Source organism: Nocardioides sp. TRM66260-LWL (assembly GCF_020075545.1).
GTDB lineage: Bacteria > Actinomycetota > Actinomycetes > Propionibacteriales > Nocardioidaceae > Nocardioides.
In genome coordinates, this window is sequence record NZ_JAIQZK010000006.1 from 55706 (window position 1) to 111863 (window position 56158).

At 74.9% G+C, this 56158-nt stretch carries 52 protein-coding genes (2 of these 52 cut by a window edge); 24 read left to right on the top strand and 28 right to left on the bottom strand.

Annotated features, from left to right (window positions below):
* Positions 1–242, bottom strand: partial view of a helix-turn-helix transcriptional regulator gene (locus K8Z61_RS19380; RefSeq protein WP_308116788.1) — the 5' portion only. It extends 46 nt beyond the left edge of the window; the window shows 242 of its 288 coding nt (coding positions 1–242); the start codon lies at positions 240–242; its stop codon lies off the left edge, out of view.
* 15 nt (positions 243–257) lie between these two features.
* A complete protein-coding gene (locus K8Z61_RS14390) occupies positions 258–950 on the bottom strand; it encodes a hypothetical protein (protein WP_224130575.1) in 693 nt (230 codons plus the stop codon).
* Between the two features lie 68 nt (positions 951–1018).
* Here K8Z61_RS14390 and lysS point away from each other — a divergent pair, with 68 nt between their 5' ends.
* Complete coding sequence (lysS, locus tag K8Z61_RS14395) at positions 1019–2779, top strand: lysine--tRNA ligase (protein ID WP_224130576.1); 1761 nt, start codon at positions 1019–1021, stop codon at positions 2777–2779.
* 117 nt (positions 2780–2896) lie between these two features.
* Here lysS and K8Z61_RS14400 read toward each other — a convergent pair whose 3' ends face one another.
* Complete coding sequence (locus K8Z61_RS14400; RefSeq protein WP_224130577.1) at positions 2897–3316, bottom strand: DUF3151 domain-containing protein; 420 nt, start codon at positions 3314–3316, stop codon at positions 2897–2899.
* A 55-nt stretch (positions 3317–3371) separates the two neighbouring features.
* On the opposite strand from K8Z61_RS14400, the gene K8Z61_RS14405 reads away from it, so the two are divergent.
* Positions 3372–4865, top strand: coding sequence for a DHA2 family efflux MFS transporter permease subunit (locus K8Z61_RS14405; protein ID WP_224130578.1), 1494 nt, complete (start codon positions 3372–3374; stop codon positions 4863–4865).
* A 94-nt stretch (positions 4866–4959) separates the two neighbouring features.
* Here K8Z61_RS14405 and fbaA read toward each other — a convergent pair whose 3' ends face one another.
* Positions 4960–5994, bottom strand: a complete 1035-nt coding sequence (gene fbaA, locus K8Z61_RS14410; protein ID WP_224130579.1) for a class II fructose-bisphosphate aldolase — start codon at positions 5992–5994, stop codon at positions 4960–4962.
* 209 nt (positions 5995–6203) lie between these two features.
* On the opposite strand from fbaA, the gene K8Z61_RS14415 reads away from it, so the two are divergent.
* The 3 genes from K8Z61_RS14415 (at position 6204) to K8Z61_RS14425 (ending at position 10161) form a co-directional block, all read left to right on the top strand.
* Positions 6204–8387 carry a M14 family zinc carboxypeptidase gene (locus tag K8Z61_RS14415; protein ID WP_224130580.1) on the top strand — a complete coding sequence of 728 codons (2184 nt, stop codon included), beginning with the start codon at positions 6204–6206 and terminating at the stop codon, positions 8385–8387.
* Between the two features lie 145 nt (positions 8388–8532).
* Positions 8533–9279, top strand: coding sequence for a hypothetical protein (locus K8Z61_RS14420; protein ID WP_224130581.1), 747 nt, complete (start codon positions 8533–8535; stop codon positions 9277–9279).
* A gap of 129 nt (positions 9280–9408) precedes the next feature.
* Complete coding sequence (locus K8Z61_RS14425) at positions 9409–10161, top strand: septum formation family protein (RefSeq protein WP_224130582.1); 753 nt, start codon at positions 9409–9411, stop codon at positions 10159–10161.
* A gap of 42 nt (positions 10162–10203) precedes the next feature.
* Here K8Z61_RS14425 and K8Z61_RS14430 read toward each other — a convergent pair whose 3' ends face one another.
* Positions 10204–10842: a TrmH family RNA methyltransferase gene (locus K8Z61_RS14430; protein WP_224130731.1), complete on the bottom strand. Its 639-nt coding sequence runs from the start codon at positions 10840–10842 to the stop codon at positions 10204–10206.
* Positions 10843–10971: 129 nt separating this feature from the next.
* Here K8Z61_RS14430 and K8Z61_RS14435 point away from each other — a divergent pair, with 129 nt between their 5' ends.
* Complete coding sequence (locus K8Z61_RS14435) at positions 10972–11634, top strand: DedA family protein (protein ID WP_224130583.1); 663 nt, start codon at positions 10972–10974, stop codon at positions 11632–11634.
* Here K8Z61_RS14435 and K8Z61_RS14440 read toward each other — a convergent pair.
* On the bottom strand, positions 11619–12362 hold the full coding sequence (locus K8Z61_RS14440; RefSeq protein ID WP_224130584.1) for a DedA family protein: 744 nt from the start codon (positions 12360–12362) through the stop codon (positions 11619–11621). The genes K8Z61_RS14435 and K8Z61_RS14440 overlap by 16 nt on opposite strands.
* 70 nt (positions 12363–12432) lie before the next feature.
* Between K8Z61_RS14440 and K8Z61_RS14445 the strand changes: the two genes are divergently transcribed.
* On the top strand, positions 12433–13593 hold the full coding sequence (locus tag K8Z61_RS14445; protein ID WP_224130585.1) for a pyridoxal phosphate-dependent aminotransferase: 1161 nt from the start codon (positions 12433–12435) through the stop codon (positions 13591–13593).
* A gap of 12 nt (positions 13594–13605) precedes the next feature.
* Here the strand turns inward: K8Z61_RS14445 and pyrE are convergent, their stop codons facing one another.
* The 9 genes from pyrE to K8Z61_RS14495 all read right to left on the bottom strand — a co-directional run bounded on the left by pyrE (position 13606) and on the right by K8Z61_RS14495 (position 30672).
* Positions 13606–15486 carry an orotate phosphoribosyltransferase gene (gene pyrE / locus K8Z61_RS14450; protein ID WP_224130586.1) on the bottom strand — a complete coding sequence of 627 codons (1881 nt, stop codon included), beginning with the start codon at positions 15484–15486 and terminating at the stop codon, positions 13606–13608.
* Entirely contained in the window at positions 15483–16226 is a 744-nt protein-coding gene (locus K8Z61_RS14455) for a hypothetical protein (protein WP_224130587.1), read from the bottom strand. Before K8Z61_RS14455 ends, pyrE begins: the two co-directional genes overlap by 4 nt.
* A 66-nt stretch (positions 16227–16292) precedes the next feature.
* Positions 16293–17477 (bottom strand): non-hydrolyzing UDP-N-acetylglucosamine 2-epimerase, encoded by a 1185-nt coding sequence (gene wecB / locus K8Z61_RS14460; RefSeq protein ID WP_224130588.1) that lies wholly within the window; start codon positions 17475–17477, stop codon positions 16293–16295.
* Between the two features lie 10 nt (positions 17478–17487).
* On the bottom strand, positions 17488–17973 hold the full coding sequence (locus K8Z61_RS14465; protein WP_224130589.1) for a hypothetical protein: 486 nt from the start codon (positions 17971–17973) through the stop codon (positions 17488–17490).
* A 139-nt stretch (positions 17974–18112) separates the two neighbouring features.
* Positions 18113–23524 carry an ExeM/NucH family extracellular endonuclease gene (locus tag K8Z61_RS14470; protein WP_224130590.1) on the bottom strand — a complete coding sequence of 1804 codons (5412 nt, stop codon included), beginning with the start codon at positions 23522–23524 and terminating at the stop codon, positions 18113–18115.
* A gap of 310 nt (positions 23525–23834) precedes the next feature.
* The gene (locus K8Z61_RS14475) at positions 23835–26957 is read right to left on the bottom strand and encodes a lamin tail domain-containing protein (protein ID WP_224130591.1); all 3123 of its coding nucleotides are present in this window, start codon (positions 26955–26957) and stop codon (positions 23835–23837) included.
* Between the two features lie 158 nt (positions 26958–27115).
* Entirely contained in the window at positions 27116–28207 is a 1092-nt protein-coding gene (locus K8Z61_RS14485; protein ID WP_224130592.1) for a hypothetical protein, read from the bottom strand.
* 48 nt (positions 28208–28255) lie between these two features.
* A complete protein-coding gene (locus tag K8Z61_RS14490) occupies positions 28256–29488 on the bottom strand; it encodes an acyl-CoA desaturase (RefSeq protein ID WP_224130593.1) in 1233 nt (410 codons plus the stop codon).
* Positions 29489–29505: 17 nt separating this feature from the next.
* Positions 29506–30672 (bottom strand): ferredoxin reductase, encoded by a 1167-nt coding sequence (locus tag K8Z61_RS14495; protein WP_224130594.1) that lies wholly within the window; start codon positions 30670–30672, stop codon positions 29506–29508.
* 94 nt (positions 30673–30766) lie between these two features.
* On the opposite strand from K8Z61_RS14495, the gene K8Z61_RS14500 reads away from it, so the two are divergent.
* The 3 genes from K8Z61_RS14500 to K8Z61_RS14510 all read left to right on the top strand — a co-directional run bounded on the left by K8Z61_RS14500 (position 30767) and on the right by K8Z61_RS14510 (position 34104).
* Positions 30767–31936, top strand: a complete 1170-nt coding sequence (locus K8Z61_RS14500; RefSeq protein ID WP_224130595.1) for a helix-turn-helix domain-containing protein — start codon at positions 30767–30769, stop codon at positions 31934–31936.
* A gap of 53 nt (positions 31937–31989) precedes the next feature.
* Positions 31990–32958 (top strand): SGNH/GDSL hydrolase family protein, encoded by a 969-nt coding sequence (locus K8Z61_RS14505; RefSeq protein ID WP_224130596.1) that lies wholly within the window; start codon positions 31990–31992, stop codon positions 32956–32958.
* Between the two features lie 135 nt (positions 32959–33093).
* The gene (locus tag K8Z61_RS14510) at positions 33094–34104 is read left to right on the top strand and encodes an SGNH/GDSL hydrolase family protein (RefSeq protein WP_224130597.1); all 1011 of its coding nucleotides are present in this window, start codon (positions 33094–33096) and stop codon (positions 34102–34104) included.
* Positions 34105–34123: 19 nt separating this feature from the next.
* Here the strand turns inward: K8Z61_RS14510 and K8Z61_RS14515 are convergent, their stop codons facing one another.
* Complete coding sequence (locus K8Z61_RS14515; protein ID WP_224130598.1) at positions 34124–35683, bottom strand: amidohydrolase; 1560 nt, start codon at positions 35681–35683, stop codon at positions 34124–34126.
* 97 nt (positions 35684–35780) lie between these two features.
* Here K8Z61_RS14515 and K8Z61_RS14520 point away from each other — a divergent pair, with 97 nt between their 5' ends.
* Positions 35781–36464, top strand: coding sequence for a hypothetical protein (locus K8Z61_RS14520; protein WP_224130599.1), 684 nt, complete (start codon positions 35781–35783; stop codon positions 36462–36464).
* Positions 36465–36608: 144 nt separating this feature from the next.
* Here K8Z61_RS14520 and K8Z61_RS14525 read toward each other — a convergent pair whose 3' ends face one another.
* Positions 36609–38150 carry a serine/threonine-protein kinase gene (locus K8Z61_RS14525; RefSeq protein ID WP_224130600.1) on the bottom strand — a complete coding sequence of 514 codons (1542 nt, stop codon included), beginning with the start codon at positions 38148–38150 and terminating at the stop codon, positions 36609–36611.
* A 38-nt stretch (positions 38151–38188) separates the two neighbouring features.
* Here K8Z61_RS14525 and K8Z61_RS14530 point away from each other — a divergent pair, with 38 nt between their 5' ends.
* The gene (locus K8Z61_RS14530) at positions 38189–38773 is read left to right on the top strand and encodes an RNA polymerase sigma factor (protein WP_224130601.1); all 585 of its coding nucleotides are present in this window, start codon (positions 38189–38191) and stop codon (positions 38771–38773) included.
* 7 nt (positions 38774–38780) lie between these two features.
* Positions 38781–40253 carry a M1 family aminopeptidase gene (locus tag K8Z61_RS19385; RefSeq protein WP_224130602.1) on the top strand — a complete coding sequence of 491 codons (1473 nt, stop codon included), beginning with the start codon at positions 38781–38783 and terminating at the stop codon, positions 40251–40253.
* 28 nt (positions 40254–40281) lie between these two features.
* Here K8Z61_RS19385 and K8Z61_RS14540 read toward each other — a convergent pair whose 3' ends face one another.
* The 7 genes from K8Z61_RS14540 to K8Z61_RS14570 form a co-directional block, all read right to left on the bottom strand.
* A complete protein-coding gene (locus K8Z61_RS14540; protein ID WP_224130603.1) occupies positions 40282–40914 on the bottom strand; it encodes a hypothetical protein in 633 nt (210 codons plus the stop codon).
* The gene (locus K8Z61_RS14545) at positions 40911–41453 is read right to left on the bottom strand and encodes a hypothetical protein (RefSeq protein ID WP_224130604.1); all 543 of its coding nucleotides are present in this window, start codon (positions 41451–41453) and stop codon (positions 40911–40913) included. Before K8Z61_RS14545 ends, K8Z61_RS14540 begins: the two co-directional genes overlap by 4 nt.
* Positions 41450–41893 (bottom strand): Asp23/Gls24 family envelope stress response protein, encoded by a 444-nt coding sequence (locus K8Z61_RS14550; RefSeq protein ID WP_224130605.1) that lies wholly within the window; start codon positions 41891–41893, stop codon positions 41450–41452. Before K8Z61_RS14550 ends, K8Z61_RS14545 begins: the two co-directional genes overlap by 4 nt.
* A complete protein-coding gene (locus K8Z61_RS14555; RefSeq protein ID WP_224130606.1) occupies positions 41886–42062 on the bottom strand; it encodes a DUF2273 domain-containing protein in 177 nt (58 codons plus the stop codon). Before K8Z61_RS14555 ends, K8Z61_RS14550 begins: the two co-directional genes overlap by 8 nt.
* 95 nt (positions 42063–42157) lie before the next feature.
* Positions 42158–42454 (bottom strand): hypothetical protein, encoded by a 297-nt coding sequence (locus tag K8Z61_RS14560; RefSeq protein WP_224130607.1) that lies wholly within the window; start codon positions 42452–42454, stop codon positions 42158–42160.
* Positions 42451–43050, bottom strand: a complete 600-nt coding sequence (locus K8Z61_RS14565; protein WP_224130608.1) for a hypothetical protein — start codon at positions 43048–43050, stop codon at positions 42451–42453. Before K8Z61_RS14565 ends, K8Z61_RS14560 begins: the two co-directional genes overlap by 4 nt.
* Positions 43051–43054: 4 nt before the next feature.
* Positions 43055–43495 carry an Asp23/Gls24 family envelope stress response protein gene (locus K8Z61_RS14570; protein WP_224130609.1) on the bottom strand — a complete coding sequence of 147 codons (441 nt, stop codon included), beginning with the start codon at positions 43493–43495 and terminating at the stop codon, positions 43055–43057.
* 218 nt (positions 43496–43713) lie between these two features.
* Here K8Z61_RS14570 and K8Z61_RS14575 point away from each other — a divergent pair, with 218 nt between their 5' ends.
* From K8Z61_RS14575 to K8Z61_RS14595, 5 genes are read left to right on the top strand one after another with little or no spacing between them, the layout of a single operon-like run.
* Positions 43714–44292, top strand: a complete 579-nt coding sequence (locus tag K8Z61_RS14575; RefSeq protein WP_224130610.1) for an RNA polymerase sigma factor — start codon at positions 43714–43716, stop codon at positions 44290–44292.
* A complete protein-coding gene (locus K8Z61_RS14580; RefSeq protein WP_224130611.1) occupies positions 44283–44849 on the top strand; it encodes a hypothetical protein in 567 nt (188 codons plus the stop codon). The genes K8Z61_RS14575 and K8Z61_RS14580 overlap by 10 nt, the downstream gene beginning before the upstream one ends.
* A 48-nt stretch (positions 44850–44897) precedes the next feature.
* On the top strand, positions 44898–45920 hold the full coding sequence (locus K8Z61_RS14585) for an epimerase (RefSeq protein ID WP_224130612.1): 1023 nt from the start codon (positions 44898–44900) through the stop codon (positions 45918–45920).
* A complete protein-coding gene (locus tag K8Z61_RS14590) occupies positions 45917–47449 on the top strand; it encodes a carboxyl transferase domain-containing protein (protein ID WP_224130613.1) in 1533 nt (510 codons plus the stop codon). Before K8Z61_RS14585 ends, K8Z61_RS14590 begins: the two co-directional genes overlap by 4 nt.
* Positions 47450–47469: 20 nt before the next feature.
* On the top strand, positions 47470–48273 hold the full coding sequence (locus K8Z61_RS14595) for an SDR family oxidoreductase (RefSeq protein ID WP_224130614.1): 804 nt from the start codon (positions 47470–47472) through the stop codon (positions 48271–48273).
* Positions 48274–48386: 113 nt separating this feature from the next.
* On the opposite strand, the gene K8Z61_RS14600 is transcribed toward K8Z61_RS14595, so the two are convergent.
* Genes K8Z61_RS14600 through pdhA form a run of 3 tightly spaced genes read right to left on the bottom strand, consistent with a single transcriptional unit; the run spans position 48387 to position 51985 of the window.
* Positions 48387–49817 (bottom strand): dihydrolipoamide acetyltransferase family protein, encoded by a 1431-nt coding sequence (locus K8Z61_RS14600; RefSeq protein WP_224130615.1) that lies wholly within the window; start codon positions 49815–49817, stop codon positions 48387–48389.
* A gap of 12 nt (positions 49818–49829) precedes the next feature.
* On the bottom strand, positions 49830–50804 hold the full coding sequence (locus K8Z61_RS14605) for an alpha-ketoacid dehydrogenase subunit beta (protein WP_224130616.1): 975 nt from the start codon (positions 50802–50804) through the stop codon (positions 49830–49832).
* Positions 50801–51985, bottom strand: coding sequence for a pyruvate dehydrogenase (acetyl-transferring) E1 component subunit alpha (gene pdhA / locus K8Z61_RS14610; RefSeq protein ID WP_374227967.1), 1185 nt, complete (start codon positions 51983–51985; stop codon positions 50801–50803). Before pdhA ends, K8Z61_RS14605 begins: the two co-directional genes overlap by 4 nt.
* 196 nt (positions 51986–52181) lie before the next feature.
* On the opposite strand from pdhA, the gene K8Z61_RS14615 reads away from it, so the two are divergent.
* Entirely contained in the window at positions 52182–52625 is a 444-nt protein-coding gene (locus K8Z61_RS14615; RefSeq protein ID WP_224130617.1) for an SRPBCC family protein, read from the top strand.
* A 3-nt stretch (positions 52626–52628) separates the two neighbouring features.
* Here K8Z61_RS14615 and K8Z61_RS14620 read toward each other — a convergent pair whose 3' ends face one another.
* On the bottom strand, positions 52629–52901 hold the full coding sequence (locus K8Z61_RS14620; RefSeq protein WP_224130618.1) for a hypothetical protein: 273 nt from the start codon (positions 52899–52901) through the stop codon (positions 52629–52631).
* Between the two features lie 10 nt (positions 52902–52911).
* Here K8Z61_RS14620 and K8Z61_RS14625 point away from each other — a divergent pair, with 10 nt between their 5' ends.
* The 5 genes from K8Z61_RS14625 to dtd form a co-directional block, all read left to right on the top strand.
* Positions 52912–53544 (top strand): nitroreductase family protein, encoded by a 633-nt coding sequence (locus K8Z61_RS14625; RefSeq protein WP_224130619.1) that lies wholly within the window; start codon positions 52912–52914, stop codon positions 53542–53544.
* 22 nt (positions 53545–53566) lie between these two features.
* Positions 53567–54088: a DUF1992 domain-containing protein gene (locus tag K8Z61_RS14630; RefSeq protein ID WP_224130620.1), complete on the top strand. Its 522-nt coding sequence runs from the start codon at positions 53567–53569 to the stop codon at positions 54086–54088.
* A 69-nt stretch (positions 54089–54157) separates the two neighbouring features.
* Complete coding sequence (locus tag K8Z61_RS14635; protein WP_224130621.1) at positions 54158–55231, top strand: CoA ester lyase; 1074 nt, start codon at positions 54158–54160, stop codon at positions 55229–55231.
* The gene (locus tag K8Z61_RS14640) at positions 55231–56103 is read left to right on the top strand and encodes a CoA ester lyase (RefSeq protein ID WP_224130622.1); all 873 of its coding nucleotides are present in this window, start codon (positions 55231–55233) and stop codon (positions 56101–56103) included. The genes K8Z61_RS14635 and K8Z61_RS14640 overlap by 1 nt, the downstream gene beginning before the upstream one ends.
* Positions 56104–56113: 10 nt before the next feature.
* Positions 56114–56158, top strand: partial view of a D-aminoacyl-tRNA deacylase gene (dtd, locus tag K8Z61_RS14645; protein ID WP_224130623.1) — the 5' portion only. Its footprint extends 396 nt past the window's final position; 45 of the gene's 441 nt are visible here — the first part of the coding sequence; the start codon lies at positions 56114–56116; its stop codon lies off the right edge, out of view.

Sequence of the window (56158 nt, forward strand, 5' to 3'; positions counted from 1 at the left end):
GACTCCGCGCCGAGCTCGGCCATCACGTCGGCCACCCGGCGGCGCACCGTGCGCAGGCTGACGCCGAGGAGCCGGGCGATCTGGTCGTCCTGGGCGCCGACGGCCAGCTGCTCGAGGATGAACTGGCGCAGGTCGTTGCGCGGGTCGTCGGGGGCGACGTCGACGGGCAGCGGGGCGGCGCGCTGCCACAGCGCGTCGAACCACAGCGTGAGGGCCTGGACCAGCCCGCGCTGGCGGATCAGCGAGCGCGGCTCGGCCTAGAAGCCGAGCGGCTCGGGGAGGATCGCGTGGGTCGGGCCGAGCACGAGCATCCGGGTCGGCAGGTCGGGCAGCAGCCGGATCTCCTCGCCCAGGCCGGCGCGGTGGGCCAGCGTGGCCGGGGCCTCGGCGAGCGCGCGCACGGGGTAGATCGCCCGCGAGCGGCGTCCGGACGCGAGCACCTCGGCGACGACGTCGGCCATGAGGTCCTCCGCCGGCGGGCGCCACTGGTCGGGTCGCAGCCACAGCAGGTCGCCGCTGCCCTCGGTGATCAGCCGGTGCAGCAGGGAGAGGGGGTCGCCGCCGGTGCTGATCTCGCCGTCGAGCGGCTGGAGCTCGCCGACGTCCTGGTCGGGCGGGCGCACCGGCGCGCTGCTGAGGTGCGGGATCGCCCGGACGACGTCCTCGAGCCGGCGGTGGGCGGTGGCGGCGCTGTCGGCGGCGTCGCGCAGGAACGCCGAGACCGCCTCCACCGGGGGCAGCACCTGCAGGACGCCGTCGTCCCCGATCTGCGCGAGCCCGCCGTCGAGCAGCGCCTCGAGGTCGCGACACAGCTCCTCGGGCGTGCGCCGCAGCTGCGCGGCGACCGCGTCGAGCGGCCGCCCGCTCTGCTGGCGGACCTGCTCGTAGAGCCGTGCGGCGGCGCGTGGGAAGCCCAGGGCCGAGATGACGGACTGCGCCGGAGCAGGCATTCCCGCAGGGTAGCGGGCCCCCGGCGGCGCTTCGTCCGAGGTCGAGGCGCTCGGCTAGCGTTCGCCCCATGGCCGATGGCACGACCGACCGCAGCCCGCACGCCGGCGAGACGCAGCGCTCGCGGCCCGAGCCCACCGACTGGGTCACCCGCGCCGCCGACGACGCCATCCGGCACGCCGGCGAGCTCGCCCCCGGCCAGGTCATCACGTGCGCTTCCGGCGCCAGCCCGTCCGGCCCCGTGCACCTGGGCAACCTGCGCGAGTTCCTCACCGTGCACTTCGTCGCCGAGGAGATCCGCCGCCGCGGCCTGCCGGTGCGGCACCTGCACAGCTGGGACGACTACGACCGCTTCCGCAAGGTGCCGGCCGGCGTCGACCCGTCGTGGAGCGACCACATCGGCCGTCCGCTCTCGGCCGTGCCCGACCCCGGCGGCTGCCACGTCTCCTGGGCCGAGCACTACAAGGAGCCGCTGCAGCGCTCGCTCGCCGAGCTCGGCGTCGAGATGGAGGAGGTCTCGCAGACCGAGCGGTACCGGGCCGGGGCCTACCGCGAGCAGATCCTCCACGCGGTCGCGCGGCGCGGCGAGATCGAGACCGTGCTCGCGCGCTACCGCACGAAGAAGGTCGAGCCCGAGGCGGCGCCCGAGGGGCTCGGCGCCGCGGAGCTGGAGTCCACCGCCGAGGACGACCTCGACGCCGCGACCTCCGGGGACTCCGGGGCCGACGACCTCGCCCGCTTCCCGTTCAAGCCGTACTGCCGGCAGTGCGGACGCGACACCACGGTCATCTCCGCCTACGACGACGACTCCGCCGACCTCGCCTACGCCTGCTCGGCGTGCGGCTTCGAGGGCGTCACGAACCTGCGCACACAGGACGAGGGCAAGCTGGTCTGGAAGGTCGACTGGCCGATGCGCTGGTCGGTCGAGGGCGTCGACTTCGAGCCCGGCGGCGTCGACCACGCCAGCCCCGGCTCGTCGTACACCGTCGGCAAGGACCTCGTCCGGCTCTTCGGCGGACGCGCGCCGTCGTTCGTCGGCTACTCCTTCGTCGGCGCCGGCGGCCAGGTGAAGATGTCGTCCTCGCGCGGCGGCGTGCCGACCGCGGCCGACGCGCTGCAGATCCTCGAGGCCCCGGTGCTGCGCTGGCTCTACGTCCGTCGCGCCCCCAAGCAGGCGTTCACGGTCGACTTCGGCCCCGAGGTCGTGCGGCTCTACGACGAGTGGGACTCGCTCGGCCGCAAGGCCGCCGACCCGCTCAAGCGGGACGCCCAGGTGCTGGCCTGGGAGCGCGCGTCGTCCACCTCGAGCGCGGGCACCCTGCCGACGCCGCGGGTCGTGGTGCCGTTCCGGCTGCTGTCCTCGGTGGCCGACGTGACCGCCGGCTCCGCCGAGCTGATCGGCCGGATCGTGGCCGACGTCGGCCACCCGCACGACGACGTCGCCGACCTCGAGCCGCGGCTGGGTCGCGCGATGACCTGGATGCACGACTACGTGCCCGAGGACGAGCGCACGACGGTGCGCGAGGAGCCCGACGTAGCCCGGCTGGCCGCGCTCGCGCCGGACGAGGCCGGCTGGCTGCGCCTGCTGCTGGAGCGGCTGCCGGACCGGCTCGACCTCGACGAGGTGACCACGCTCGTCTACGGCGTCCCGAAGCTCGGCCGCGGGCTCGCGCTCGACGACGCCCCCACCGAGGAGGTCAAGGCCGACCAGAAGCGGTTCTTCGGCCTGCTCTACCGGCTGCTGGTCGACGCCGACCGCGGCCCGCGCCTGCCCACGCTCTTCGTCGCGCTCGGCTCGGACGCCGTGCGTCGGCTGCTGACGCCGGCCTGACCGGGCGCGCCGCCAGCTTCCTCGGCTGACCGATGAAACTGGCGCCTGGCCGATGAAGCTTCATCGGACAGGCGCCAGTTTCGTGCGCTCAGCACCGGCCGGCGCCGCTGAGCGGGGTCAGCGGCCGCCGAGCAGCGCGTCGTAGCCCTCGGGGCTGGAGTCGTGCAGGAAGTCGGCGCACCGGTCGGCCTCGGGGGTCTCGCCGATCGCGCGCGCGGCCTGCGCGAGCAGGGCCAGACAGGTGAGGAAGCCGCGGTTGGGCTCGTGCGACCACGGCACCGGACCGTGGCCCTTCCAGCCGTTGCGGCGCAGCCGGTCGAGCGAGCGGTGGTACCCGACGCGGGCGAAGGCGTAGACGTCGAGGTCGTCGGCGCCGGCGTCCCGCGCCTCCTGCGCGACCGCGGCCCAGGCGGACGGCGACTCGGGCAGCTCGCGGGCGACGACGCGCGGCGCGGCGCCGTCGGCGAGGCGGGCGTCGGCGGGGTCCTCGGGGAGGTGGGTGGGCGGGGGGCCGGCCATCAGGTCCACAGGGGTCATGGCGCCATTGTGCGGGCCGGGAAGGAATGTCGGCGCGGGGGTGTTCCCTGATGCTGTGACCAGCGACGTGACCAGCCAGCCCACCGCGCCCCCGTCGTCCGCCCCCGGCGCGGCGGCCCGCGACCCCTGGCCCGCGCTCTTCGCGCTGTGCCTCGGGTTCTTCATGATCCTCGTCGACTCCACGATCGTCTCGGTCGCGACGCCGGCGATCATCGAGGACCTCGGCGCCGACGTGAACAGCGTCATCTGGGTCACCAGCGCGTACCTGCTCGCCTACGCCGTGCCGGTGCTGATCACCGGACGCCTCGGCGACCGGTTCGGTCCCAAGCGGCTCTACCTGGCCGGCCTGACGGTGTTCACGCTGGCCTCGCTGTGGTGCGGCCTGACGTCGACGGTCGAGGGGCTGATCGTCGCCCGCGTCGTGCAGGGCCTCGGCGCCTCGATGATCACGCCGCAGACGATGGCGATCATCACCCGCATCTTCCCGGCCGAGCGCCGCGGCAAGGCGATGGCGCTGTGGGGCGCCACGGCGGGCGTGGCCACGCTCGTCGGGCCGATCCTCGGCGGCGTGCTGGTCGACGCGCTGGGCTGGGAGTGGATCTTCTTCATCAACGTGCCGGTCGGCGTCATCGGCTTCGTCCTGGCCTGGCGCCTGGTGCCGACGCTCGAGACCCACCAGCGCCGGTTCGACTGGCTGGGCGTGGTGCTCAGCGGCGCGGGCATGTTCCTCATCGTCTTCGGCATCCAGGAGGGCCAGCGCGAGAGCTGGGCCGCCTGGATCTGGGCGATGATCGGCGCCGGCCTGCTGGTCTTCGCGCTGTTCGTCGCCTGGCAGGCGCGCACCCGCAGCGAGCCGCTGGTGCCGCTCGGCCTCTTCCGCGACCGCAACTTCTCGCTGGCCAACGTCGCGATCACCTCGATGGGCTTCGCGATCACCGCGCTGGCGTTCCCGCTGATGCTGTGGGCCCAGGCCGTCCGCGGCCTCTCCCCCACCCGGGCCGCCCTGCTGCTGGTGCCGATGGCGGTCATGTCGATCGTCCTGGCCCGCTTCGTCGGCGGTCTCACCGACCGCGTGCACCCGCGGCTGATCACCGGCTTCGGGTTCGCCGCCGGCATCGTCTCGATCGTGTGGCTCGCTGCGGAGATGACCCCGCGCGACTCGCTGTGGCTGCTCGTCCCGCCGATGGTGCTGCTGGGCATCGGCAACGCGTTCATCTGGGCGCCGAACAGCGCGACGGCCACCCGCAACCTGCCGGTGCAGCAGGCCGGCGCGGGGGCCGGCGTCTACAACGCCACCCGCCAGGTCGGCGCGGTGCTCGGCTCCGCGGCGATCGCGGCGCTGATCAGCGCGCGCCTCGCGGCCCAGGGTCTCGGCGGCTCCTTCGCCGGCGGCGAGGGCGCTGCGGGCGGACGCCTGCCCGACGTCGTCGCCTCGCCGTTCTCGACCGCGATGTCGCAGGCGATGCTGCTGCCGGCCGCCGTCCTGGTGGCCGGGCTGGTCGCCGCCGTGCTCTTCGAGCGCCCCCGTCACGCCGGCTTCGGCGGCTGAGCCGAGCCACCCCGCACCATCCCGGGCGCGCGCAGGCGTCCGGACGCACGACGGCCCCGGAGCGGCTCGCTCCGGGGCCGTCGCGCGCGGGGGATCAGGCGGAGAGGGTGCGCCCCGCCGAGCGCAGGTGCTCGCAGGCCTCGACGATCCGCGCGGCCATGCCGGCCTCGGCGGCCTTGCCCCAGGCGCGGGGGTCGTAGGCCTTCTTGTTGCCGACCTCGCCGTCGACCTTCAGCACGCCGTCGTAGTTGGCGAACATGTGCGCGGCGACGGGCCGGGTGAAGGCGTACTGGGTGTCGGTGTCGATGTTCATCTTCACCACGCCGTAGTCGACGGCCGCGGCGATCTCCTCGGTCGAGGAGCCGGAGCCGCCGTGGAAGACCAGGTGGAAGGGCTTGGAGCCGGGCTCGAGGCCGAACTCGCCGACGACCGCCTCCTGGGCCGCCTTGAGCACCTCGGGACGCAGCTTGACGTTGCCCGGCTTGTAGACGCCGTGCACGTTGCCGAAGGTCAGCGCGGTCATGTAGTAGCCGCGCTCGCCGTAGCCGAGCGCCTTCGCGGTGGCGATGGCGTCCTCCGGGGTGGAGTACAGCTTGTCGTTGATCGCGTTCTCGACGCCGTCCTCCTCGCCGCCGACCACGCCGACCTCGATCTCGAGGATCACCTTCGCGGCGATCGACTTCTCCAGCAGCTCCTGGGCGATGACCAGGTTCTCCTCCAGCGGCACCGCCGAGCCGTCCCACATGTGCGACTGGAAGAGCGGCGCCTCGCCGCGCTGGACGCGCTCGGCCGAGAGCGCGAGCAGCGGCCGGACGAAGCCGTCGAGCTTGTCCTTCGGGCAGTGGTCGGTGTGCAGCGCGATGTTGACGGGGTAGCTCTTGGCGACCTCGGCGGCGTACGCGGCGAAGGCGACCGAGCCGGTGACCATGTCCTTGACCGTCGGGCCGGAGAGGTACTCCGCGCCGCCGGTGGAGATCTGGATGATGCCGTCGGACCCGGCGTCCGCGAATCCCTTGAGGGCGGCGTTGAGGGTCTGCGACGACGAGACGTTGATGGCCGGGAAGGCGTAGGAGCCGCCCTTCGCGGCGTCCAGCATCTCGGCGTAGATCTCGGGGGTGGCGATGGGCACGGAGCACTCCTGGGTGAGGATCGACGGGCGGGATCGGCGCGCCCACCCTAGTGCCCGCGGACAGCCCCGCCGGGGGCGTCCCGGAGACCGCCCGGCGTGACGCCGTTCACCTGCCGATCCGCCGGTGCGAGGCGAACGCGGCGTGACCTCGGGACGACCGGGGCGTTGACGAGGCACCCCCCTTCCCACGGAGCACCGAGGAGAACCCGATGCCCCTCCGCCCTGTCCTCGCGCGCCCGCGCCGCCGTTCCGGCGTCGTCGGCCTGACCCTCGCCCTGGGCCTCAGCGGCCTGGCGCTCACCGGAGCGCTCACCACGCCGGCCACCGGCGACGACGGCGCGACCGCCGTCTCCGAGACGCCGTTCACGCCGTCGCTGGTGACGATCACGACCCCCGACCGCGGCTCGCGGCTGATCCTCCAGCGCCTCGGGCTGGACCTCACCGAGCACGCCGGCCACGACTACGTCGAGGCCGTGCTGCACACCCCGGCCGACCGGGCGGCGCTCGACGCCGCCGGGTTCGACTACCAGGTGCGCATCCCCGACCTGGTGGCCCGCGAGGTCGAGCGTCAGCGTGCCGACGCCGCCTACGCCGCCGCCCGGGTCTCCTCGCCCCTGCCCTCGGGCCGCACGGCCTACCGCACGCTGGCCGACTACGAGGCCGACATGGCCGCGCTCGCGAAGCGCCGCCCCAGCCTGGCCAAGCGGTTCGCCCTGCCGCACAAGACCCTCGACGGCCGCACGGTCTACGGCATCGAGATCGGCCGCGACGTCCAGCGCGCCGCCGACGGCCGTCCGACCTTCCTGCTGCTCGGCGTGCACCACGCCCGCGAGTGGCCCTCCGGCGAGCTCGCGATGGAGTTCGCGACCGACCTGGTCAAGAACTACGGCACGGACGCGCGCATCCGCGGCCTGCTGGACCGCGCCCGGGTCGTCGTGGTGCCGGTGGTCAACGCCGACGGCTTCGACCTCTCGCGCACCGACGGCGACGTCGTCGACCTGCGCACGCTCAACGACGCCGACCCGCTGGGCGGCACCGGCACGACGCTGGCCACCCCCGGCCAGGCGTACAAGCGGAAGAACTGCCGCATCGTCGACGACGTCGACACCCCCGACGGCACCTGCCGTGCGAGCCTGCTCAGCCCCGGCGGCTTCGGCCTCGGGGTCGACCTCAACCGCAACTACGGCGGCTTCTGGGGCGGCCCGGGCGCCGCGGCGACGATGCCCGGCCTGGGCTCCGACGGCGGCGCCGAGGCCGGCCTCGCCGACCCGACGTACCGCGGCGCGGCCCCGTTCTCCGAGCCGGAGACCCAGAACGTGCAGCAGCTCGTCCGCAGCCGCCAGGTGACGATGCTGATCTCCAACCACACGTTCTCGAACCTGGTGCTGCGGCCCAACGGCGTCGCCCCGACGACCATCGGCCCCGACGGCATCCCGGTCGGCGACGCGCCCGACGAGCTGGGCCTCAAGCGTCTCGGACGCGACATGGCGGCCCAGAACGGCTACCAGAACATCCACGGCTGGCAGCTCTACGACACCACCGGCACCACCGAGGACTGGTCGTACAACGCCACCGGCGGCTTCGGCTACACCTTCGAGATCGGCGAGAACGAGTTCCACCCGCCGTTCTCCGAGGTGGTCGGGGAGTACCTCGGCACCGGGAAGCTCGCCGGCAAGGGCAACCGGGAGGCCTACCTGATCGCCCTCGAGCACGCGCTGGACACCCGCTACCACGGCGTCCTCACCGGCGAGGCCCCCGTCGGCGCGACGCTGCGGCTGCGCAAGACGTTCTCCTCGCCGACCTGGAGCTCCTCGTTCGAGGACTTCGTCGACTCGACCCTGAAGGTCGGCCGCACCGGCCGGTTCTCGTGGATCGTCAACCCCTCGACGCGGCCGGTCGTCCGCTCGCGCACCTACGAGAAGCCGGCGGCGACGCCGTTCGCGACCAAGACCGTCGAGGGCGGCTCGCTGACGCCGCTCACCGGCACCGCCGACTACGAGTTCGTCGCCACGCAGCCGTCCGACCTGCTCCAGGTGACCCTCGACTGGCCGACGCCCGACGACCTCGACCTCGAGGTGTTCCGCAAGAACGCCGACGGCTCGCTGACCTCGGTGGCCAGCTCGGGCAACCTGCCCGGCGAGAAGGAGATCGTCCGGATCTCCGACGTCACCCCCGGCACCTACGTCGCCCGGGTCCGCAACGCCGGGTCGGTCGCGCCCAGCCACACGGTGGTCTTCGGCCAGTACGACGCCACCACGGTGCGGACGCCCGGCAAGCGGGAGGCCTACACGCTGACCTGCGAGCTGCGCGGCAGCGTGCGCTCGTCCCAGCGGATCTTCATCAACCGCAACCAGACGCGCGAGCTCGACCTCTCGCGCGCCTGTCGTCAGTGACCCGCTCCCGGGTCCGCTGAGCGGCACCGCCTGACCGGACGGCCCGATCGACGCCCGCGCGTCGATCGGGCCGTTCGGCCTCCACGGGGTCGTGCGAGGTCTACCGTGGGCCGACCCCACCACTGCTCCTCGAAGGATCTCGGACATGAACCGCCCCTCCCTGCGCGCCCGCCTCGGCGCGCTCGCCCTCGCCCTCGCCGCCGTGGCCGCGCCGCTCGCCGCCACCGCGCCCGCCCGCGCCGCCGACGCCGCCCCCGACCGGCTGGCCGGCGCCCCGAAGGTCGGCTCCTGCTACGACGTCACGCTCAAGCAGAGCGAGGGCGAGTACCTGCGGGCCACCTCGTTCGCGTGCAGCACCCGCAGCCACACCGTCTTCGTGGTCGGCGTCGCCGAGGTGCCTTCCGACGTGCCGCTGACGTCCGACTCGCGCGCCCTGTTCGCGTTCCGGGACAAGGCCTGCCGTCCGGCCTTCGGCCGCGCGATCGGCACGGACCGGAACCTGCAGGCCCGCTCCACCTACCTCCCGTCGTACTTCCTGCCGACCCCGCAGCAGCGGGAGGCCGGTGCCCGCTGGATCTCGTGCACGCTCGGCACCCTGAACGCCGGGGCGTACGAGCGCGACCGGCTGACCTCGCCCCGACGCGTCACGGGCCTGCCGAAGAGCGTGTCCGGCTGCACCGCGAAGGACCTGATCGTGCCGTGCACCCGACGTCACGAGTTCCGCCTGACCTGGGCCGGCACGATCTACGAGAAGCCCACCGCGCGGACGATCGACACGGCGGGTCGGCGCCTGTGCCCTCGCCACGTCCGCACCGCGGCGTACACCTACAACGTCCGCTTCGCCACCCCGACCAGCTTCGTGCTCGCCTGCGGCACGCGCACCAGCCGCTGACCGCACCGCGGCCACGCTTCCCCGACGGCCCGATCGACGCCCGCGCGTCGATCGGGCCGTTCGGCGTCCACGAGCCCCGGCAGGGCCCTAGCGTGGGACGCCCCACACCCTCCCTCGAAGGATCTCGGCATGCCCCAGCCCCGCTCCTCCCTGCGCGCCCGCCTCGGCGCGCTCGTCCTCGCCCTCGCCGCCGTCTCGGCCCCGCTCGCGGCGACCTCGTCGGCCCGCGCCGCCGACCCCGCGCCCGACCGGCTCGCCGGCGCCCCGAAGGTCGGGTCCTGCCACGACGCGACCAAGCAGCAGGCGAACCGGGTCAGCCCCAAGGACCCGTCGTTCGCCTGCAGCACCCGCGCCCACACACTCTGGGTCGAGGGGGTCGTGCCGATCCCCGACGACGTCTCGCTCGACCCCGACTCTCGGGCGCTCCAGGAGTACGTCGCGCCGCGGTGCGATCGCGCCCACCAGGACGCGCTCGGCAAGAGCCGCACCCTGCTGGCCCGCACGGTCTACCGCCGCTGGATCTTCCTCCCGACTCCCGCGCAGCGACGTGAGGGTGCGCGCTGGGTGTCATGCGAGCTGAGCCTGACGGCCGACGGCGGTCTGCTCCGCAATCGACTCACCGCGCCGCCACGGCTGAAGGGGCTGCCCGACTCCATCGCCGCCTGCGTCGGGACGAAGTACTACCAGCCGTGCTCGCGACCGCACCGCTACCGGGCGGTCTACGCCCAGACCGTGTACGAGAAGCCGACCAAGCGGGCCATCGAGCGCGCGATCGCCCAGGTCTGCCCGCGACACGTCCGCTCCGAGCGGTATTTCGGCGCGGTCTTCTTCGGCCGCGCGACCAGCTTCGAGGTCACCTGCTTCGACGCCACCCGGCGCTGACCGCGGCTCCGCGGCCGCTGGAGACCAGGACGCCTGGCGGGCTCAGCCCCGCCAGGCGTCCTGCGCGTCGAGGTCGGCGTGCTGCCGCACCCACGCGTGCATGGCGATCGCGGCCGCCGCGGAGGCGTTGATCGAGCGGGTCGACCCGAACTGCGCGATCGAGAAGGTCGCGTCGCACGCCGCCCGAGCGGCCTCGGAGAGCCCCGGGCCCTCCTGGCCGAAGATCAGGCAGACCCGACGCGGCAGCGCGAGCGTCTCCAGCGGCAGGGAGCCGGGCAGGTTGTCGATGCCGAGCAGGACGATGCCGCGCTCGCGCAGCTCCTCCGCGAGGCCCTCGACCGTCGGGTGGTGGCGCACGTGCTGGTACCGGTCGGTCACCATCGCGCCGCGCCGGTTCCAGCGCCGGTTGCCCACGATGTGCACCTCGGCGGCGAGGAAGGCGTTGGCGGAGCGGACGACCGTCCCGATGTTGAAGTCGTGCTGCCAGTTCTCGATCGCCACGTGGAAGTCGTGCCGGCGGGCGTCGAGGTCGGCGACGATCGCCTCCAGCCGCCAGTAGCGGTAGCGGTCGACGACGTTGCGCCGGTCGCCGCCGGCCAGCAGCGCGGGATCCCACTGCTCGCCCTCGGGCCACGGCCCGACCCAGGGACCGACGCCGACCTCGGCAGGGCCGTGCGGCATCGGGTCGTAGGGCGCGCGCGTGGCGTCCGTCCCATCCGTTCCCGCGCCCTCGACCATGCGCCGCAGGGTACGGTGACGCCCGTGCTCCAGACGGCGTCGGCCCTGCTCAGCGATCAGCTCCACCCTCTGATGCTGGGTGTCTCGTGGCTGGATCCGAACTACCTGCTCGACCACTTCGGCGGGTCGTTGATCTGGATCAGCCTGGCGATCGTCTTCGTCGAGTGCGGGCTGTTCTTCCCGTTCCTGCCGGGCGACACGCTGCTGTTCTCGCTCGGCCTGTTCATCTCGATCCACAGGATCTCCGTGCTGGGAGTCTCGAACCGGCTGGTCGAGGTGATCGCCGCGTGCCTGCTGCTCTCGGTGGCGGCGTTCCTCGGCAACGTGGTGGGCTACGAGATCGGCAGACGCATCGGGCCGCGGCTCTACGAGCGCGACGGGCGGATCATCAAGCGCAAGTACCTCGACTCCACCAGCACGTTCTTCGAGACCCACGGCAACCAGGCGCTGGTGATCGGCCGGTTCGTGCCGTTCGTGCGCACCTACATCACCGTCGTCGCGGGCGTCACGCAGATGGAGCGTCGTCGGTTCTTCACCTGGAGCGCGGTCGGCGCGGTGGCCTGGGTCATCAGCATCACGCTGCTCGGCTACTTCCTCGGCGGCATCCCAGGGCTCGGCGACAACATCGACTACGTCATCCTCCTGATCACCGCGTTCACGATCATCCCGATCGTGCTCGAGGGCATCCGGCAGCGGGCCAAGGACCGCAAGAAGGACGATCAGGCGACGTCCTGAGCCGCCGCCCGCTCGCGGCGCTGCCGCCGCACCCGGCGCACGACCCAGCGCAGCACGACGCCGCCGACGAGCAGGCCCAGCCCGGCCTGCACCAGGCCGACGACCGGCTCCACCCGGTGCCACTGCTCGCCGAGCTCGTAGCCGACCAGTACGAAGATCGAGTTCCAGATCGCCGAGCCCGCCAGGGTCAGCAGGGTGAAGGTGACGAGCGGCATCCGCTCGACGCCGGCCGGCAGCGACACCAGGCTGCGGAACACCGGCACCATGCGGCCGAGCAGCACCGCCGTGCGTCCGTGCCGGGCGAACCACTCCTCGGTGCGCACCAGGTCGGCCTCCTCGACCAGCGGCAGGCGCACGCACAGCGCGTGCACGCGGTCGCGGCCCACGCGCGCGCCGATGCCGTAGAGCACCAGCGCGCCCACCACGGAGCCGATCGTGGTGGCCACGATCGCGGCCAGCAGCGAGAACTCGCCCCGGCTGGCGGTGAAGCCGGCCAGTGGCAGGATCAGCTCGCTGGGCAGCGGCGGGAAGAGGTTCTCCAGCGCGATCGCGACGCCGGCCCCGACCGGCCCGAGCCGCTCCATCAGGTCGACGGCCCAGGCGGCGACGCCGGTCAGCTCGGGCTGGCCGGGCGAGCCGGACGAGGCGGGCAGTGCCGCGGGCACGGCGGACGCGGACGGTGCAGCAGGCGCGACGGACGGGACGGGGAGGGTGGCGGCGACACTCACGCCCCCGAGTGAACCGGACGACCGGTCATCACCCCAGCCCGCAGGGCGGGGCGCGGGTAGCGTCGCGACCGTGATCGCCTCCCGCCTGGCCGGCATCCCGCCCACGGTCTTCGCCGAGATGTCCGCGCTCGCGGTGCGCACCGGCGCCGTCAACCTCGGCCAGGGCTTCCCGGACGCCGACGGCCCGCGTCCGCTGCTCGACGCCGCCGTCCGCGCCCTGCACGAGGGCCACAACCAGTACGCGCCCGGCGTCGGGCTGCCCGCCCTGCGGCAGGCGATCGCCCGCCACCAGCAGCGCCGGTACGGGCTGGAGGTCGACCCCGACACCGAGGTCGTCGTCACCACCGGCTGCACCGAGGCGCTCGCCGGCGCGCTGCTCGGGCTCGTCGAGCCGGGCGACGAGGTGGTCGTGCTGGAGCCGTTCTACGACTCCTACGCGGCGGTGGTGCAGATGGCCGGCGGCGTGCGTCGTCCGGTGCTGCTGCGCGCGCCCGACTTCCGCCTCGACGTCGACGCGCTCCGTGCCGCCGTCGGGCCGCGCACGCGGTTCGTCCTGCTCAACACCCCGCACAACCCCACCGGCCGCGTGCTCGACGCCGCGGAGCTCGACGCCGTGGCGCAGGTGGCCCGCGAGCACGACCTGGTCGTGCTCGCCGACGAGGTCTACGAGCACCTCACCTACGACGGCCGCGCTCACCGCCCGATCGCGACGCTGCCCGGCATGCGCGAGCGCACGCTGACCCTCTCGAGCGTCGGCAAGTCCTACGCCGTCACCGGCTGGAAGGTCGGCTGGGCGGTCGGCCCGGCACCGCTCGTCGGCGCGGTGCTGGCGGCCAAGCAGTGGCTCACCTTCACCTCCGGCGCGCCCCTGCAGCCCGCGGTGGCGCACGCGCTCGACCACCTGCCCGACGCACCGGCCGAGCTCGCCGCGCAGCTGCAGGAGCGGCGCGACCTGCTCGTCGCCGGGCTCGCCGACATCGGGCTGCCGGTCGTCTCGCGGCCCCAGGCGTCCTACTTCGCGATCAGCGACGTCGCGCACCTCGGCTGGGACGACGGCCGCGCGTTCTGCCTGGCGCTGCCCGAGCGGGCCGGCGTCGTCGCGATCCCCCTGCAGGGCTTCCACGACGACGCCGACGCCGGGCGCCACCTCGTCCGGTGGGCGTTCTGCAAGCGGCCCGAGATGCTGCGCGAGGCGCTGGACCGCCTGGCCGGCGCCCGACTGGAGCGGTGACGCGGCCGGGCGTCAGGCCCCGGCGGTCGCGGCGGCCCCGGCGGCCCCGGCGCGCACGGCGTCGAGCTCGGCCTTGGTGAGCACGGCCCGGATCTCCAGGCCGAGGTCGGCGAGCGGGGTCTGGTCCTCGGGGCTGCGGTCGATCGCGCAGACGACCACCTCGACGATCGCGCCGGCCTCGCGCAGCGCGACCGTGGCGTCGCGGACGGCGCCGCCGGTGGTGATGACGTCCTCGATCAGCACGACCCGGCGGCCCGCGAACTCCGGGCCCTCGGCCAGCTTGGCGGTGCCGTACTCCTTGGCCTGCTTGCGGACGAACAGCGCCGGCGTGCCGGTGAGGCTGGAGACCATCGTCGCGATCGGCACGCCGCCGAGCTCGAGGCCGCCGAGCAGGTCGGGGGCGTCGTCGCCGGCCGGCAGCAGCGGCACCATCGCCTGGGCGACGCGGCGCAGCAGCACCGGGTCGGCCTCGAAGAGGTACTTGTCGAAGTACTCGTGCGAGACCTGCCCCGAGCGCAGGGTGAAGGTGCCGCTCAGGCGGCAGCGGGCGTCGATCGCGGCGGCCAGGCTGGGGCCGGTGAGGTCGGTGGTCATGGCGGCATTCAACCCGGCCATGGCCGAGCGCGGCGTCTTGACCCAGGCGTTGCGGCCCAGCGCGAGGTTCGCGAGCGCGCGCAGCGACACCCACGCCCACACGTACCCGTAGGCGGTGAAGAGCAGCCCGGCGGCCGGGACCTCGTACCAGCGGAACCGGTGCGGGCTGTGACGCTGGTAGGTGCCGAGGAACAGCGCGAGCGGCAGCAGCGAGACGAGCAGCTCGACGCCGCGCCGCTGCGGGCCGTACGGCACGAAGCCGAGCAGGTGGTTGGTCGCCGGGAGGCCGAGGATCGCGGCGATGCTCAGCAGCATCGTGACGCTGACCAGCAGCACCGTGACGACCAGCACGAGGTAGAGGACGAGATCGAGGCGGCCGACGAGCGGCACCCGGCCCGGCCGCAGCAGCCCGGGGATGTGGCGCCAGCACTGGTAGTGGCCCTGGATCCAGCGAGTGCGCTGGCGCAGCAGCGCGCGCCAGCCGACCACGCCCTGCTGCTCGACGTGCGTCGCGTGGCAGAACCGGGTGCGCCAGCCCGCGACGACCAGGCGCAGGCCGAGGTCGAGGTCCTCGGTGAGGGCACCCGGCGACCACGCCTGGCCGTCCTCGTCCGCGAGGCCGTCGAGCGCCGAGAGCCGGGTGAACTGGCCGTTGCCGCCCAGGCCGGAGGAGCCCAGACGGTCGCGGGCCACCTGGACGAGCCGGCTGAAGCCGACGAACTCGATGTCCTGCATGCGGGTGAGCAGGTTGTCGCGGGCGTTGCCGATGCGCACGCCCACCTGCACCGAGGCGACCTCGGGCTCGGCGAAGTACGGGGCGACCGTCGTCAGGGCGTCGGCCGGCAGCAGCCCGTCGGCGTCGAGGATCACCACGACGACGTCGTCGGCGCCGCGTCCCTCGAGCCACGGGTCGTCCGCTGCGCGCCAGGCGCTGATCAGCCCGTGCCCGTGGTTCAGCGCCTCGCTCTTGCCGAGGCCGGCGTCCGGCGGGACGCGCCGGGTCAGCCGGATCCGCTCGTCGCGCCGTGCCCAGCGTCCTGCGATGGCGGCGGTGGCGTCCTGGGAGTCGTCGTCGACGACGAGCACCCGGACGGGGCCGTCGTACTCCAGCCGCGCGACCGTCTCGAGGGTGCGGTCGAGCACGAGCTCCTCGTTGCGCGCCGGCACCAGCAGCACCATCAGGGGCCGGTACGTCGAGGTCGGCTGCGCCGCCCGGGCCAGGGAGAGGGCGAAGAGGACGGCGTAGTAGCCGACGATGACCGCGATCGCGCCGGCCGCGAGGGTGAGGTCGAGCGTCATCCGGCGGAGGGCGACGCCAGCGTCGGGAGGTCCTTCAGCAGGTCCTGGTCGGCGATCGCGCCCAGCGCCTTCAGCGCGGAGCGCCAGGCGGCGTCGGCGTCGGCGATCGCGCCGGCGAACGACGCCGGCACGCGGGTGCCGCCGCCGGCGCGGAGCTGCCCGGCCAGCCGGTCGTAGGTGCGCAGGCTGGCCACCAGCCGCGCGGGCGCGGAGCCCGACGGCGGGGGCAGCCGGGTGGCGGTGACGACGAGCTCGCGCAGCTGCGCCTGCACCTGACGCGCGAAGCGGGGCCGCTCCGCGCGCGGGATGCCGGTGTCGTCGACGCTGGCCACCCACAGCGCGTGCAGCAGCTGCACCTGGTCGACGCTGCGACGGGCCGCGGCCACCCCGGTGACGACGAACACCGAGTCGCTGTCGACCACCGGCGCGTCACCGAGACGTCCGCCGGCGACGGTCGCCTGTCCCGACGGGGTGCTCGAGGCGTCCGAGCCGCCCGAGGCACCCGGGGCACCCGAGCCGCCCGAGGCGCCCGGGGCACCCGAGCCGCCGGCCGAGGGCGAGCCGTCAGGACGCGAGCCCTCCGCGCTCCCCGACGGCGTCGCCGAGCCGCCGGCGGCGCTCTCGTCGGCGGAGGGGGCGGCCGAGACGCCGTTCGGCGCGGCGTCGCCGCTGCAGCCGGCGAGCGCGGCCGGGGCGGTGAGGAGGGACAGGGCGAGCACCAGGCTCGGCAGGCGGTTCACAGGGGACTCCCGGGTCGGAGGAGGTTCGGGCGGGCGGGTTAGGCGGGTCGGGTCAGGAGAGGCGGGTCAGGCGGAGGCGTGCGCCCGGGTCGGGGCGGCGGGCACGTGGCCGAGCAGGTCGGCGACCAGGGCGACGATCCGCTCGGCGGCCCGGCCGTCGCCGAACGGCGAGGTGCGGCACGTCAGCGCGGCCTGGGCGTCCGGATCGGTGAGCAGCCGCCCGATCTCGCGCCGGATGCGCACCGGGTCGGTGCCCACCAGCAGCAGGCCGCCGGCCACCTCGCCCTCGGGACGCTCGGTGGTGTCGCGCGCGACCAGGGTGGGTCGACCCAGGGTGCACGCCTCCTCCTGGACGCCGCCGGAGTCGGTGAGCACCACGTCGGCACGGCGCAGCAGGCGCACGAAGTCGGGGTAGTCCAGCGCCCCGACCAGGTGCACTCGGTCGGACGCCGGGAGCACGGCTGCGATCGTCTGCTGGACGACGGGGTTGGGGTGCAGCGGCAGCACGACCTGCAGGTCGGGGTGATCGGCCACCGCGCGGGCGACGCCCTCGGCGATGCCGGCGAGGCCGGCGCCCCACGACTCGCGGCGGTGCGCGGTGACGACCAGCAGCGGCCGGGCGTCCGCGTGCACCGAGGCGAGCAGGTCGGCGTCGCGGCCGGCGTAGCCGGTGGAGCGCGCCAGGGTCGCGTGCAGGGCGTCGACGACGGTGTTGCCGACGTCGTGCACGGTCTGCGGGTCGAGGCCCTCGGCGAGCAGGGCCTCGGCCGCGGTGCGGGTGGGCGCGCAGTGAAGGTCGGCGATCCGGCCGATCAGCCGCCGGTTGGCCTCCTCCGGGTACGGCGAGCGCAGGTCGCCGGTGCGCAGGCCGGCCTCGACGTGCACCACCGGCACCTGCCGGTAGAAGCCGGCCAGGGCGCCGGCCAGCGCCGTGGTGGTGTCGCCCTGCACGACGACGGCGTCGAGCCGGTGCGCCTCGATCGCGGCGCCGACGGCCTGCAGGGCGCGACCGGCGAGGTCGGAGAGCTGCTGGCCCGGACGCATCAGGTCGAGGTCGTCGTCGGGGCGCAGGCCGAAGTCGGCGAGCACGGGAGCCAGCAGGTCGCGGTGCTGTCCGGTCGAGACGATCACCGGCTCGAGCGGCCCCGTCGCCGCCATCGCGGTGATCACCGGCGCGAGCTTGACCGCCTCGGGACGCGTGCCGAGCAGGATGCCGACGCGCGAGCGGGTCGGGTGGGGCTGACGGATCATCGGGGTCCGATCAGTAGGAGCTCACGGGGAGCATCGTGACGAGGCCGGTGCGGCTGGCCTGCAGGGTCACCCGGTAGGCGACGCCCTCGCGGACGTCCACCCGGGCGGTGGCGGTGCGGACGGCGCCGTCGACGGTGACGGCGGACTCCAGGTCGTAGGCGCCGGGCGCGAGGTCCAGCGGCGCGGCGGTCGCGGTCCCGGCCAGCGGGACGACCCGCGCCGGGCCGTCGAGCGGCCGCAGGATCAGCGACGCGTCGGACGGACGCAGGTCGTCGCGGATCTCGAGTCGGGCCTCGAGCACCGACGCGTCCGAGCCGGCCGGCAGCGGCGCCTCCTGAACGCGCACCCGGGTGGCGACGCCGGTGGGCGCGACGACGTACCAGACGCAGCCGAGCACCACGAGCAGCGAGACCAGGCCGGCGCCGAGCGCCCGCAGCGTCGCGTGCAGCGGGCTGCGCTCGGGACCGCGGGAGCGGGGAGGCGCGGAAGCGGACATGACGGCCTTCCGGTGCGGGGGTCGGCGTGATCGTGCGGGGACGCCCGGAACGGGCGGGGAGCAGCAGGTGTCCGGAACGCGACCTCCCCGGGAACGCCGAGGGCGTTCCCGGGGAGGTGCGGTGCGATCCGGACGAGGGTCAGCCGGCGCTGACCATCGCGGCGTTCACACCGGTGCGGTAGCCGCCGTTGGCGATCCGCCCGATGCTCACGCCGCCGGCGTAGGACGACGCGCCGCCCGCCGAGCCGTTCCACCACTGCGTGCGCAGGGTGCCGTCGGGCGCGGCGAAGGCCACCTTGTAGTCGACCCCGGCCTTGACGCCGGAGAAGTAGAAGGTGCCGTCGTCCTGGGTGCAGGTGGCGTACCTGGCGGGCCCGGCCGCGCTGTCGTACAGGTACACGCACACCTTGTTGCGGCCGACGGCCTTGCCGTTGGACCGCACCTTGCCGGTCACGACACCACCGAGCGGCGTCAGCGCGGCGTCGGCCGTGGCCGAGGCGTTGCCGTTGGCCAGGGTCAGCGCCAGCGCGCCGGCCTGGGTGGTCGAGCCACCGACCGTGCCGGTCCACCACTGCGTGGCGTACGCGCCCTTGGGGTCGAAGAAGGCGAGGTCGTAGTCGCCCTTCGCGAGCCCGGTGAGCGTGTAGGTGCCGTCGGAGCCCGTGCAGGTGGCGTAGCGCGCGGCCGTGGAGTCGCCGTGGGCGTACGCGTAGACGCACACGCCGGACAGCGGGGTCACGGTCCGGATGCTGCCGTCACGCACGGTGCCGGTGATGGTGGCCTGCTTCGGCTCGTCGAAGGCCAGGTCGACACCCGTGCGGGTGCCGCTGATCGACAGCGGAGCCGAGACGTAGGTGGTCGGGTTCTCGCCGCTCGCGTCGGTGAGGACCACCTGGTAGGTGCCGTACGCCTCGAGGTAGTAGGCGCCGTCGTCCTGGGTGCAGGTCGCGTAGCTGGCGCTCGAGGCGGTCTTCGAGGTGTAGAGGTACACGCAGGCGCCGGAGACCGGGTTGCCCGCGAAGTCCCGCACGACGCCCGACACCGACGAGGTCGTCGTCGGCGTGGCGCCGGGCGCACCGACGAGGGTGCCGGACGGGGCGGCCTTGACGCCGACCTGCCAGGTGCCCACGAGGTTCGACGGGGCGGTGAAGGAGATGCTCGCCGCGCCGTTGGCGACCGGGAACTCCCCGACCGGGACGACGTCGGTGCCCTGGGTCAGGAACACCGTCGCCTTGGTGTTGAGCGGGCTGCCCTGCGAGGTGAGGTCGAGCCGGCTCAGCGAGAAGCTGACGCTCTGCCCGGCGGTCACGCCCGAGGGGAGGCCGTTCTCCTCGACCTGCTGGCGCGCGAAGTCGGGTGAGAGGCCCGGCGTGCGGTGGTCCTGCAGGTACTGGATCCACAGGTCGCGGTCGACGAGGCCGGTGTCGTTCGCCTGGCCCTGGGTGAAGGCGGTGAAGTTGTCGCCGCCGGTGCCGAGGAAGGAGAACGTCGAGACCTTGTAGGTCGCGGCCGGGTCGATCGGCTGGTCGTTGATCCGGATCGAGGTGATCCGCGAGCCGGCCGGCTTGGACGGGTCCTGGGTCACCCGGACGTTGTCCGAGAGGCCGAGGGCCAGGAACGGCCGCGACGCGCCGGTCGGCTGCCACTGCTGCTCGAGCACCGCCTTCAGCTGGGCGCCGGTGAGCCGGACGACCCAGATGTTGTTGACGAACGGCAGCACCGAGTTGGCCTCGGCGTAGGTGACGACGCCGTCGGTGTTGGCCGGGTTGCTGGTCGTGTCGCCCTTGTAGACGAGCTCGGAGCGCAGACCGCCCGGGTTGACGATGCCGAGGTCGGCGCCGCCGAGGCGGGCCGGGATGCCGTCGCGCAGCGCGTTGCCGACCAGGTCGCCCAGGGTCGACTCCAGGCCGCGGCTGTCTCGGGTGCCGCCGACGTACGTCCCGGTGGCGGTGGAGCCGCCGGAGTACGCGGTGGTGATGTCGCCGGTGATGGTGCCGACCGGCTGGTCACCGACCTGCTTGGCGTAGGCCAGGGCGTTGTCGACGATCGTCTTGACGTTCGCGACCCGCGGGAACTGGCTGACCAGCGTGGCGTCGGCGGTCGTGGTGCGGGCGACGTTGGCGGCCGAGTAGGACGTCACCGTCTTGGTGTTCGGGTTGATCTTCAGCACGATCTTGCCGACGTTGTCGCCGTAGTTGCCGGTCTGCAGCAGCGGACGGCTGCGGCCGGTCGAGCCGATCGGCTGGTCCCAGGCGTAGACCTGGTGGGTGTGGCCGTTGAAGATCGCGTTGATCCGCGGGCTGAGGTTCGCCATGGCCGCGAACTCGCCACCCTTGGCGATCTCGGCGTTGTAGTTCGAGCCCACGCCCTGGACGGCGCCGGCGTGGAACGTCGCGACGAGCACGTCGGCCTCGCCGTTGGACGGATCGCCGTCGGTGAGCTTGGCGGCCACGCGGTTCACCGCGGCGATCGGGTCGCCGAAGGTGAGGTCCTGGATGCCGCCGGGGCTGACCAGGCTCGCGGTCTCCTGCGTCACGGCACCGATGACGGCGATCTTGACGCCGTGCTTGGTGAAGGACGCGTACTCCGGCAGCACCGGGGTCTGCGTGCCCTTGGCGTAGACGTTCGCGCCGAGGTAGTCCCACTTCGCGTTGCGGCTGCCGGCCGCGCCGATGACGCGGTCGCGGAGGTCGGCGTAGCCCTGGTCGAACTCGTGGTTGCCCACCGCGGAGGCGTCGAGGCCCAGCGCGTTGAACATGTCGATCGTGGGCTGGTCCTTCTGGGTCGCCGAGGCGAACTCGGAGGCGCCGATCAGGTCACCGGCGCCGACGAACAGGACGTCGTCGGACGACGGCGCGGCCTGGCGGAGCTGCTCCACCGTGCCGGCCCACTTGACGGTGTTGGCGTTGATGCGACCGTGGAAGTCGTTGACGCCGAGCAGCGTCAGGTCGAAGTCCGGCGCCGCGACCGGGGCGGAGATGCCCACGATCTCGGGGTCGTGGTCGGAGGACCGGTACGCGTTGGGCTGGTAGAAATCCGTGGCGTTGTAGTTGTAGCGGCTGTACTCGTAGGCGATCGACTCGCCGGAGTTGATGTTCCAGATGTCCGCGCCGGTGACGTCCGCCTTGGCGGGCGCGTTGGCCAGGACGTGGTCGAGCGAGCCCGAGAGGCCGCTGAAGGAGTAGGTCGACTCACCGGGGGTGGTGGTGGACTCGACCGCGCTGAAGCCGGCGCCGTAGAGGACCTGCATGGGGTCCTCCTGCGTGTAGCTGTTGAAGTCGCCGGTCAGGAAGATCTTCGCGAGGCCGCGGTCGGCGGCGAACTGGTTCGCGAAGGTCACCAGGGCCTGCGCCTGACGGGTGCGGTCGCCGTTGTAGAAGCCCTGGCCGTCGCCGGCGTCGGCGTTGTCGCCGGTACCGCCGCTGCCCTTGGACTTGAAGTGGTTGACGATCACCGCGAAGGCGGTGGAGTCGGCGTTGCCGACCCGCTTGAACGCCTGGGCCAGCGGCTGACGCGCGTTGGCGAACGCGGCGGAGCCGACGAGCACCTTCGAGCCGCCGACCGGGGCGGCCGTCGCCTTCTTGTAGATGAAGCCGGTGCGGATGACGTCCTGCTGGTCGACCGGCGGGAGGTCCGCGGCGGCCGGCGAGGGCACGTAGTCCCACACGGTGCTGCCGGCGGCGGCGTTGAGCGCGTTCACGAGCGTCCGGATGCCGTTGTCGCGGTCGGTCTGGCCGAGCATCTTGACGCTGTTCTCGAGCTCCTCGAGGGAGACGATGTCGGCGCCGAGGCCGTTGATGGCCGCCACGATCTTGTCCTGCTGACGCTTCAGCGAGGCGTCGGTGGCCGCGCCGCGCGGGCCGTTCGGGGTGCAGGTGTTGTTCGCGATCCGGTTGCCGGCGCGGTCGGTGTAGTACGTGCAGCTGCCGCCCGCGGCGACGAAGGCCTCGCCGGTGGTCGGGAAGTAGTTGAGCACGTTGAACGTCGCCAGCCGCAGGTCGCCGCCGACGTTCTCGGGGGCCGGGGTGCGGGTGTTGGCGAACGACGCCGGGGCCGTGTCGGCCGCGGTGTACTGCGAGCGCGGCTGGAGCTTCCACGCGCTGTTGCGGTACTCGAGGATCACCGGGGCGGTGAGCGTCGCCTTCGCGCCGACCCGCACGGCGACGGTGTTGCCCGCCGGCGTGGTCAGGTAGGGCACCGGGGTGTCCTTGCCGGTGGTGAGGAAGTTGACGCTCGCGCCGTCGTCGAGCACGACGCCGCGGGCGGCGTTGTCGGCGGCGACGTCGGCGGCCGCCTGGGTGCCCGGCTTCGCGACGTCGGTGGGCTGGATGAGCGGCTTGGTGCCGGTCGCGAGGCCCACCTCGGCGAACTGGTTGGTCGAGAACGTGTTGGTGACCGTGAAGGAGTCGGTCGGGGCCAGCAGCTCGCCCTCGTGCGCCTCGCGGTCGGCCTCGGTGGTCGGGTACGCCGCGGCGAGCGGGGTGACCGAGCCGGTGACGCCGGCGGGCTTGGCGATGTCGGCGGCCGAGCCCGGGGTGATCTCGGTGGTGCCCTGGAACTCCGAGACGGCGCCGGTGACGTCGACGACGTCGCCGACGGCGGGGATCGCGGAGGTCAGCGAAGCGCCGGTGAACACGAAGACGGCGTCCGAGGCACCCGGGGTGGCGTCGGTGGCGCCGCCGGTGCCGATCGTCTGCACGTAGAAGCCGTTGTAGCCGCCGGTCGGGTACGCCGCGGTGACGACGCCGCGGACCGTGACGGTCTGGCCGCTCTTCGGCGAGGTGGCGGTGTTGGTGCCCTGCACCTCGGCGATCGGGGTGAGGGTCGGCGTCGTGGTGCCGCCGCCCGTGCCCCCCGTGCCGCCGGTGCCGCCCGTGCCGCCCGTGCCGCCCGAGCCCGCGGCGGAGGCGGTGTTCTGCGGGGTCGGCGCGGCCGACTTGAAGTCGGCGCCGTTGTTGTCGGTGTCGCCACCCGCGGTGCGGTTGGCCGAGGTGGTGTTCGAGAGGTTCGCCGACATCGCGGCGCCCTCGAAGGTGGTGTTGCCGCCGGCGCCGTAGCCGACCATGTCGACGATGTTCGCGTTGCCGGCGACGTTGCCCGAGCCGCTGAAGGTCGTCGTGCCGGGCTTCAGCAGGAACACCTGCCCGTTGGAGCTGCCCATCGTGAAGCCCACGCTGGCGTCGGGCGTGGGCAGCGCGACGCCGTTCGTGCCGTCGGGGCCGGCCTTGACGAGGAACGGCGAGTTCGCCGGGATCGTCGTGCCCGCCGCGAACGTCAGAGCGCTCGAGTTCGGGCTTCCACCGCTCGAGCGGTAGAACAGCGTCATGCCCTCGAGCGACAGCGGCGCGCTGGTGGGGTTGTAGAGCTCGACGAAGTCGGAGTTGTACTGGGCGCCGCTGTTGCCGCCGCCGCCGTACGCCTCGCTGATGACGATGCCCGTGCCGGCCGGGTTGGCCGAGGCAGGCAGGGCGGGGAGCGCCGCGACCGGCAGCGCTACCGCCAGCAGGCCGGTCGCCAGGAGGCGACTCGACCGCGTGCTGCGAGATGACATGGATGGTCTCCGGTTCTGTGCCAAGGGGGTTCTCGAGGGGAGGCACTGCGCTCGCGATGCCGACCGGGCTGGGCGGACACCGCGAACGGCGCCGATCGACTCGACCGGCGCCAGCCCCCACCCCACCGGCCCAGCCGGACCTCCGGGGGGCTCGAAGGTGAACGGACGTGGACTAGACCGCCAACGGGCGTGGGCGATTTCTCAGGTCCGCCTCAGGTCGCGCTCAGACCCGCCGAACACGCCGAGGAGGTCCGTCCGGACGACGTCGGGACGGACCTCCTCGAGGTGGCAGGGCGCGGGCGCGAGGCCCTCAGGAGACGGGGAACATCCGCGCGTCGATGCCCGAGACCGTGCCGCCGGGACGCACCGTGGCGATCGCCTGGGCCCGCGCGATCGTCGTCGCGCCGCCGGTGCCGCCGGTCCACCACTGCGTGGCCAGGCGCCCGCTCGGGTCGGCGAAGGCCAGGCGGTAGCGGCTGCCGGCCGCGACCCCGCCGAGGTAGTAGGTGCCGTCGGTCGCGGTGCAGGTGGCGTAGCGGGCCGGGCCGGTGAGCGTCGACTGGTTCGGGTAGACGTAGACGCACACGTTGGCCACCGGCGCGCCGGCGCTGTCGACCACGCGGCCGGTGATCACGCCCACCGGCGTCATGACGGCGTCGGCGATGGTGGTCACCGAGGCGGAGACCACCACGGGCCGCGCGCCGGCCTGCGTCGGCGCCCCGCCGACGACGCCGTCGGCCCACCACTGGGTCGGGCGCTGGCCCGAGGCGTCGAAGAACGCCAGGTCGTACTGGCCGGAGTCGACGCCCTCGAGGCCGTAGCGGCCGTCGGCGCCGGTGCAGGTGGCGTAGCGGGCGGCGGTGGACGAGCCGCGCGGGTAGAGGAACGCGCAGGCGGTGCCGATGCCGACGCCGGACGCGGTGCCCTCGGCGACCCGTCCGCGCACGATGCCGGGAGCCGGCGTGCTCAGCGTCAGGTCGACGTTCCGGACGTCCCCGCTGACGACGACCGGCGCCTCGCGCCAGGTCGTGGCGTACTGGCCGGACGCGTCGGTGGCGACCAGCTGGTAGGTGCCGGGGGCGACGCCGCCGAGGTAGTACGAGCCCGACGCGTCGGCGCAGGTGGCGTACGACGCGGCGGCGGCCGCGCGGCCGGCGTAGAGGTACACGCAGGCGCCGTCGAAGCCGGCGCCGTCGGCGGTGCGCACCGCACCGGCCACCGACCCCGCCGCCGGCGGCGTGCACGAGATCGTGCCGGCGCGCAGCGCGTTGCCGGTGGTGTTGGAGTCGTCGGACCAGAACACCGGCTTGCTGCCGCCGACGCAGGCCGACTGCGGGCTCAGCGCGAACCCCTCGTCGTTGTAGTTCGGCAGGCCGGCCGGCCGGTCGTACGCGGCGACGACGCCGAACGCGCCGCTCGCGCCGACCTGCTGACGCGTGGTGACGCCGTTGCAGGTGTCGTCGCAGACCGTCCACAGGCTCTGGGTCTCGGGGTCCCAGGTGAGGTCGGCGATGGTGGCGTTGCCGCTGCCGAACGAGGCCAGCTGAGTCGCTGTGCCGTCGTCCTGCAGGGCGTAGGCGTAGACGCGGCCGTTGGCCTCGAGCCCGACGAACGCGACGCCCGTGCCGTGACCCGGGTAGCGGGCGGGGTCGTAGGGCCGGCCGGTGGTCTGGTCGACGAAGCCGGCGCCGACGAGGTAGGGGTCGGGCACCCAGGCGACGCCCTCGAGGCCGAGGTTGGCGCCCACGGTCGGCAGCGACGAGGCGAGGTTCCACTCGCGCAGCGCGGTGAGCGTGCCGCCGCTCGTGGTGACGCCGGAGAGGTCGTAGGCCAGGACGGACGGGCGGCTCACCGAGCCGGCGTCGTTGTCGCGCTCGGTGGCCACGAGCACACGTCCGGGCTGGTCGGTGAGCGCGAGGCCCTCGGTGTCGGGACGCCCGGTGCCGTTCGGGTACTTCAACGTGGTGCGCGAGTCGAGCACGTACTCCGGGGAGGAGCCGCTCGGGCCGGGCGTGAACCGGACGAGGGTGCCCGTGCCGTTGACGACGCCGCGCACGACGCCGCCGTCGACCGCGAGGCCGCTGAGGTCGGTGCCGACGACGCCGGCGGCGTCGACCGTGCGGACGCTCGACCCGCCCGGCCACGGAGCCGTGTCGAGGTCGCCCGGGCACAGGTTGCGGGTGCCCCGCGTGGGCCTCTGGGTGGTGGCGAAGGCGCCGGTGCCGGCGGCGGCGAGGTCGGGGCAGCGGCCGTAGGTCGTGGTCGCGGCGCTGGTCCAGGAGTAGGAGTCGACCAGCGCGCCGTCGCGACCGAACAGCCGGGCGGAGTCGGAACCGCCGAGATCGAGGTCGGGGGCGAGGTCGAAGGCCGCGTACCCGCCGGCGGGCACCGACGAGCCGCTGGGCAAGGTGAGCGACGGGGAGGCCGCGGCACCGCGGACGACGAAGCCGGAGACGTCGATCGCCGCACCGGTCGGGTTGACCAGCTCGATCCAGTCCGAGCCGGCGGCGTCGGACTCGATCTCGTTGATCCGGATCGGGCTGCCGCAGTCGTTGGCGGCGCCCTTGGTGACCGTGGCCTGGGTGCCGAAGGGGCCGCTGCCGTCGGGGCAGCGTCCGTAGGTGGTGGCCGCGTGGGCCGTCCAGGAGTAGGAGTCGAGCAGCGCGCCGTCCGGGCCGAAGAGGCGCGCGGAGTCCGCACTGCCGAGCCCGAAGCCGAACTGCGCCTCCTCCAGCGTCAGGAAGCCCTTGGCCGCGATCGAGGAGCCGGCCGGCAGGACGTAGAAGGCGTGCGTGTCGTCGTTGTCCTTGAACCGCAGGCCGGAGACGTCCACCGCCCGCGTCAGCGGGTTGTACAGCTCGACCCAATCGCCCGGCACGCCGCCGCTGGACTCGACCTCGTTGATCCGGATCTGCTGGTGGTCGCAGCTGTTCGCCGCGCCCTTGGTGACCGCGAAGGTGGTCTGGAAGCCGCCCGTCGCGTCGGGGCAGCGGCCGTAGGTGGTGCCGACCGCGTGGGCGGTCCAGGAGTAGGAGTCGACGAGCGCCCCTGCGGTGTCGAACAGTCGCGCGGAGTCCGCGGACCCGAGCCCGTAGGCGACCTCGACGTCGAACGCGGCGTAGCCGCCGGCGGCCAGCGTGGTGCCGGTCGGGATGGTGAAGACGTGGGTGTCGTCGTCGTCCTTGAGGACGAACCCGGAGAGGTCGACGGTCGACGTGCTCGGGTTGACCAGCTCGACCCAGTCGCCGGGCGTGCCGCCGCTGGACTCGACCTCGTTGATCCGCACCGGCGACGTCGAGGCCGCCTGGGCGGCGACCGGGGTCAGGGTCGGCACGGCGAGGCCGAGGCCGACCAGGCCGAGCAGCACGGCCGGGACGAGGCGCGCGCGGCCGGGCCGGCGGGAGGATCGGCGGGCGGGGGCGGTGGGGAGCACGGGGGTCCTCGCGGGCGAGCCGTCGGACGACGGCGGGACGGGGGTCGCCTCCATCCCAGCGACCGCGCGTGCCCGGCCGACGGCGTCCAGGTGAACGGCGGCCGTCGGGGCGGCCACCCCGGGTCGACGGCCGGCTCGGGCTCAGCCCGCGCGGCGCCTCAGCGGTGCCGGGTGCACCAGCGCCGCGCGTCGGCGCGGGCCAGGAGCACGACGGTCGCGATCGCCGCGGCGGCCGGCAGCAGGAGCAGGGGCGCGGTGATCACGGAGACGAGCAGCAGGACGCCGGCAGTCGACGCCGACACCGTCAGGGCGATGCGCGAGGCCCGCGAGCCGACGAAGACCCCGACCGCCAGCGCGATCGCGAGCAGCGCCCAGAGGGCGACGACCACCGACATGACCAGGGCGGAGGTGACCAGCTGGTCGCGGCTGTACGGCAGGTCGGCCAGCTCGGGGGTCTGCGCGAACGCCTCGTCGATCAGGTCGCTCGGCGCGGCGACCAGCGCGATCGCCATCAGGCCCATGGCGCCGGCGACCACCGCCCCGACCGCCCAGGTCAGCAGGCAGGCGACCAGCACCACCGGCGGACGCTCGGCCAGGGGCTCCGGTCGCCAGGACGGCTGGGCGTACGGGTTCGGCGCCTGGCCGGGCACGGCGCCGTACGGCCCGGGGTACGGCGGCGGGGCGGGGGCGGCCGGGGGCGGCGCCGGGTAGGCGGGCGGCGCCGGCGTCGTGGGCGGCGCAGGCGTCGTCGACGGCGGCACAGGCGGCGCCGGGCGGTCGGCGGGGCGGGAGCGCGGACGGCGGAACCGCTCGGGGATCTCCTCGCCGCGGTACCAGGCGCGGGCGGGCTGCAGCCACAGCATCATCGAGCCGGCCGCGACGACGGCGGCCAGCAGCCCGGCCGACGGCGTGCCGGCCAGGAACAGCGGCAGCGCCAGCACCGAGAGGCCCCAGCGGGCGCTGACCGAGCGCTGGAGCACCGAGTAGCCGAGGATCGCGGTGGCCGTCGCGCAGCCCGCCGTCACGAACGACAGGACCCGCAGGAGGTCGAGCACCCCGTCGACGGAGAGACCGAGGGACGAGCCGGGGGGCTCGGCGAGGACGTCGGTCATCCGCTCGCGCATGTCGAGCGAGGTGAGGCTCGGCAGGTAGGAGACCTGGGTGAGCACGCAGGCGATCGAGGACACCATGATCACGATCGCGATCGCCGTGACCTGGCGGGGGCGGGGTGGCGTCGACGAGGCGGCCATGGGCCCATTCCATCAGGCGGGCCCACGCCCGCCCCGTCGCGCCCGGGGTCAGGCGGCCGCGCGGCGGCGCGCCTGCTGCTCCAGGCGGGCCTGCGCGGCGCGACGGACCTTCGGCCCGCCGGTGCTCATCGCGTGGAGCAGCCGCAGCTGGGAGGGCAGGTTGCGCGGGGTGGTAGTGTCGAGCCAGCCGTTGGGCAGCGAGAGCCGGACGACCTTGTGCCAGGCCGAGTAGACCTGCTGCGGCAGCGGCGCCTCGTGGTAGTTCAGCTCGTACTTCTCGAACAGCGCCTTCACCTTCGGCGCCACCTCGGCGTACCGGTTGCTCGGCAGGTCGGGGAAGAGGTGGTGCTCGATCTGGTGAGAGAGGTTGCCGGTCATCAGGTGCGTGACGGGCCCGCCGGAGATGTTCGCGGAGCCGAGCATCTGGCGCAGGTACCACTCGCCGCGCGTCTCGCGCTCCGGGATCGCCTTCTTCTCGAAGGTCTCCACGCCCTCGGGGAAGTGGCCGCACATGATCACCGAGTGCGACCACAGGTTGCGCACGAGGTTCGCGGTGAGGTTGGCGGCCAGGGTCGGCAGGGCGGCGCCGAACGGCGCGGCCAGCAGCGGGTGGACGAGGTAGTCCTTGGTGGCCTGCTTGCGGATCTTGCCCAGCGTGCCCTTCAGCCGCCGGGTGAACTCGGGGCTGCGCTTGTCCTTCGGGATCTTCAGGTTGCGGCCGAGCTCGAGGTCGTAGGCGGCGATGCCGTACTCGAAGAGGCAGGCGTTGAGGAGGTTCCACAGCGGCTGGCCGAGGTGGAAGGGGTGCCAGCGCTGGTCCTCGTCGACGCGCATGATGCCGTAGCCGAGGTCGTTGTCCTTGCCGACGATGTTCGTGTACGTGTGGTGCACCTCGTTGTGGCTGTGCTTCCAGCCCTCGGCGGTCGAGGCGTTGTCCCACTCCCACGTCGTCGAGTGGATCTTCGGGTCGCGCATCCAGTCCCACTGGCCGTGCATGACGTTGTGGCCGATCTCCATGTTCTCGAGGATCTTGGCCACCGACAGGCCGACGGTGCCGAGCACCCACAGCGGCGGCAGCGCGCTGCCGAGCAGCACCGCGCGGCTGGCCAGCTCGAGGCGCCGCTGCACGTCGACGACGCGGCGGATGTAGGCCGCGTCGTCCGCCCCGCGGGAGTCGAGGACGTCCTGGCGGATCGCGTCGAGCTCGACGCCGATCTGCTCGACGTCCTCGGGCGTCAGGTGGGCGATCGGGCTCTCGGGCTTCCGGGTCAGGGTGGTCATCTGGGTCCTCCGATGCGTCAGAGCTGGATCTCGCACGGGCCGGCGGCGGCCGACACGCAGGTCTGGACGGGCAGGCCGCCGGCGGCGGTCTCCCCGGGGGTGGCGACGGTGAGCGCGCCGTTGCGCAGGTCGCGCACCGCGCCCTCGCGCAGCGGCACCACGCAGCCGAAGCACACGCCCATGCGGCAGCCGCTGGGCAGGAGCACGCCCGCGGCCTCCCCGGCGTCGAGCAGGCTGGTGGCGCCGTCGGCCTCGACGACGGTGGCGTCCGCGGCGCTCGCGCCCACGCGGAACGTGACGGTGCCGCCCTCCCCCGCGTCGCCGACGAAGGCGGCGGCGCGGAAGCGCTCGGTGAACAGCGGCAGGTCGCGCGCCTCGTGGTGCGCGGCGAGCGCGTCCAGGAGGCCGGCGGGGCCGCAGGCGAAGGTGGCGCGCTGGTCGAGGTCGGGCACGAGCGTCGCGAGGTCGGCGACGTCGAGCACGCCGTGCTCGTCGTCGAAGCGGCTCACCAGGCGGATGGCGCCGGCGGCGTCGAGCGCGGCCAGGTCGCGGGCGAAGATCGTGTCGGGACGGCTCGGCGCGAGGTGCACGACGACGATGTCGTGGTGCGCGCTGCGGGCCGGCCGCACGACCCCGGCGTCGGTGGCCGGGAAGAGGTTGCGCAGCATGCCGATCACCGGCGTGATGCCGGAGCCGGCGGTGACGAAGAGGAGCCGGCCGCCGTCCGCGGGCAGCACGAACTCCCCGGCGGCCTGCTCGAGGTGCACCAGCGTGCCGGGCCGCAGCCCGTGGACGAGGAACGGCGAGACCGTGCCGCCCGGCACCGCCTTGACGGTGACGCTGATCAGCCCGTCGCGGCGGGGGCCGTGGGTGAGGGAGTAGGCGCGCCAGTGCCGGACGCCGTCGACGTCGACGCCCAGCCGCAGGAACTGCCCGGGGCGGTGGCCGGCCCAGTCGCGTCCCGGCCGCAGGACGATCGTGGCGGCGTCGGCGGTCTCCGGCTCGACGGCGACGACGCGGGCGCGCAGCTCGGCGCCCTTGCGCAGCGGGTCGAAGAGGTCGAGCACGTCGGCCGGCATGAGCGGGGTGACCGCCGCCTCGGCGACCTGCATCAGGCGGGCCTTGACGGCGGAGGCCACGGTGGAGGCGCCGGAGGGGGACCCGGTGTCGGCAGCGACGGACATGCCTCCACTGTGATGCACTCTTCGGAGTAACGTCCTGTGTCAGCCACGTGAACCGACCGCAGGAAACTGTTCCCTGCAAACAATAAGGAGCGTCATGGCCCGTCGCGCCGCCCCCCCGCCGGACGCGCCGCGGCTGCCGCCCGACGTGGTCGCCCGCCTGCGCGAGGAGCTGCCCGGCACGGCCGAGCGCGTCGTCGCGGGCATCACCGCCGACGTGCCGAGCTACCGCACCGCCCTCGCCGGCCCGATGGGCATGGCGATCCGCGACGCCGTGCAGACGGCGCTGGGCGGGTTCCTCTCGCTGGCCTCGGGCCGGGTCCGGCGCGCCGGGGGCGATCCGCGCACGCCGACCGCGTCGGCCGTCGAGGGCGCCTACCAGCTCGGGCGGGGCGAGGCGCGCAGCGGCCGCTCCACCGACGCGCTGCTCGCCGCCTACCGGATCGGCGCGCGCATCTCGTGGCGCGAGCTCTCGACCATCGCCGTGCGCGAGGGCCTCGACCCCGCCCAGGTCGCGGCCTTCGCCGAGCTGATCTTCGCCTTCATCGACGAGCTGTCGGCGGCGAGCGCGGCGGGTCACGCCGACGAGCTGGCCGAGAGCGACCGCCAGCGGCGCGAGCTGCTCGACCGCCTGACCCGACTGCTGCTCGAGGACGGCCCGGCCGAGACCGTCCTCGACCTCGCCGGCCGCGCGGAGTGGCCGCTGCCGCACACGCTCACCGCGGTGGCGGTGCCGCCGGCCCAGGTGCGACCGGTGCTCGCCGTCGTCCCGGCGACCACCCTGGTGCTGGCCGAGGCGCCCGGCGGACCGGACGCGGTGCTGCTGGTCCCCGACCTCGACGAGCGCGGCCGCGCCGCCCTGCTGCGCACCGCCGCCGACCGGGGCTGCGTCGTCGGGCCGCCGCGGCCGTGGGCGGAGGCGTCGGCGTCCTGGCAGCGGGTCGCGCGGGCCCGCGACCTCGGGCTCACGGGCGACACCGACGAGCACCTCGTCGCCCTCGTGCTGGCCGCGGACGCCGCCGCTCGCGACGACCTGCGCCGGCGCGTGCTCGCGCCGCTGGACGGGCTGCGCCCGGCCTCCGTCGAGCGGCTGGTCGAGACCCTCCGGGCCTGGCTGCTGCACCAGGGACGCCGCGAGGACGTCGCCGCCGCCCTGTTCGTGCACCCCCAGACCGTCCGCTACCGCATGCAGCAGCTGCGCGAGCGCTACGGCGAGGCCCTGGACGACCCCGCCACCGTGCTGGCGCTCGTCGTCGCGCTCGGCTGACGCACGGCACCCGTCGGGAGCGCGCGACCGGCCGTCGCGTAGCGTCGAGCAGCGTGGAGCACCCGGTTCGTCAGCCCGCCCGCCGTCCCGCCGCCCGTGCCGCCCTCGCGGCCGGAGCGCTGCTGCTCGCCGCCGCGCTCGCCGGCTGCTCGGGCTCCGACGACTCCGGCGACGCCGACGGCCGTCAGGCCGCGCCCTCGGCGAGCCCCAGCCCGTCGGCCAGCAGCACGCCCGGCACCGGCCCCTACCCCGACTACGTGGCCCTGGGCGACTCCTACACCGCCGCGCCGGGCGTGCCCGAGAGCGACGGCGACGACGGCTGCCTGCGCTCGACGGTCAACTACCCGCACCTCGTGGCCGCGGACCTCGGCAGCGCGCTGGACGACGTCAGCTGCTCGGGCGCGGACTCCACCGCGCTGGTGGGCGTCCAGACGTCCTCGACGAACAAGCTGGTCCCGGCCCAGTTCGACGCCCTGAACGACGGCACCGACCTGGTCACCGTCGGCATGGGCGGCAACGACTTCGGGCTCTTCGCCTCCGTGTTCAGCGGCTGCGTCTCCCGGGCCCAGAAGGACCCCCAGGGCAGCCCGTGCTCCGACGCGGGACGCACCAAGGCCCTGGCCGGGCTCAAGCAGATCGAGGACCGGCTCGAGGCCGTCTACGCGGGCGTCCGCGACCGGGCCCCGAAGGCGGTCATCGTGGCGGTCGGCTACCCGATGGTCGTGCCCGCCTCGGGCACCTGCCCCGACCGCCTGCCGCTGGCCACGGGCGACTATCCGTTCGTCCGCGAGGTGAACGAGGGGCTCAACGATGCCGTGCGCACCGCGGCGAAGAAGGCGGGCGTGCTCTACGCCGACGTCGCGAAGGCCACCGAGGGCCACGACGTCTGCGCCACCGAGCCGTGGATCAACGGCGTGCAGAACGCCCCCGGCAAGGCCATCCCGCTGCACCCGTTCGCCGAGGAGCAGAAGGCCGCCGCCGCCGCCGTGCTGGCCGTGCTGCCGAAGGGCGCCAAGGCCTGACGCCGGCCGCGCGGACGATGTCGGGACACGCCCGAGCCACGATCGGGTCACGGCGGTCCGACGGCTGATCGACCGACCGGTAACGACCCTCACAACCCCCTGCCGGGGAGTCGGGGCTCGCGTACCGTTCCGACCATGGCCCCTCTCCCCAGCGGACCTGCGCTCGGTGCTGCCCGCCCTGCGGCGCGCCGCACGTCCCGACGGCGCGCGCTGGCGCTCGCCCTGGCGACGGCGCTGCTCGCGCCCGTCCTGGCGTCGTGCTCCAGCGCCCCGACCGACGCACGGGCCTCCGCCGAGCGCTACCCGGGTGCGGAGGGCGTGCTCTCCGGCACCGGCGAGCGGCCCGCCCGACTGCGGGTGCCGGCCTCCTACGCCCGCTACGTCGCCCTCGGCGACTCCTTCACCGCCGCACCCGGCGTGCCGACGACGGACGCGAGCACCGGCTGCCTGCGCTCCTCCTCGAACTACCCGCGCCAGCTCGCCGAGCGACTCGGCAGCACGCTGGTCGACGTCAGCTGCTCCGGCGCCGACACCACCGACCTCGCCGACCGGCAGCGCACCTTCAGCGGCCGGCTCGCCGACCCGCAGCTCGACGCGCTGGGCGACTCCACCGACCTGGTGACCGTCGGGCTCGGCGGCAACGACGAGCTGCTGTTCACGATCCTGTTCAGCGGGTGCGTGTCGAAGGCCCGCACCGACCCGACCGGCAGCCCGTGCGCCGACCTCGGCGCCGACAAGGCCGACGCGATCATCGAGAAGATCGGCAACCGGCTCGCCACCGGTCTGCGTCAGGTACGCCAGCGGGCGCCGCGGGCGATGGTCGTCGCCGTCGGCTACCCCGAGCTCCTCGCCGACGAGGGCACCTGCCGCGACCGGCTGCCGCTGGCGACCGGCGACTTCGCCTTCGTCCACCAGGTCAACGTCGACCTCAACCAGGCGATCCGGGCGGCGGCGCGCCGCGCGGGCGTCCTGTACGCCGACGTCGCGCGCTTCACCCGCGGCCACGGCATCTGCGCCGGCGACCCGTGGATCAACGACATCCGCGACGCCCCGGGACGGGCGATCCCGCTGCACCCCTTCGCCGAGGAGCAGGCCGCGGTGGTGCGGGCGCTGCTCGCCGTGCTGCCGAAGAACTCCTCGACCTGACCGACCTGATCGGCCCGGCTCAGCGACGGTGCACGACGCGGCCCGCCGCGACCGTGAGCGACACCGACGCGGCGCGCAGCCGCCGGGCCGCCTCCGCGGCGTCGGGCGTCCGCGGCGCTCCCGACGCCCCCGGCGCTTCGGGGTCCAGCGGATCGTCGTCGACCAGCACGACGTCAGCGGGGCCGCCGGGCCGCACGGAGCGGACGCCGTCGGTCGAGGCCGCCAGGGCCTCGCGCGGCGTCAGCGCCTGCTCGGCGTGCCAGGCCGGACGCTCGTCGCCGCTGCGGTGCACCGCCGCCGCCATCGCGAGCCACGGATCGAGGGGCGCGACCGGCGCGTCCGACCCGAGCACGACGTCGGCGCCCGCGTCGAGCAGCTCGCGCAGCGGGAAGCACCGGGCGGTGCGGTCGGGCCAGACCCGCTCGGCGAGGTCGCGGTCGTCGAGCAGGTGCGCCGGCTGGACGCTGGCCCGCAGGCCGAGGGCGGCGAGGCGTTGGACGTCCGGCTCGGCGACCAGCTGGGCGTGCTCGATCGACCCGCCGGCACCGGTGGCCGCGTAGGCGTCGAGGGCCGCCGCCGCGGCGGCGTCGCCGATCGCGTGGGTGGCCACCGTCAGACCGTGCGCGTGCGCCGTGGCGAGCAGCCGGTGCAGCTCGGCGGCGTCGAGGTTGGGCAGGCCGGCCGGGTGCACGAGGTCGGGCTCGGCGTAGGGAGCGCAGCACCAGGCGGTGCGGGTGTTGAGGGAGCCGTCGCTGATGATCTTCAGCGAGCCCATCGTCAGCCGGTCATCGCCGGGCACCAGCGGGTCGCCGGTGCGCAGACCCTCGGCCAGCACGGCGTCCAGGCCGTCGGCGTAGACGGCCATCCGCACGCGGAGCAGATCGCAGCCCTCGGCCCACCGCTGCCGCCACTCGGCGGCGCCACCGGAGAACTCGAAGTCGACCAGGCCGACGACGCCCTGCGCGGCCGCCGCCTCCAGCGCCCGGCGGTACGCGGCCGGGGAGGTGCCGTCGTCGCCGACGAGGCTCGCGAGCCGGCCGTAGGCGGCGAACCACTCGGCCTCCCGCACGACGTCGTCGCGCACCGGCAGGGCCAGGTGCAGCAGCGCCGCGGTGTTGAGCCAGGCGTGGTGGGCGTCGCCCGAGATGAGCACGACCGGGACGTCGCCGCTGACGCGGTCGAGCTCGGCGACCGTGGGGCGACGCGGCCAGCCCGCCGAGCGGTGGCCCCACCCGACGACGGGGAGCCCGGGCAGCTCGGCGAGCCGGTCGGCCACGCGGCGCACCGCCTGCTCGGCCGAGCGGACGTCGGCGAGGTCGAGGCGGGCGCTGGTGAGCGACCACTGGCCGAGGTGGACGTGCTGGTCCCAGAGGCCCGGCAGGAGCCAGCGGCCCTCCCCCGCGAGCGTCTCGGCGCCGGCGACGAGCGTCGGGTCCAGGGCGCCGGTCGGTGCCACGGCCGCGACCCGGCCGCCGGCGAGGAGCACGTCGACCGGCCCCGCGCCGCCGATGCCGGTCGCCGGCTCCTGGTCGAGCGCCACGGGGCGCACCTCGCGGATCAGCAGGTCGGGCTCGTGCACCCGCTCACGGTAGGCGGCGGGCCGTCCCTCCCCCGCGGGTGGGGGCCGCGGCGGCCCGGGCGCGGCCACGGGCGGGTGCGCCGGTAGATTCCGGGGCGTGGGTCTGCGCGCTCCCGCCGTCGTGGTGGCGCTCGCCCTGCTCGGCACCGGCATCGGGTACGCGGCGGGCGGGCGCGATGCGGCGACCCCGCAGGAGCTCGCCACCGCCCCGACGCCGGTCACGGCCGTCGGCCCGGCGTACCCCCGCGACCGTCCGGTGACGGTCAAGGAGGACCCTGACGACCCCGCCATGCAGCGCAACCTGCCCACGCACCCGGAGACGCTCGGCGGCGCCGAGCTCGGGCTCACCGTGCCGGTGCCCGACGGCTGGTCGCGCACGACGAAGACGCTGGGCGAGTGGCGCTTCTTCATCGACGACCCCGCCACGCCCGGCCTCATCGTCAAGCCGGACACCTACTTCATGCGGATCACCCTCGTCGGCAGCCGGCACCAGCCGGTCGCGCAGGCCCTCGACGACCGGATCAACGCCCTCGCCGGCGCCCAGGACGTCCGCGAGCTCGACGTCGAGAGCCGCTCCTCCGACACCTTCGTCGGCACCTACGTCAGCGGCGGCTACCGACGGGTGACGATGGAGCGGTTCATCTCCTCCCCCGGCTCCCCGGGCGAGGCCTACGCCCTCGTGGCCCTCATCGGCCGCGAACGCGACCGCGCCGGCCTCTCCAGCCTGCTCGAGAAGGTCACCGACGCCGCCGTCGACGACCTCGCGACGCGGGCGGGCTGAGCGCAGGTTTCCCCGGATATCCGGGGAAACCGGACGTTGTCAGGGAAAGTTTCGGCCGACATGGGTCGGTTTCGCCTGACCTGAGGCAACACCTGGGACGCGTGGGACCGACGCCCGCGGGCCGACCTCCGAGGACCCGTCAGGTCAGAAGCCGCTCGTCTCGACCGTGTCGAGCACCTGCCGGGCGGTGGCGAGGTCGGCGCTGCGCACCTGCACCCACAGCAGCAGGTTGGACGAGACCTGCTGCACCCGCTCGACGGTGTAGCCGCCCGGGCAGCCCGCGTGGACGACGGTGGTCGAGGCGAGCCGGCCCGCACCGCCCTCGTCGATCACCGCCGGCTGCGCGTCGGAGCACTCCGGGTGGCCGGGCATCAGGTCGGGGACGCCGGCGCCCGGCAGGATGCCGAGGAACGCGCCCTGGCCGGCGACGTCGGGGTCGGTCCAGTCGGCGCGGGTGCCGACCGAGAGCGCGTCGAACGTGGCGCCGCTGCCGGCCGCCTTGAGGGTCGACGGACCGCTCCAGGGGCCGTCGGACACCACCTGGCGCCACGCGCGCGGCACCGCGACGCTGAGCGAGCCGCCGGCGTCGGCCAGCGTGACGGTGCCGGGGAGCCGATCACGCTGCACGGCCCAGCCGCCGGCGCCGCCCGCGGCCAGGGCCACCACGCCGGCCGCCACCAGGGCGCCTCGGCGGACCCAGCGACGCTCGCCGGGCCGGCCGGCCGGCGGGCGGTCGTCCGCGGCCCCGCCCTCCGCGGCTCCCGCAGCCGGGATCGGCGCTGGGGTCGGCGCCGGGCTGGGACGTCGCCCCGGCTGGGTGCGGTGCGGGTCGACGGCGATGCTCGCCGCGGGGGCGCTCTGCGCGCCGACCAGCGTGGGGGCCAACGCCGCGGCCAGCGCCTCGACGAAGGCGTCGACGTCGGCGAACCGCTCCTCGCGCTCGACGGCGAGCGCGCGCCGGACGACCTGCTCCGCGGCGTCCGGGAAGGGCCGCTCGGGCGTCGAGAGCGGTGCCGGCGCGCCGGGGTGCGCGGCCTGCTGCAGGCTCGCGTGGGCGTACGGCGAGCGGCCCGAGAGCAGCAGGTGGGCGAGCGCCGCGAGCGAGTACTGGTCGGCGCGGGCGTCGGGGCTCTCGGCCCGCGCCTGCTCGGGCGCGACGTAGGCCGGCGTGCCCGCGATCATCGTCAGCCGGCTGGAGCCGTCGAGCGCCTTGCCGAGCCCGAGGTCGCCCACCATCGCCACCACCCGGCCCCGGGTGGTGCGGAAGAGCACGTTCGCCGGCTTCACGTCGCGGTGCACGATGTCGCGCTCGTGCAGCGCCGAGAGCCCGGCCCCGACGTGGCGCACCACCTCGAGCGCCTGCGTCGGCGTCAGGCCCTCGACGGCCAGCCGGTCGGCGAGGCTCCCCTGGTCGGCGTAGGACATGACGAGGTAGGGGCGACGGTCCTCCAGCTGCCCCGCGTCGTAGACGCTGACGACGTGCGGCGACTCCACGCGACGCAGGTAGCGGCCCTCCTCGAGGAACCGGCGGCGGACGTCGGCGTCCTCGGTCCAGTTCTCCGCCAGCACCTTGACGGCGACGGGCGAGTCGAGCTCCTCGTCGTAGGCCAGCCAGACGGTGGCGAACCCGCCCGAGCCGATGCGACGACGCACCGCGTACCGGCCGAGGCGGGGAGGGGTGGACACCCCGGCATTATGGTCGCCTCGACGACAGGAGAAACACGATGGCTCTCGGTGCCTCGGATCCGGCAGCGCCCCTCACCCCCGACGAGATCGACGAGCTCGCCCGCCGAGCGCAGGACGGCGACGCCGCCGCGCTCGACGACCTCCTCCGCGCGGTGCGTCCTCGCGCCCTCAACGTCTGCCGCGGCGTGCTGCCGTACACCGGCGACGCCGAGGACGCCTGCCAGGAGGCGCTGCTCAACATCGCCAACAAGATCAGCACGTGGGGCGGCCGCGGCCGGTTCACGACCTGGATGCACGCGGTGGCCGTCAACAGCGCCCGCAGCACCTACCGTCGGCTGAAGAACCAGGCCGTCCCGGCCGATCCGACCTCCTTCGGCGTCCTCGACCGGCCCGACCCGCGCACCACCAGCGTCATCGCCGGCACCCGGCTCGACCTGCTCGAGGCCATGGAGACGCTCGAGCGCGAGCACCCGCAGTTCGTCGAGCCGCTGCTGCTGCGCGACGTCTACGGCCTGCCCTACGAGGAGATCGCCGACCTCGTCGGGGCGCCCCTGGGCACCGTCAAGGCGCAGATCCACCACGGCCGTCGCCTGACCCGTCCGCTGCTCAGCGGCACGGACTGAGCCGCGCGTGGGGCTCCCGGGCCGTCGCGGACGGGCGGCGCTGGCCGCGTCGCTCGCGCTCGTCGGCCTCGGTGGCGGCGCCCTGGCGGCGCCCGGCTCGCCCGGCACCACGGCCGATGCCCGCGCGGTGAGCCAGCCCCGCGTCGATCCCGTCTACCCGGGCACCGGCGACGACGTCGTCGACGCGCTCCACTACGACCTGCGGCTGAGCTGGCTGCGCCCCACCCGCACCCTCGTCGGTCGCGAGCGCCTCACCTTCCGCGCGGCCCGCGACGCCGACGTGCTGCGGCTCGACCTCAGCCGCCGGCTGCGCGTCTCCGCGCTGCGTCTGGACGACGTCGCGGTGCCGTTCCGGCAGCACGGCGACGACCTCGTCGTCCGAGCGCCGCTGACGGCCGACTCCGTGCACCGCCTCGACCTCGCCTACCGCGGCCGGCCGGCGCCGGTGCGCGCCCCGAGCGTCCGCGACGACCTGCGCAGCGTCGGCCTGACGACCTCGCGCGGCGGGCAGGCCTGGACGTTCCAGCAGCCCTACGGCGCGTTCACCTGGTACGCCGTCGACGACCAGCCGGCCGACAAGGCAACCTACGACGTCCGCGTCGCGACGCCGCCGGCCTGGCGCGGCGTCTCGGGCGGCCGCCTGGTCGCGGAGCGCCGGCTGCCGACCCGGCGGGTCATGCGCTGGCGTCTGGACGTCCCCGCCGCGGCCTACACCACGACGCTCGCCGTCGGCCCCTACGAGCGCCGCGGGGTGCGCGGCGCCGGCGACGGTCCACGGATCGTCCTGACCCTGCCCACCGGGCGTGCCGATCGCCTCGAGCGACGGCTGCGACACCTGGGCGCCGACCTGGCCTGGCTGGGGCGGAGGCTGGGGCCCTATCCGTTCGACTCCCTCGGCGTGCTGGGGGTGCCGGGCGCCTCGGCGCTGGAGGCCCAGAGCCTGGTGACGATCGGCGTCGGCCGCCGCGCTCCGCGGTCGCTGACGTCGCGTCCGGTGCTGGTGCACGAGCTGGCGCACCAGTGGTGCGGCGATCTGCTCACCCCCTCGACGTGGCGCGACGTCTGGCTCAGCGAGGGGCTGGCGACCTACCTGCAGGCCCTCTACGAGGCCCAGCACGGCGGCCCCGGCATCGACGACGTCACGACCTACTGGCACTACGAGGAGCCGCGGCTGCGCGCCGACGCCGGGCCGCCGGCGGCCTATCCGGCCGAGCGGTTCGGGGACGACAACGTCTACGTCATCCCGGCGCTGATGTGGCATCGCATCCGCCAGCAGGTCGGGGACGCCGCGTTCTGGGCGGCCCTGCGGGCCTGGCCGACCTCCCAGCCCGGCGGCGTCGCCGACCTCGACGGCGCCGCGGCCTGGTGGTCGGAGGCCACCGGCCACGACCTCGTCCCGGTCTTCGAGCGCTGGCTACGCGGCACGGACCCGGCCGACGCGCAGGCGTCGTCCGGGCCCGTGGACGGTGGGGCGGGCTGACGACCGGGGCGGCCGCAGCGGGATCGGCTCAGGCGGGGATGGTGTCCGGACGGATCCGCACCGACTCCTGGGCGCGCGAGCGGTCGCGACGCGAGGGCGCCCGCGGCGACTCGACGACGACGCGCAGTGCGATGCTCTGCGCGGGGACGGCCTCGGCGAGGTCGTCGCGGACGCCGGCCAGCAGGGGCTGCACCTCGGCGGCGTCGGCCTCGGCGTTCAGCCGGGCGCGCACCTCGACGAGGTGACGGCCGCCGTGCTGCCGGACGAGGCCGTCGGCGGTGTCGAAGGGCTCGAGCCGGGCGACCTGCTCGGCGACGGCCTGGGCGAGCGCGGTGACGTCGAGCTCGACCCGGCCGCGCTCGGTGGAGGCGGAGAGCCGCACGAGGCGGCCGCCGACCCGGCGGCGCGGACGCAGCAGGCCGATCAGCGCGAGCAGTCCGAGGACGATCCCGCCGCCGAGCAGGACGCCGTCGAACCAGGAGGCGTCGAGCACCGAGTCGGCCCGGTCCTTCGAGATGCTGGCGGGCACCGTGAGCAGGCCGAGGCGGTTGCCGGTGCCGGCGTCGACGAGCAGGGCGCCGACGGCGAGCAGCACGAGCGCCAGGACGGTCAGCATCGTGCGGTCGCCGCGGGAGGTGGGGGTGCGGACGGTGCGGCTCATGCGGAGACCTCCTGGAGGGTGACGACGACCGGCAGGTCGTCGAGCACGGCGACGGCGGCGCGGGCGTTCGCCTCGGCGGCGGCGCGCACCGACGCGGGATCGGCGTGGTCGGGCAGCACGGTGACCGGGATGCTCACCCTGCGGCGCTTGACGGTGGCCCGGCCGACCTCGAGCACGCCGGGCGTGCGGTCGACGGCCGCGACGGCCAGGGCGGCCAGGGCCCGCGGGGAGACCCACACGAGCCCGTCGGAGCCGACGGCGCGGTGCGTGCGGCGGGCCGGACGCAGCGCCGGCAGGAGCAGCAGCACCGCGATCGCCGCGGCGACGATGCCGGCGGCGAGCAGCACGCTCGCCGTCACCTGGCGGCCGTCGAGCCGGTCGGCGAGCGTCGGCAGCCAGGGGCTGCCGGACACCCAGCCGAGGCCGGCGGCGCCATCGCGGACGGCGAGCGCGGCGACGACCAGCAGGACGACGCTGACGAGCTGCACGGTGCCGGTCGCGGCCGGGCGGGCGCTCGGGGCGGGGAAGCGGGCGCTCATCGCACGCGGCTCCTCTCGGTCTCGGCGAAGCGGGGGTGGACGGTGACGTCGACGACGGTCAGCGGGACGCCGCTCAGCCGAGCGGCCTCCACCAGGACCCGCTCGCGAACGTCGGCGGCGACGCGGGTGATCGGCGCGGGGTAGCGGCAGGCGACGTCGAGCCGGACCCGGGCGCCGTGGCCCTGGATCCGCACCTCGGCCGACGGGCTCCCGCTGCGGCTCAGCGGCCCCAGCGGCGCGCGCCCGAGCAGCCCGGCGTCCTCGACGAGGACCTCGGGCACCTCGGCGGCGACCCGCTCGGCGATCCGGGCGATCACGCGCGTGCGGACGTCGAGGTCGCCGCGGCGCTCGGGAGCCTCCAGCTCCTCGTCCGCGGGCGACCCGCCGGCGACGAGGCCGGACGCGGGGTCGCGCTCGAGGGCGACGGTGGGCTCACTCACGACGGCCCCGCAGCAGCGCGGAGAGGTCGAGGTCGCCGTCCAGGTGGCCGCCGATGGCGTAGCCGACGGCGCCGAGGACGAGCGCGAGCAGCAGGCCGGTGAAGCCGCCGGCGACGATCGCGATGGCGAGGAGGAGGCCGGCCAGCAGGCCGACGACGGGAGTGCTCATGGTGTCTCCTAGGGATGTGGAGGGTCGGATGGGAGCCGGCGCGAGCGCCGGGTGGTGCGGGGAGGGCGGGGCGTCGGAGGCGGGCTGGAGGTCGACTAGAGATCGACGTAGCGACGACCGCCGGCCCGGCGCGGGAGCCGTCGCCGGACGCTGTGGGCGAGGGCGTCGAGGCCCTCGGCGAGGAGGTGCAGCGGACCGGACGGCCGGCCGCGGACGAGGGTGACGGCCGGGCTGGACGTCGGTCGTCGGCCCGGCTCGGCGGGACGGTGGCGGTCGGCGTCCAGCTGCGCGAGCAGCCGGACGAAGGCGTCCGGGTCGCCGCCGTGGTCGGGGTGGTGAGCCCGCAGCAGCGCCCGCTCCTCGGGGCTGCGGCGCTGCCGCGGCTCGCTCATGCCGGGCTCTGCTCGGACGATTCGGACGATCCGGCCAGGGCGGGCTCGCGCGCGGGGCCCGCGACGTCCTCGACGACGACGTCGACGCGCGCCGCGGGGTCGAGGTCCGGCACGGCGCGGACGGCGTCGCGGATCGCGGAGCCGGTGGCGCCGAGCTCGGCGCCCCAGCCGAGGACGACGTGCACCTCGACCCGGGGCACGTCCTCGTCCCTGCCCACCCGGACGCCGGTGACCCGACGTCCGGGCAGGTGGGTGGCGATCTCGCCGAGCACCCCGCCGTGGAGGCGGTCGACGGCGTCCAGCGCCTCGACCGCGTCCGCGATGGCCACGACGAGCTCGGGATCGCCGAGCGCGTCGCGCACCTCCTCGAGCACGCTGTCCGCGACGTCCTGGGCGAGGTCCTGGACCGCGCCCGCGGCGTCCTGCAGGGAGTCCTGGGCGTCGCGGGCGGCGCCCTGCGCGTTGCGGGCGGCGCCCTTGACGGCATCCTGGACCGACTCCTGGACGGCGGCCAGCCGCTCGGCCCCGGTCCGCGACGAGGACGGGCCGGTGCTCTCCGGGGTGCCGGGGGTGCCGGGGGTGCTCGGGGTGCTCATCGGGTCACTCGACCCGCGTGGTGGCGGGCTCGGCGTCCTCGTCGGTGTCGAGGGCGATGTCGTGGACGGTGATGTTGACCTCGGTGACCTCCAGGCCGGTCATCCGCTCGACCGAGGAGATGACGTTGCGGCGGATGCCGGCGGCCAGGTCGGCGATCGAGACGCCGTACTCGGCCACGATGTCGAGGTCGATGGCGGCCTGACGCTCGCCGACCTCGACCGCGACGCCCTGCGAGAGGTTCGTGCGGGAGCCCGGGATGCGCTCGCGCAGCGCGCCGACGGCGCGGGCGGCGCCGCCGCCGAGGTCGTGCACGCCGGTGATCTCGCGGGTGGCGATGCCGGCGATCTTGGAGACGACGGTGTCGGCGATCGAGGTGCGGCCCTGGTCGGAGACGAGGGCGCCGGTGCCCGCCGAGGTGGTGGCGGGAGTGGTCTTCTCGGTCATGGGTGATGCCTTCCTGTTGCGTCGGTGGACGAACGGTTGATCGTGGGTGGGTCGCCCCACCCGCCCCGTTCGTCACGTCCGGCCGATGGTGACGCCGGTCACCCCGGTCGTCCGGGAGCGGCCCGAGCCGCTCCTGCGGGACGTCTTCCCGCTGGCCCGGGGAGCAGGCCCCACCTTCGGGTGGTCGGGCCCGGGACGGCACGGGGAAGGAGGGCTCCGTGCAGGAGATCGAGGAGTCGCCGGGCGACCTGACCGAGGCGTCCGACGACGCGCTCGTGCGGGCCGCACGCCTGGGCGACCAGGACGCCTTCGCGGTCATCGTCGACCGCTACGGCCCCGGCATGTACCAGTACGCGATGCGCCTGGTCGCCGGGCACGACGCCGACGCCGCCGAGGTCGTCCAGGAGGCCTTCATCTCGGCGTGGCGCAGCATCGGCACCTTCGCCGGACGCTCCCAGCTGCGCACCTGGCTGTTCAGCCTGGTGCACCGGCGGGCCGTCGACCTGCTGCGCAAGCGACGCCCGACGCCGATCGACGACGAGCAGCTGGCACTGGAGAGCCCCGTCGCCGACGACGACCCGCTGCGCTCCACGATCGACGCCGAGCTGGTCGCGGCGCTGCAGGAGGCGCTGGCGACCCTCCCCCCGACGCAGCGGGCGGTCTGGCTGCTGCGCGAGACTGAGGACATGTCCTACGAGGAGATCGCCGAGGCCCTCTCGATCCCGGTCGGGAGCGTGCGCGGACATCTCCACCGAGGACGACGCACCCTGGCGGAGAGGATGGCCCGATGGCGCTGACGCCCGACGACCCGAACACGACGCCGAGCACGACGCCGGGCACGACGCCGTCCGCGCCCCCTTCCGGCGCCGCCGACGCACGGCCCGGCGACCCGCTGGAGCAGGCCACCGCCCTCGTCCGGGCGGAGTCGGCCGAGCCGCCGCAACAGTGGGGCGAGGTGCGCGATCGCATCCGCGACCGCGTGCGCCTGCTGGTGCTGCCCGCCGAGCCGGTGCGGCTGAGCCGTCTCGACGGCGCCGCGGTCGACGACCGGGACTCCACCATGACGGTGTCGAGCCGCGTGCTGCGTGCCGCCGTCCGCCAGCGGCTCAGCGGCTCGACCACCCACGTGCCCGACGCGATCGACCTCGAGATCGAGGACGAGCTGCTCACGGGGCTGCGCCTCGAGCTCGTGGTGGCCTTCGGCGCCGACCTGGCCGCCGTCGTCGGCCGGGTCCGCGACGACGTCGCCGAGGCCCTGGCGGCGCTGCTCGGGCCGGACCTCGGATTCGGCACGCCGCTGCGGATCGACGTCGAGATCGTCGACGTCGTGCCCGGGGACCCGCGCCTGGTCTGATCGCCCGGCGCCCTTGCCCGCCGGTCCCGTCTCGGGTGGGGTGGGCCCATGCGACTCCTCGTCCTCGGCGGCTCGACGTTCCTCTCCGAGGCCGTGGCGGCCCGGGCCGTCGACCGTGGCCACGACGTCGTCTGCGCGAACCGCTCGGGACGCGTGCCGGCGGGCGCGCGCCACGTGGCGTGGGACCGCGCGGTCGAGGCCGTGCCCGACTGGCCGTTCGACGGCCCGGTCGACGCCGTCGTCGACACCACCACCCACCCCAGCCGGGCGCGGGCCGTGGTCGAGGCGCCGTCCCTGCGGGCCGCGCACGGCGTCCAGGTCTCGACGATCAGCGTGTACGCCGACGCCGCGGACGGCTCGCTGCTGCCGGCCTGCGACGACGAGGGACCCGCGACCGACCTCGGGACGCTGCTGGCCGCCGACCCGCTCGCGTACGGCGGCCTCAAGGTCGCCTGCGAGCGGGCGCAGGAGCGCCGGGAGCGGAGCGTGGTGGTGCGGCCCGGCCTGATCGGCGGACCCGGCGATCCGTCGGGCCGGCTCACGTACTGGGTCGAGCGGCTGGCGCGGGTGGTCGAGCAGCCGCACGAGCCGGTCGTCGTGCCCGACCCCGCCGCTGGGGTGCAGGTCGTCGACGTCGGCGATCTCGCGGCGTTCGTCGTCGCGGCGCTCGAGCGCGGGACGACGGGCGTGCTCGACGTCGTCGGCCCGCGGACGCCGCTGGGCGATCTGCTCGCCGGCGTGGCGCGCGGGGTGGGCGTCGATCCCGAGCGCGTGCCGTGGCACCCGGCCTCCGACACGGCGCTGGCGGCCGCAGACGTCGTCCCGTGGATGGGGCCGCGGTCGCTGCCGCTGTGGATCCCCCGACCGGACGGCGACGCGCTGATGACGCACGACCCCGCTCCCGCCGTGGCAGCGGGGCTGGACCTGCGTCCGATCGCCGACACCGCGGCCGCCACGCTCGCGTGGCTGCGCGCGGAGCGGGCCGCGGGGCGCCCGGTGGCCACCACCGGTCTCACCGCCGCGGAGGAGGCGGCGCTGGTCGCGTCCGGGCTCCCTACGCTCGGCGCATGACCCCTCCCGCGGACCGTCCCCGGCGCCTGGGCGCCCACGACCTGGTCGAGCTCGTGCTGGACGCCGGCTCCTGGACCCCGTGGGACGCCCCGCCCCGCTACGGCCCGATCGGCGCGGCGTACGCCGCCGACCTCGCCGCCGCCCGCGAGAGGAGCGGCGTCGACGAGGCGGTCGTCACCGGCGAGGGCCGGCTGCGGGGACGGCGGGTCGCCGCGCTCGTCGGCGAGTTCGCCTTCCTCGCCGGCTCGATCGGACGCGCCACCGCCGACCGCCTCGTCGCCGCCATCGAACGGGCCACCGCCGAGGGGCTGCCGCTGGTGGCGGCGCCGGTCAGCGGGGGCACCCGCATGCAGGAGGGCTCGCCCGCCTTCGTGCAGATGGTGCGGATCTCCCAGGCCGTGGCGGCGCACAAGGCCGCCGGGCTGCCCTACCTCGTCTACCTGCGGAACCCGACGACCGGCGGGGTGATGGCCAGCTGGGGCTCGCTGGGCCACGTGACGGTCGCCGAGCCGGGCGCGCTCGTGGGCTTCCTCGGCCCGCGGGTCTACGCGGCGCTGTACGGCGAGGAGTTCCCGGAGGACGTCCAGACCTCGGAGAACCTCTACGCGCGCGGCATCATCGACGCCGTCGTCGCCCCCGGGGAGATCGGCGAGATCCTGCACCGGGCGCTGCAGGTCATGCTCCCCGACCACGACGCCGTGCGGGCCGTCGCCGGGGCCGCCCCGGACGCCCCCGAGCCGCGGCGCGAGGTCGACGCGTGGGAGTCGGTGACCCGCTCCCGCGACCCCGAGCGTCCCGGCGTCCGACGGCTGCTGCGGCACGCCGCCACCGACGTCGTGCCGCTCAACGGCACCGGGCAGGGCGAGACCGAGCCGGGCCTGCTGATCGCCCTCGTGCGCTTCGGCGACGTCCCGTGCGTGCTGCTCGGCCAGGACCGCCGGGGCCAGGGCGACCAGCACCCCCTCGGCCCGGGAGCCCTGCGCGAGGCGCGTCGCGGCATGCGGCTCGCCTCCGAGCTGGGGCTGCCCCTGCTCACCGTCATCGACACCCGCGGCGCGGCGCTCTCGGTGAACGCCGAGAACGGCGGCCTGGCCGGCGAGATCGCCCGCTGCCTCTCCGACCTCGTCACCCTCGAGGCGCCGACCCTGAGCCTGATGCTGGGCGAGGGCAACGGCGGCGGCGCGCTCGCGCTCCTGCCGGCCGACCGCGTCGTCGCCGCCGAGCACGCCTGGCTCTCGCCGCTGCCGCCCGAGGGCGCGTCGGCGATCGTCCACCGCGACACCGACCACGCCCCGGAGCTCGCCCGCGCCCAGCGGGTGCGGGCGCAGGACCTGCGCGCGCTCGGCATCGTCGACCGGATCGTCGCCGAGGAGCCGGACGCCGCCCGCGAGCCCGAGGCGTTCTGCCGCCGGGTCGGCGCGGTGCTCGCCCACGAGCTCGCCGGGCTGCTCGTGGCCGGGCCGGGCTCCCCCGCCGACCGTGCCCGCCGGTACGCGGCACCGCTCGACGGGCCCGCCACCCAGGACTAGAACACGTTACAGTTCCGCGGATGGAGCCCCGCACCTACCTCGTCACCGGCGCCGCCTCCGGCATCGGCGCCGCCCTCTCCGCCCGCCTGCGCGGCGACGGCCATCGCGTCGTCACCGTCGACCTGCGGGACGCCGACGTGCTCGCGGACCTGTCGACGCCCGCCGGACGCGACGCCGCGCTGGCCGGCGTGCGCGCGCTGGTCGATCCCGGCACCGGACTCCACGGCGTCGTGCCCTGCGCCGGCATCGCCGGGCTCACCGGCGTCGACGCCCGCCTCGTCGTCTCGGTCAACTTCTTCGCCGCGGTCGCCCTCGTCGAGGGGCTCCACGACCTGCTGGCCGTCCCGGGCGACGCCGCCGTCGTGCTGCTGGCCTCGAACTCCGTCACCTGCCAGCCCGGCTGGCATCTCGCCGCCGCCGAGGCCTGCCTGGCCGGCGACGAGGACGCCGCCCGCGCCGTCGTCGCGGACGTCGAGGCCGTGCAGGTCTACCCCGCCTCGAAGGCGGCGCTGGCCTGGTGGGCGCGCCGCGAGGGCGTCACGCCGCGCTGGGCCGGCGCTGGCATCCGGCTCAACGCCGTGGCCCCCGGCAAGATCGCCACGCCCATGACCGACGCCCTCGCGGCCGACCCGGTGCTCGGCCCGCTCGGCGCCGCCTACCCGTCCGCGATCGGCCGCGACGGGCACGCCGACGAGGTCGCGGCCGCCATCGCGTTCCTGCTCTCCCCCGCCGCCTCGCTGGTCGTCGGCTCGGTGCTCACCGTCGACGGCGGCACCGACGCGATGCTGCACCCGCGCTCGCCGGCCGGGTGGGACCCGCGCTGAGCCGCGGGCCGGCCAGTTTCATCGGTCAGCCGATGAAGCTGACACCTGCACGCTGAAGCTTCATCGTCCCAGCGCCAGTTTCATCGGTCAGCCGATGAAACTGGCGCCGCCGCTCAGAACAGCACCGCCAGCGCGGGATCCTCGACCAGGGCGGCGACATCGGCCAGGAACCGCGAGCCGGCCTCGCCGTCGACGTGCCGGTGGTCGAACGAGAGGGCCAGCGTCGTGACGTGCCGGACGACGATCTCGTCGTCGACGACCCACGGCTGCTTGCGGATCGCCCCGACGCAGAGGATGCCCGACTCGCCGGGGTTGATGATCGGCGTGCCGGCGTCGACCCCGAAGACCCCGACGTTGGTGATCGTGAAGGTGCCGCCGGCCATCGCCGCGGGCGGGGTGCGGCCGGCCCGCGCGGTCTCCGTGAGCTCGCCGAGCGCCGCGGCCAGCTCGACCAGCGACAGCGCGTCGGCGTCCTTCACGTTCGGGACGACGAGGCCGCGCGGCGTCGCAGCGGCGATGCCGAGGTTGACGCCGCCGTGCACCACGACCTCGCCGGCGGCGGCGTCGAAGGTGGAGTTGAGGATCGGCGTGCGGCGCAGCGCCACCAGGGCGGCACGGGCCAGCAGCAGCAGCGGCGTGACGCGCAGGTCGCGCAGCTCGCGGCGCGACCGGAGCCGCTCGACGAGCTCGACGGTGGCCGTGGCGTCGACGGTGATCCACTCGGTGACGTGCGGCGCGGTGAACGCCGAGGCCACCATCGCCTCGGCCATCGCCTTGCGCACGCCCTTGACCGGCTCGCGGGTGTCGCGCGGCCCCACCAGGGACCCGACCCCGCGTGCGGCGTCGGCGGGACGCGGGAGCAGCCCGCCGGGCGCGGCCATGGCCGCATCCCCGGACGCGCCGACCGCGGCCTCGACGTCGGCCCGCGTCACGATGCCGCCGGGCCCCGACGGCGTGAGCGCGGTCAGGTCGACGCCGAGCTCGCGAGCGAGGCGGCGCACCGGCGGCTTGGCCAGCGCCCGGATCACCGACCGTGACGGGGCCGCGCGCACGGGCGGCGGCGCCGGCGCGTCCTCGGCCTCGACGAGCGGGGCGGCGGCCCCGGGCATGAACGCGGCCTGGGTCTGGACCTGCGCGGCGACGGCCCCGGTGGCCACGCGACGCGGACGCCGGGTGACGCCGCCCTCGGCCTTGGTGCGGCCGACCAGCGACTCGCCCTCCCCGCCGCCCGTGGCCGCCGGGTTCGACAGGTCGATCTCGACCGGCGGCGCAGGCGCGGCGGGCGCCGACACGGCCGTGGGCGCCTCGGCGGGCTCGCCGATCGCGATGATCGGCGTGCCCACGGGCACGGTCTCGCCCTCGGCCACCAGCAGCGCTGCGACGATGCCGGCGTACGGCGAGGGCAGCTCGACGAGCGACTTCGCGGTCTCGATCTCGACGACCACGTCGTTGATCGCCACGGTGTCGCCGACGGCGACCTTCCAGAACACGATCTCGGCCTCGGTGAGGCCCTCTCCGACGTCGGGCAGCTTGTACTCGGGCATGCGGGGGTCTCCTCAGAACGCCAGGGAGCGGTCGACGGCGTCGAGCAGCCGGTCGAGGTCGGGCAGGAAGTGCTCCTCGATCCGCGAGGCCGGGTACGGGGTGTCGAACCCGCCGACGCGCAGCACCGGCGCCTCGAGCGAGAAGAAGCACTCCTCGGTGATGCGGGCGGCCAGCTCGGCGCCGAGGCCGAGGTTGACGTGCGCCTCGTGCACGACGACGGCGCGTCCGGTGCGTCGCACCGACTCCAGCACCGGGGGCAGGTCGAGCGGGCTCAGCGTGCGCAGGTCGACGACCTCCATCGAGCGTCCCTCGCCCGCGGCGGCCTCGGCGGCCCGCAGCGCCGTGCGCACGGTCGGCCCGTAGGCCAGCACCGTGACGTCGGAGCCCGCGCGCACCACGCGGGAGGAGAACAGCGGCGGCGGGGTGGCCGCCTCGTCGACCTCGGCCTTGTCGGCGTGGTACTGCCGCTTGGGCTCGAGGAAGACCACGGGGTCGTCGGAGGCGATGGCCTGCTGGATCATCCAGTAGGCGTCCGCCGGGTTCGAGCAGGCCACGACCTTGAGGCCCGGCGTGTGCGCGAACTGCGCCTCGGGGGACTCGCTGTGGTGCTCGACCGCGCCGATGCCCCCGCCGAACGGGATGCGGATGACCATCGGCATCGGCGAGCGGCCGCGGCTGCGGTAGCGCATCTTGGCGACCTGGCTGACGATCTGGTCGTAGGCGGGGTAGACGAAGCCGTCGAACTGGATCTCGACCACCGGCCGGTAGCCGCGCAGCGCGAGCCCCACCGCCGTGCCGACGATGCCCGACTCCGCGAGCGGGGAGTCGATGACGCGGTCCTCGCCGAAGTCCTTCTGCAGGCCGTCGGTGACGCGGAAGACGCCGCCCAGCCGGCCGATGTCCTCGCCCATGAGGAGCACCTTGGGGTCGTCCTCGAGCGCGCGGCGCAGGCCGGCGTTGAGCGCCTTGGCCAGGGTGAGCCTCATCGTCCGGCCTCCTCGAAGGAGTCGAGGTAGGCGGCGTAGCCGTCGCGCTGGGCGACGAGCTCGTCGGGCACCTCGGCGTAGACCTGCTCGAAGATCGCGAGCGGATCGGGATCGGGCATCGCCGTGCAGCCCGCACGGAGCCGGGCGCCCAGCGCGTCGGCCTCGGCCGCGACGTCGTCGAAGAAGGCGGCGTCGGCCAGGCCGTTGCGCTTGAGGTGCACCTCGAGCCGGGCGATGGGGTCCTTCAGCTTCCACCGCTCGACGTCGCTGGAGAGCCGGTAGCGGGTGGGGTCGTCGGTCGTGGTGTGCGCGCCCATGCGGTACGTGTACGCCTCGATCAGGGTCGGCCCCTGCCCCTCGCGGGCCCGCTGCAGCGCGGCCCGCGTGACGGCGAGCGTGGCGAGCACGTCGTTGCCGTCGACCCGGATGCCCGGGAAGCCGAACCCGAGCGCGCGCTGGAACAGCGGGATGCGGGTCTGCCGCTCGATCGGCTCGGAGATCGCCCACTGGTTGTTCTGGCAGAAGAACACCACCGGGGCGTTGTAGGACGCCGCGAAGATGAACGCCTCGTTGACGTCGCCCTGGCTGGACGCGCCGTCGCCGAAGTGCGCGATGACGGCGGCGTCGCGGGCGGCGTCGCCGGTGCCGACGACGCCGTCGCGCTGCAGGCCCATGGCGTACCCGGTGGCGTGCAGCGTCTGCGCGCCGATGACGATCGTGTAGAGGCCGAAGCCGTGCGCCGCGGGGTCCCAGCCGCCGTGGTCGACGCCGCGGAAGAGGCCGAGCAGGTGCAGCGGGTCGACGTCGCGGCACCAGGCGACGCCGTGCTCGCGGTAGGTCGGGAAGACGAAGTCCTGCGGCGCGAGGGCGCGTCCGCAGCCGATCTGGGCGGCCTCCTGGCCGAGCAGCTGAGCCCAGAGACCGAGCTCGCCGTGCCGCTGGAGCGCGGTGGCCTCGACGTCGAGTCGCCGGACGAGGGCCATGTCGCGGTAGAGGCCGCGCAGCTCCTCGGGCGTCAGGTCGACGTCGAAGTCGGGGTGGTGCACGCGCTCGCCCTCGGGCGTGAGCAGCTGCACCAGATCGGGGCCGCCGTCGGCCTGCGACGGGCCGAAGACCTCGACGAGGTCGGGGCCGAACGTCGCGTCCGCGGTGCGGGCCGCGGGGTCGGGATGTGTCGTCACGGGTGTGCTCCCCACGCTCGGTCCGTCACGGGATCACCGCGCGGACGCCGTCGTCGTCCCGCTCCGCCGGCGCAGGGGTGGCGCGCCTGTGATGCGGGACACAGTGCGACCACGGTAGCGCCCGCCGCCGACGGTCCGCCATCGGGTGCCGATCGGGCGGCGCCGGGGCGACCGGTCGTCTTCTAGCCTCGGGTCCATGAGCACCCCCGTGAGCGCCTCGACGACCATCGCCGCACCCCCCGCGACCGTGTTCGCGATCCTGAGCGACGCGCGCCAGCACCCGCGCATCGACGGCTCGGGCACCGTCCTCGGCGTCGCCCAGGCGCCCGACCGGCTCGAGCTCGGCTCGCAGTTCTCGATGAGGATGAAGCAGGGCGCGAAGTACACGACCCCCAACACGGTCGTGGAGTTCGAGCAGGACCGGCTGATCGCCTGGAAGCACTTCGCGCCGCAGCGCTGGCGCTACCAGCTCGAGCCGACCGCGGACGGCGGCACCAGGGTCACCGAGACCTGGGACGTCTCCGGCTACCCGATCGGCGCCCGCCAGGTCGTCCGCGCGCTGTTCGCGAGGAAGACACAGGCGGGCATCGAGCAGACCCTCGTCACCCTCAAGCAGGCCGCCGAGGCCGACGCGTCCTGACCCTCAGCCCAGCGTCGTCACGACGGCCGCGGTGCCGTCGCGCTCGGCCCGGGTCGCCACCTGCGCGGTCAGCTGCGCGACGACGCCGGCCAGCACGTCGTCCGGCACCGCCAGCGCGAGGACGACGTGGTCGAGCGTGACCTCCACGGCGCGCGCGGTGCCGCCCGCGAGCCGCGCGGCCTTCGCGGCGGCGAGCACCGCGAACGCGAGCGTCAGCACCGGGTCCGCACCGGGCGCGCCGGGGGCCGCCTCGACCCGCAGCCGGACGTCAGCCACAGTGGCCCCCGTGGAGTTCGCTGACGTCGTCCGGCGCCGCCGCATGGTCCGCCGCTACGCCCCCACGCCGGTCGACCCCGCGGTGGTGGAGCGCGCGATCCGTCATGCCACCCATGCTCCCAGCGCGGGCTTCAGCCAGGGCTGGGGCTTCCTGGTGCTCGACCGGCCCGACGACGTCGAGAGGTACTGGCGCGCCACCAGCGACGACGTCGACGCCCCCGGCCGCTGGCTCGCCGGGCTGATGACGGCGCCGGTCGTGATCCTCCCGTGCAGCAGTCGCGCGGCGTACGTCGAGCGCTACGCCGAGCCCGACAAGGGCTGGACCGACCGCGCCGAGGAGCGCTGGGCCAAGCCGTACTGGGACCTCGACACCGCGATGGCGAGCCTGCTGATCCTGCTGACGGCCGTCGACGAGGGGCTCGGCGCCTGCTTCTTCGGCGTGCCGCCCGCCCGGGTCGAGGCCGTGCGCGCCGCGTTCGGCATCCCCGACGACCACGAGCCGATCGGCGCGATCACCCTCGGCCACCGGCTGCCCGACGACGTCCCGGGCGCGACCGGCAGCGCCGGATCGCCCGCCCGACGCCGCCGGCGTCCGCTCGAGGAGGTCCTGCACCGCGGCCGCTGGGGCGGGGACGCCCGTTGAGCCGCGGTCGTAGCCTCGGAGCATGACCCAGCCGCCGGGCGCGCGCCGCACCCCTGAGGAGCGGGACGCCGCGCGGGCGCGGATCGAGCAGCAGCACACCTGGGTCGACCAGCAGATCCGCATCGCGATGGCCCGCGGCGACTTCGACGACCTGCCTGGCGCCGGCAAGCCCCTGCCGGACCTCGACGGACGCGACGACCCCGACTGGTGGCTGCGGCGGCTCGTCGAGCGCGAGCAGATCACCGGCGTCCTGCCGCCGGCGCTGCAGCTGCGCAAGGACGACGCCGAGCTCGACGACCTGCTCGCCACCTACAGCGCCGAGAGCGAGGCGCGCCGCGAGATCGAGGAGTTCAACGCCCGAGTCATCCGCGCCCGCTACACGCCCGTCGACGGCCCGCCGCTGATCACCATGCCGCGCGACGTCGAGGCCACCCTGGACGCCTGGCGCGAGCGTCGCGCGGAGATCCGCCGCCGGGCGCTCGCCGACGCGCCGCCGCCGGCTCCGCGCCGCGGCTGGCGTCGACTGTTCGGACGTCGGGTCTGAGCGTCCGCCCACCGGACCTGTCGACTGCGTCATACGCCGCCGTCGGAGGCCGCCACTAGGGTGCGCCCCATGCGAACCAGCAAGGACTTCTTCCGGCCCCTCGCCGTGGGCGCGCCCGAGCCGCTGCGCGAGATCCCGGCCCGCCCGAGCCGCGCGATCCACTTCTTCGACCCCAGCAACGAGAAGATGGCCGCCAAGATCCCGGCCATGGTCGGCACGGTCGACGTCCTGCTCGGCAACCTCGAGGACGCCATCAAGGCCGACAACAAGGTCGCGGCGCGCGAGGGCCTGGTGCGCATCGCCCGCGAGACCGACTTCGGCCCCACCCAGCTGTGGACCCGGATCAACTCCCTCGACAGCCCCTGGGTGCTCGACGACCTCACCACCCTGGTGCCGGCGATCGGCGACAAGCTCGACGTCGTCATGGTGCCGAAGGTGCAGGGCGCCGAGGACATCGCCTACGTCGACCGCCTGCTCGCGCAGCTCGAGGCGAAGGCCGGTCTCCAGCGGCCGATCCTGATCCACGCGATCCTCGAGACCGCGCGCGGCGTGGCCAACATCGAGGAGATCTGCGCGGCCTCCCCGCGCATGCAGGGCCTCTCCCTCGGCCCCGCCGACCTCGCGGCCGACCGCCGGATGAAGACCACCCGCGTCGGCGGCGGCCACCCCGGCTACCTCGTGCGGCAGGACCCCGCGTCCAGCAGCGCCGACGACATCGCCGCCCCGCGCACCACGTACCAGCAGGACCTCTGGCACTACACGATCGCCCGCATGGTCGACGCCTGCGCCATGCACGGCATCTACCCGTACTACGGCCCGTTCGGCGACATCGCCGACGTGGTGGCCTGCGAGGACCAGTTCCGCAACGCCTTCCTCCTCGGCTGCGTCGGCACCTGGAGCCTGCACCCCAAGCAGATCGCGATCGCCAACCGCGTGTTCTCCCCCAGCGTCGAGGACATCAAGCACGCCCGTCGCGTGGTCGCCGCCATGGGCGACGGCACCGGCGCGGTGATGCTCGACGGCAAGATGGAGGACGACGCCTCGCTCAAGCAGTGCCTCGTCATGGTCGAGCTGGCCGAGCGCCTCGCCGCGATCGACCCCGAGCTCAAGGCCGCCTACGACGCGATCGAGGTGGACGCCTGATGAGCGCCTCCACCCCGGAGTTCACCCCGCTCCGCTCGGTCCTCTACATGCCGAGCTCCAACGCGAAGGCGCTGGAGAAGGCGAAGACGCTGCCGATCGACGCCGTCATCCTCGACCTCGAGGACGCCGTCGCCCCCGACGCCAAGCCCGCCGCCCGCGAGGCCGCCGCCGCGGCCGCCGCGTCCGGCGAGTACGGCCGCCGCACCCTGACGATCCGCGTCAACGGCCTCGGCACCCAGTGGCACGACGACGACCTCCGCGCCGCGGCCCAGGCCGGCCCGCACGCGGTCGTCGTCCCGAAGGTCAACAGCGCGGCCGAGGTGGCCCAGCTCGTCGACGCCCTGGAGAAGGCCGGCGCCCCCGACCACACGACGCTGTGGGCGATGGTCGAGACCCCCGTCGCGATCCTCGACGCCCTGGCGATCGCCCGGGCCTCGCAGCGGCTCTCGGCGCTGGTCATGGGCACCAACGACCTGGTCAAGGAGCTCTACGCCGAGCACGTGCCGGGCCGCGCGCCGATCCTGCCGAGCCTGCACACAGCGCTGCTCGCGGCCCGCGCGGCCGGCATCGCGATCCTCGACGGCGTCTACAACGACGTGAAGAACGTCGAGGGCTTCCTCGCCGAGTGCGAGCAGGGCCGGCAGATGGGCTTCGACGGCAAGACGCTGATCCACCCCGGCCAGGTCGAGGGCGCCAACGCCGCCTTCGCACCGTCGGAGCAGGCCGTCGAGGACGCCCGCGGCATCCTCGCGGCATGGGAGGAGGGCGCCGGCAGCGGCGTCGTCACCTACAACGGCCGCATGGTCGAGAACCTCCACGTCGAGTCGGCGCAGCGCACGCTGTCGATCCACGAGGCGATCTCCGCGCTGTAGGGCTGAGCCCGTGCGCGCCGTCGTGCAGCGGACGCTGCGGGCCTCGGTGCGCGTC

Bases quoted from the DNA above. Each gene is read 5' to 3' on its own strand.
- K8Z61_RS14390 (WP_224130575.1), bottom strand. From the start codon at position 950: ATGCCTGCTCCGGCGCAGTCCGTCATCTCGGCCCTGGGCTTCCCACGC.
- lysS (WP_224130576.1), top strand. From the start codon at position 1,019: ATGGCCGATGGCACGACCGACCGCAGCCCGCACGCCGGCGAGACGCAG.
- K8Z61_RS14400 (WP_224130577.1), bottom strand. From the start codon at position 3,316: ATGACCCCTGTGGACCTGATGGCCGGCCCCCCGCCCACCCACCTCCCC.
- K8Z61_RS14415 (WP_224130580.1), top strand. From the start codon at position 6,204: ATGCCCCTCCGCCCTGTCCTCGCGCGCCCGCGCCGCCGTTCCGGCGTC.
- K8Z61_RS14420 (WP_224130581.1), top strand. From the start codon at position 8,533: ATGAACCGCCCCTCCCTGCGCGCCCGCCTCGGCGCGCTCGCCCTCGCC.
- K8Z61_RS14425 (WP_224130582.1), top strand. From the start codon at position 9,409: ATGCCCCAGCCCCGCTCCTCCCTGCGCGCCCGCCTCGGCGCGCTCGTC.
- K8Z61_RS14430 (WP_224130731.1), bottom strand. From the start codon at position 10,842: ATGCCGCACGGCCCTGCCGAGGTCGGCGTCGGTCCCTGGGTCGGGCCG.
- K8Z61_RS14435 (WP_224130583.1), top strand. From the start codon at position 10,972: ATGCTGGGTGTCTCGTGGCTGGATCCGAACTACCTGCTCGACCACTTC.
- pyrE (WP_224130586.1), bottom strand. From the start codon at position 15,486: ATGACGCTCGACCTCACCCTCGCGGCCGGCGCGATCGCGGTCATCGTC.
- wecB (WP_224130588.1), bottom strand. From the start codon at position 17,477: ATGATCCGTCAGCCCCACCCGACCCGCTCGCGCGTCGGCATCCTGCTC.
- K8Z61_RS14465 (WP_224130589.1), bottom strand. From the start codon at position 17,973: ATGTCCGCTTCCGCGCCTCCCCGCTCCCGCGGTCCCGAGCGCAGCCCG.
- K8Z61_RS14470 (WP_224130590.1), bottom strand. From the start codon at position 23,524: ATGTCATCTCGCAGCACGCGGTCGAGTCGCCTCCTGGCGACCGGCCTG.
- K8Z61_RS14485 (WP_224130592.1), bottom strand. From the start codon at position 28,207: ATGGCCGCCTCGTCGACGCCACCCCGCCCCCGCCAGGTCACGGCGATC.
- K8Z61_RS14490 (WP_224130593.1), bottom strand. From the start codon at position 29,488: ATGACCACCCTGACCCGGAAGCCCGAGAGCCCGATCGCCCACCTGACG.
- K8Z61_RS14495 (WP_224130594.1), bottom strand. From the start codon at position 30,672: ATGTCCGTCGCTGCCGACACCGGGTCCCCCTCCGGCGCCTCCACCGTG.
- K8Z61_RS14500 (WP_224130595.1), top strand. From the start codon at position 30,767: ATGGCCCGTCGCGCCGCCCCCCCGCCGGACGCGCCGCGGCTGCCGCCC.
- K8Z61_RS14510 (WP_224130597.1), top strand. From the start codon at position 33,094: ATGGCCCCTCTCCCCAGCGGACCTGCGCTCGGTGCTGCCCGCCCTGCG.
- K8Z61_RS14530 (WP_224130601.1), top strand. From the start codon at position 38,189: ATGGCTCTCGGTGCCTCGGATCCGGCAGCGCCCCTCACCCCCGACGAG.
- K8Z61_RS14540 (WP_224130603.1), bottom strand. From the start codon at position 40,914: ATGAGCCGCACCGTCCGCACCCCCACCTCCCGCGGCGACCGCACGATG.
- K8Z61_RS14545 (WP_224130604.1), bottom strand. From the start codon at position 41,453: ATGAGCGCCCGCTTCCCCGCCCCGAGCGCCCGCCCGGCCGCGACCGGC.
- K8Z61_RS14555 (WP_224130606.1), bottom strand. From the start codon at position 42,062: ATGAGCACTCCCGTCGTCGGCCTGCTGGCCGGCCTCCTCCTCGCCATC.
- K8Z61_RS14560 (WP_224130607.1), bottom strand. From the start codon at position 42,454: ATGAGCGAGCCGCGGCAGCGCCGCAGCCCCGAGGAGCGGGCGCTGCTG.
- K8Z61_RS14565 (WP_224130608.1), bottom strand. From the start codon at position 43,050: ATGAGCACCCCGAGCACCCCCGGCACCCCCGGCACCCCGGAGAGCACC.
- K8Z61_RS14570 (WP_224130609.1), bottom strand. From the start codon at position 43,495: ATGACCGAGAAGACCACTCCCGCCACCACCTCGGCGGGCACCGGCGCC.
- K8Z61_RS14580 (WP_224130611.1), top strand. From the start codon at position 44,283: ATGGCGCTGACGCCCGACGACCCGAACACGACGCCGAGCACGACGCCG.
- K8Z61_RS14585 (WP_224130612.1), top strand. From the start codon at position 44,898: ATGCGACTCCTCGTCCTCGGCGGCTCGACGTTCCTCTCCGAGGCCGTG.
- K8Z61_RS14590 (WP_224130613.1), top strand. From the start codon at position 45,917: ATGACCCCTCCCGCGGACCGTCCCCGGCGCCTGGGCGCCCACGACCTG.
- K8Z61_RS14595 (WP_224130614.1), top strand. From the start codon at position 47,470: ATGGAGCCCCGCACCTACCTCGTCACCGGCGCCGCCTCCGGCATCGGC.
- K8Z61_RS14600 (WP_224130615.1), bottom strand. From the start codon at position 49,817: ATGCCCGAGTACAAGCTGCCCGACGTCGGAGAGGGCCTCACCGAGGCC.
- K8Z61_RS14605 (WP_224130616.1), bottom strand. From the start codon at position 50,804: ATGAGGCTCACCCTGGCCAAGGCGCTCAACGCCGGCCTGCGCCGCGCG.
- K8Z61_RS14615 (WP_224130617.1), top strand. From the start codon at position 52,182: ATGAGCACCCCCGTGAGCGCCTCGACGACCATCGCCGCACCCCCCGCG.
- K8Z61_RS14630 (WP_224130620.1), top strand. From the start codon at position 53,567: ATGACCCAGCCGCCGGGCGCGCGCCGCACCCCTGAGGAGCGGGACGCC.
- K8Z61_RS14635 (WP_224130621.1), top strand. From the start codon at position 54,158: ATGCGAACCAGCAAGGACTTCTTCCGGCCCCTCGCCGTGGGCGCGCCC.
- K8Z61_RS14640 (WP_224130622.1), top strand. From the start codon at position 55,231: ATGAGCGCCTCCACCCCGGAGTTCACCCCGCTCCGCTCGGTCCTCTAC.